Genomic DNA, 57,671 nt, shown 5'->3' with positions numbered 1-57,671 from the left:
GGATCGAGACCCTGATCTGACTGCCGGGGCGGCTACCCGCCGCCGCGCAGCGCACCACGACACGGCGCAAAACCGAGGCCCGAAGAGGCCCAGCGCCTTCCTGCCACCTTCACTGACTGCCCCATGTACACCAAGAACTTCGTCAACCCGTGCCCCGACTGGGCCACGGCCCTGCTCAACGGCTTCAGCCAGGTCCTGCTGCTGCGCAATCCCCTGTGCGGCGTGTGCTGCCTGCTGGCAATCCTGCTCACGGCGCCGGCCCTGGTCGGCGGCGCCCTGCTCGGCGCGCTCGCCGGGCTGCTCACGGCACAACGCCGAGGCTACGAGCGCGCCGACCGCCAGGCCGGGCTGTACAGCTACAACGGCGTGCTGATCGGCCTGCTGATCAGCGCCGTGCTGCCGTGGTCGGCCATCCTGCCGCCCTTGATTCTCGCCGCCGGGGGCCTGTCGAGCATGCTCACGCACCAATGGCGCAAGCGCGGCGGGCCCTTGCTGACCGCCTACACGGCGCCCTTCGTGCTCCTGGGCTGCGCGGCCCTGGCGCTCGCCGAACCCGCCGCGCCCTGGGTGGTGGCGGGCGAACCCGTGCAAGGCGTGCTGCGCGGGCTGGGCCAGGTGTTCCTGCTGGACGCGCCGCTGGCCGGACTGTTGATCGTACTCGGCCTGTTGATCGCCCATCCCTACGCGGCGCTCTGGGCCGTGCTCGGCTCGACGCTCGGCGGTGGCGCGGCCCTGCTGGCCGACCAGCCCCAGGCCGCGGCGCTGGGGCTGTACGGTTTCAACACCGCCCTGGCGGCGCTGGCGTTCAGCCGGCACGGCGAGCGTCCTTGGATCACCCTGCTGGCCATCGCCCTGGCCCTGCTGGTGCAGGCCCTGTTCGCGCATGCCGCGCTGCCGTCGCTCACCGCACCCTTCGTCATCGCCTGCTGGCTGATGCACCTGGGCGGCCATCTCGCCGGGCTCGCGCGGCGGCGCAACGTGCAACGCTTGCACGGCTGAGAGCCAGGCCATAGGCTCAGCCGCTACGCCCTATGGAACGCTTCAGATGGACACACCTGCGAGCCTGCGCGAGCGGCTCTACGTCATCGTCTTCCAGTCCGACACGGTGGCTGGCCGACGCTTCGACAAAACCCTGCTGCTGATCATCCTCGCCAGCCTGGTCACGGTCATTCTCGACAGCATCGACGAGGTGCACCGCAGTTACTCAGGCTTGCTGGCAGGCATCGAGTGGGGCTTCACGGCGATCTTCCTCGCCGAATACCTGACGCGCCTGTACTGCTCGCCCAAGCCGCTGCGCTACGCCTTCAGCTTCTACGGGCTGGTCGACCTGCTAGCCATCGTGCCGGGGATCATCGCCCTGTACTACAGCGACGCCCAGTACCTGCTGATCGTGCGGGTCATCCGCATGCTGCGCATTTTCCGCGTGCTCAAGCTCGGCCCCTACCTCAAGCAGGCGCACTACCTGCTCGATGCACTGCGCGGCAGCAAGCAGAAGATCATCGTGTTCCTGGTCAGCGTCTCGACCCTGGTGACGGTGTTCGGCACGCTGATGTACGTGATCGAAGGCCCCGAACATGGGTTCACCAGCATTCCCAAGGGTATCTACTGGGCCATCGTCACCCTGACCACCGTGGGCTTCGGCGACATCGTGCCCAGGACGCCGCTTGGCCAGGTGGTGTCCTCGATGGTGATGATCATCGGTTACTCGATCATCGCGGTGCCCACCGGCATCTTCACCGCCGAGCTGGCCAACGCCATGCGCGGCGAGCAGTTGCGCCACGACTGCCCCACCTGTGCCAAGAACACCCACGAGCCGGCGGCGGCATTCTGCTCGCGCTGCGGCAACCCGTTGTTTCCCAAGACCGGGCAGGCATAAGCAAAGTCCGTTTCGGTCTTTAAAGGCGCAAGAACCCACGGTTATAGTTGCTGGCAAATTGCCAAACTTTCACTCACAACAAGGATCGCCCGCTGTGAAAAAACTCTTCAGTGCCTCGCTGCTCGTCGCCGGGCTTACGCTGGGCACGCTGGCCCAGGCTGCACCGACGCTGCTGAACGTGTCCTACGACGTGATGCGCGACTTCTACAAGGACTACAACCCGGCATTCCAGAAGCACTGGGAGCAACAGCACCAGGAGAAGGTCAATGTGCAGATGTCCTTCGGCGGCTCGAGCAAACAGGCGCGCGCGGTGATCGACGGCCTGCCGGCCGATGTGATCACCATGAACATGGCCACCGACATCAACGCGCTGGTCGACAACGGCAAGCTGATCCCGGACAACTGGGTCAGCCGTCTGCCGAACAACAGTGCGCCCTTCACCTCGGCCACCGTGTTCATCGTGCGCAAGGGCAACCCCAAGGCCCTGAAAGACTGGCCGGACCTGCTCAAGGACGGCGTCCAGGTGATCGTGCCCAACCCCAAGACCTCGGGCAACGGCCGCTACACCTACCTCTCGGCCTGGGGCTATGTGCTCAAGCAGGGCGGTGATGAGGCCAAGGCGCGCGAGTTCGTCGGCAAGCTGTTCAAGCAGGCGCCGGTGCTCGACACCGGGGGTCGCGCCGCCACCACCACGTTCATGACCAACCAGATCGGCGACGTCTTGGTGACCTTCGAGAACGAGGCGGAGATGATCGCTCGCGAATTTGGCCGCGATCAATTCGAGGTGGTCTACCCGAGCGTGTCGGCCGAGGCCGAGCCGCCGGTCAGCGTGGTCGACAAGGTGGTGGCCAAGAAGGGTACCCAGGCCGTGGCCGAGGAGTACCTGAAATACCTGTGGTCGCCAGCGGCCCAGGAGATCGCCGCTCAGAACTACCTGCGCCCGCGCGATGCCACGGTTCTGGCCAAGTACACCGACCGCTTCCCGAAAGTCGATTTCCTCTCGGTGGAGAAGACCTTCGGCGACTGGCGCACCGTGCAGAAGACCCACTTCAACGACGGTGGCGTGTTCGACCAGATCTATACCGGCCAGTAATCAGGCCGCTCGCGCCGTCGCCGCAGCACCTGGCTGCCGCGACGGCGCCGCTTGACGCTAGAGCGAAATCGGTCGGCGGCCCGCGAAAGCATGCGCCAGCGTGCCGCCATCGACCAGTTCCAGCTCGCCACCCAGCGGCACGCCGTGGGCGATGCGCGAAGCGGTCAGGCCCTTCTCGGCCAGCAACTGGGCGATGTAGTGCGCGGTGGCCTCGCCCTCCACGGTCGGGTTAGTCGCCAGGATCACTTCGGTGAAGGTGCCCTGCTCTTCTATGCGCGCCATCAACTGTGGAATACCGATCGCCTCAGGGCCGAGGCCATCGAGCGGCGACAGGTGCCCCTTGAGCACGAAGTAGCGGCCGCGATAGCCGGTCTGCTCCACCGCATACACGTCCATCGGCCCTTCCACCACGCACAGTTGGGTATCGTCGCGCCGTGGGTCGGCGCATTGCGGGCACAGTTCCTGTTCGGTGAGGGTGCGGCACTGGCGACAGTGGCCAACGCCCTCCATGGCTTGGCCAAGGGCCTGGGCCAGGCGCGTGCCGCCGCTGCGGTCGCGTTCGAGCAACTGCAGGGCCATGCGCTGGGCGGTTTTCTGGCCGACGCCGGGGAGCACGCGCAGGGCGTCGATCAGTTGGCGGATCAAAGGGCTGAAGCTCATGGGGACAGGCCTGTCAGTAGTGCAGAATGAAGAAGGGAGCAGCGGTCAGAGGACCGTGCTCCCTGTAGGTGTCCGAGAACCCCTCAGAACGGCATCTTGAAGCCCGGCGGCAGTTGCATGCCAGCGGTCATGTTGCCCATCTTGTCCTGGCTGTTCTGCTCGATCTTGCGCACGGCGTCGTTCAGCGCCGCAGCGATCAGGTCCTCGAGCACTTCCTTGTCGTCCGGGTCGGTGGTCATCAGGCTGGCGTCGATATTGACCCGCTTGACATCGTGACGACCGGTCATCACCACGCTGACCAGGCCGGCGCCGGACTGACCGGTGACTTCCGCATTGGCCAGTTCTTCCTGCATCTTGGCCATTTTTTCCTGCATCTGCTGGGCCTGCTTCATCAGGCCGGCCATGCCACCTTTCATCATGGGGAAATCCTCGATTGGGTCATGTATGCACCCGGCTCTGGGTCGGGTGCAGGGTGTTCGTTCACTGCCCAGGACTGGCCTGGGCGGTCTCCACGGGTTCGATTGTATCGTGGCGCACGCGTGCGCCGAACCGCTGGATCATCTGCTGGACCAGCGGGTCTTGCTCGATCGACACCTCGGCGTCGTGCTGACGCTCGGCGCGCTTGCGCGCGGCGGCCTGGGCCGGGGTTTCCTGCTCGGGGCGAATCAGCTCGATCTGCAGGCGCAGGCTGCGCCCCAGGTGCTGGTTGAGCGCTTCGTTCAGGCGCCGTTGCTGGGTACTGTTGAACAGCGCGCCCTGCCCCGGGTCCAGGTGCAGCAGCCAGTCGTCGCCTTCGGCGCGGATCAGCGTGCAGTTCGCGGCGATGTTGCCTGTCATACCCGAGACCGGCAAGTGCGGGAATAATTCCAGCCACTGCAGGGCCAACCCGGTGGCCGGCTGAGCCGCTGGCAGCGGCTCGGGCGGGGTGAGCGGTTCGGCTTCGTGCACGTGCTCGGCCAGCTCGTCCAGGTAGGTGAAGCTGGCGGGGTCGGCTTCGGGCGCGTAGTAGTCGTCATCCGGGCCGTCGTCGTCGCGCTCCATCCCGACCGACGCATAGGCGCCTGGATCGAAGGGCGGCTCGTCGTAATCAGGCTGGCCACGCGGCGGTTGGACCGGGGCGGGAGCCGCGACAGGCGCAGGCGCTTGGGGCTCAGGCGCCACGGCCGCTTCCCACGGCAGGTCGATCACCTCCTCGACAGCGTGTTCATCGGCGGGCTCGACGCCAGGTTCGTCCTGGGCGACGGGTTCGGGTTCGGCTTGCACCGGTACCGCAGGCTCGGCGGGCAGCGGCGCTTCGACGGCCGGCGCCGGGGCCGGCTCGACGACCGGCGCAGGCGCCTCGGCAACCGCCACCGTCGCCACCGGCTGGGCGGGATCAGCTGTGGCCTGGCTGATCCCCACCGGCTTTAGCACCGGTTTCGGGGCGTCGTCGGCATCGGCCGGACGGAACGCCAGCATGCGCAGCAGGACCATCTCGAAGCCGCCGCGCGGCTCCGGTGCCAGGGGCAGGTCACGTCGGCCGATCAGGCCCATCTGGTAATAGAACTGCACGTCCTCGGCCGGCAGCGCGGCGGCCAGGGCCAGCACCTTGTCACGGTCGCCCTGGCCATTGTCCACCGCCTCGGGCAGCGCCTGGGCGATGGCCACCCGGTGCAGCACATTGAGCATCTCGGCCAGCACGCCGCTCCAGTCCGGGCCCTGCTCGGCCAGCTCGCGCACTGCCTCCAGCAGCGCGCGGGCATCGCCTTCGAGCAGCGCCTGCAGCACGCCGTAGACCTGACCATGATCCAGCGTGCCCAGCATCGCCCGCACGTCGGCGGCCAGCACCTTGCCCTCGCCGAAGGCGATGGCCTGGTCGGTCAGGCTCATGGCATCGCGCATCGAACCGTCGGCGGCGCGGCCGAGCAGCCACAAGGCGTCCTGCTCGAACGGCACGTTTTCGGCCTCGAGCACGTGGCTCAAGTGCTCGACCACCCGCTCCGGGCTCATGTTCTTCAGCGAGAACTGCAAGCAGCGCGACAGGATGGTCGCCGGCAGCTTCTGCGGATCGGTAGTGGCCAGGATGAACTTGACGTAGGGCGGCGGCTCCTCCAGCGTCTTGAGCAAGGCATTGAAAGAATGGCTGGAGAGCATGTGCACTTCGTCGATCAGGTAGACCTTGAAGCGCCCGCGGCTCGGTGCGTACTGCACGTTGTCGAGCAGTTCGCGGGTATCCTCGACCTTGGTGCGGCTGGCGGCGTCGATCTCGATCAGGTCGACGAAGCGGCCCTCGTCGATTTCGCGACACACCGAACAGGTGCCGCAGGGGGTGGACGTGATGCCGGTTTCGCAGTTCAGGCACTTGGCGATGATCCGCGCGATGGTGGTCTTGCCCACGCCGCGCGTGCCGGTGAACAGATAGGCGTGGTGCAGGCGCTGGTTGTCCAGGGCGTTGATCAATGCCTTGAGCACATGGGTCTGCCCGACCATCTCGCGGAACGAGCGCGGCCGCCATTTACGTGCAAGAACCTGATAACTCATCGAAAAACCATCGCAGCCAGAACAAGCGGAAGATCGCCAATGCTAGCGGAGCGGGGGCAAAATTGCACCCTGCGCCGCATGCCTGCGGTACACGCCGCTGAAATCGTGAATGAACCTGGAGGGTAGACGTGCGCCGATTTCTCGCCATCCTGTCCGTGTGCAGCGCCAGCGCGCTGGCCGAGCCGTCGGTGATGCGCTTTTCCATCGCCGAAAGCTGGAGCATGCCCTTGATCCGCCTGGAGGATCAGGTGCCGGTCCAGGGCATTCTCTTCGACCTGATGAAGGCGGTGGCCCGCGAAGCCGAGATCACCCCGCAGTACCATGTGCTGGCGCGCCTGCGCCTGGAACAGGCGATGCTCGACGGCGACATCGATGTGCGCTGCTACGTGGCCAGCGACTGGCTCAATGAGCGCCCGGGCAATTTCATCTGGAGCGTGCCCTTGATCCGCCAGCGCGACCTGCTGGTGGGGCGTGCCGGCGAAAGCCTGCCCGGTGGGCTGGCGCAGTTGCCGGCTCAAGCCATCGGCACCGTGCTCGGCTACACCTACCCTGCCCTCCAGCCGTTGTTCGCCCAGCACCTGCTACAGCGCGAAGACAGCCGCAACCAGGACCTGGCCCTGCAAAAACTGCAGGCCGGCCGCTACCGCTACGCGGTGAGCAACCAGTTGTCACTGCAGTGGTTCAATCGTCAGCAAACGGCCGAGCAGCGTCTGCGTCCGTTGTTGCTGCTCGAGGAACAGGACCTGGGCTGCATGGTGCGCAACGATCCGAACATCCCGGCCCAGCGCGTGCTGCGCGCCATGGTCCGGCTCAAGCAGTCCGGCGAAGTGGAGCGTATCGTCCAGCGCTACACCCAGGCCGCGGAACTGCAGAGTGCCGATCAATAGCCATGCGTCTGCCGGAACGTGCGACCTTTGTGATAGGCCACCCACTCTTCCACGTCATAGGGCAGATAGAGGTGGCGGCGCGCCCGTGACAGGGCGATGTACACCGCGCACAGGCGGGTGTCGAAGGCGTAGGCGTCCTGGAACGGGCTGAGCGCCATCAGTTCCTGGGTCAGCAGCACGCGGTCGAACTCCTGACCGCCGGCCTCCTGCGCCGGCATCAGCAGCAGGCTGCCGGGGTCCTGACTGAAGCGCGTGGCCAGGGCGTTGAGATCGGCGATGCGAAAACCGGCCTGCAAGCGCGCCTCGACCCACAGGAACGACTCGTCATAGCGATGCTCGTCCTGCACCTGCCGCCAGTTCAACGCATGGGCGAACGCCGGGTGAGTCTGCTCGCCCTCGCTGCCTGCGCCATACAGGTCGGCGCGGAACAACTGCACGGCGCTGTGCATGAAGCGCTTCATCGCCGGGTTGTCGGCGAAACCGACCTGGCACTGGTTGTCGGCCAATTGCAGGGCCCACTTCATCGAGTCCCACAGCGAAGCGGTCAGCACCACGCAACCGGGCGGCGGCACGAAGTCCAGCGGATAGTACTCGATGCCCACCTCGACGCTGCCGGCGCCCTCGAACGCCAGCTTGGACTTGTTCGAGTGCATGCCGATCAGCGGATTGATCAACTTCTCGACTTTTTGCCCGCAGCGCACCGAGAAGGCAATGTCGCGCTGGCGCACCTGGCGACCGCGGCGCAGCCCTGGGCCGTCGGCACGCTGGTACTCGTCGCCCAGGGTGATCAGCACCTGACGACCGCGCTCGATGATCTGCAGCAGCGGGCCGGGCATGTCCTGGCTTTCGTCGACGATCACATGGCTGTAGCGGCTCGGCGCGCTGTGGCCGGACAGGCTGGCGCGCTTGAGCAGCAGCAGCGTGGCGAAACCGGTCTGGCGGTCCCAGGCGGGATGATCCTGCACGTAAAGCCACAGGCGACTGGCGTACTCGAGCAGCACCTGGGCGTCGGCGCGGCTCAACGCCTGGGCGAAGTGCGGCAGGTGCTGGGCGCTGAGGCTGTGCTCGCGCGATTCGCAGTAGCGCTTGAGCACTTCCAGCGCGATATCCAGGGTCTTCTCGCCGTCGTACTGACGAAAGCCCATGATCGCCAGGCGTTCGGCGACCGCACGCTTGCTCGGCAACCGCGCTGGCGAGCGCGGCGCATAGCCGCCGGGGCCGCTGATCAGGGCCTGGGCGAACTCGGCGAAAGTCTTGCCGGCGCGCGAGCCGCCGCCAATGCGCCGGCGCAGGGCGTCGAGCTTGTTCGGTGTGCGCGCCAGGGCCAGCACCCGGCCTTTGGGCAGGCAGTCGATCAGCCCGCCGAGCAGGTAGCTCTTGCCGATGCCGGCATAGCCCTGCACGTGCAGGTCCTCGTCGGGATTGGCACGCAGCACGCGCAGCAGCTTGTCCTGCTCGGTGGTGAGCCAGCGCTCCTTGTTGAAGCCGGTGATGGCCTGCTGGCTGAACGGGTTGTGGGCCTGGTGGCGCTGCGCACAAAAGCGCGTGTCCCAGGTGCCGTCGGGCAGCAGGTAAGCGCGCTCGGCCACCTCCTCGGCGTCCATCAGGTGTACGCGCGAGCCCTTGAGCCGCTCCAGGCCGAAATACAGCTTGTGGGCGTCGAACAGGCGCTGCGCCTCGGACGTCAGGGTCACCCCTGCCGAATGCGGACCATGGACCGACCAGCGCAACAGCTTGACCAGCACCCGCTCGGCCGCGGTCGGATCGAGCACCTGCTCGCGCACCTGCGCCAGGTTCTGGATCACCAGCAGCGCAGCCAGCTCCGGGTCGCTCAGACCGTCCAGGGCACTGGCGTCGTCGAGCAAGGCCTGGCACACCTCCAGACTGACCGGCAAAAAGGCGGCGGTGGCGAAATCGTAATGTTCAGGTTGCATGCGCGCAGGTCATTCAGCGAAATCGGGGTGGGGTGTGGCTTGGAGTTCATAGGCATAAGTGCCCAACGAGCCAGACATGCCGCCCGGATACCGGCGAAGGCTGTCAGCCGACGCGGCCGCCTGGGCAGCCAACGCACCGTCGAGCTCATGCAGCGCCAGTTCCAGCAGCTTGCGCAAGTCGGCTGCGCTGCGCGCCGAGACGCTCAGGCGCAACGCCAGGTCCGGCGCCGGTTCAGCCTCTTCCGGGGTTTCAGGCTGGGTAGCCAGCGGCGTGGCCTCGCCGAGAATACGCGCGTGCTCGTCTTCCATCTGATCGAGCAGCGTCGACAGTTCGAGGGTGCGCTCGGGATGGCTGGCCATCTCATCCTTGATCTGCAGACGGCGGGCTTGCCAGTCACGAATGCGCTGGCGGGTCAGATCGTCAACCTGATCCATGCTGATGACCTCTCTCAGGAATGGGTGGGCTGCGAGAGGCGCATCATAAGCCTGTTCGGCGATAAAAGCAGGTGCCGCGACACACCTCAAGGCTTGGGCGGCACCAGACGGCTGTACTGCTCCTGGCTGATCCAGCCGCTGAACGAGCGGTCGTTGTCGTTGATGAACTCGACCTTGGCCCAACCGTCCTTGAACGCCAGCACACCGACCACATCGTCCTTGACGATGTAGGGGCGCTTGCTGGTGCTGCCGCGCGCCTGCTTGCGCAGATAAGCCTTGTCGGCGCTGATCTTGAGCAGGCCGATCCAGGGCTTTTCAGCGTAACGGCTCAGGTCCAGCCCGGTGGCGATCTGCGGCATCATCACACTGGCGCAACCCGAGTGTTCCCGGCCCTTCTCGATGGTGAGGGTAACCCCGTCGGCGGTGGCCTTCAGGCTGCCGGGGAAGCTGTCGTACTCCCAGGTGTTCAGCGGCACGGCGCCGTCGCCGTTGATCGGCCCTTTGAGGTAGAACGAACAGGTGCGGGTGACGCCTTGACCGAGGGTTTCGGAATAGTAGCCCTCGACCTGGTGGTCGGGGGTGACCGCCAGCATCAGCGCGTCGTATTGACCGGCCTTGATCTGGGCAGCGCTGGCCTGCACGGCGCAGGACAGTCCCAGCAGCAGCGCCGCACCGGTGTGCAGCGCGCGGGAAAACAGGTGGTTCATGTCATTTCTTCCCTTCGAGTGCTTCGTAGGCTTTCTTGATACGCACGTCGTAGTCGCCATAATCCGAGCCGTTGTAACTGGTGGCCATGCCGACATAATCCTTGTTCTTGGCGGCCTTGATGAAGGCTGGGCGTTTTGCACAGAAGCCGAGGAAGCCATCGAGTTGCTTGCCGGCGTTGAGCTTCATGGCCGCGACGAATTCGAACACATTGGCATGACCGCAATCGGCGAAGTTGAACCCCATCATCTGGAACATGCCCCAGGAGGCCGACTGCAAGGCGGCATCCTGATCCAGCCCGAAGGCTGTGGCCATGGTTTCCCAGGCCTTGGTCTGGTCCTTGTTGTTGGTCTGCCACTGCGGTCCGGCCTTTCTCACATACTTGTACGACAGCAGCGGGTGGGTCTGGTCGTACTTGTGCTTGGTCAGCCGTTGAAAGATATGGCCTTCGAACGCGATCACCGGCAACCGGGCCGGACCGAAGCCTGATCGACCACCGGATTCCACGGTGGCGAAGGCCTTGATCAGGTTGGCCGAAATCCCGTTACCCAATTGCTTGGCGGCGTTCTGGAAGTCGGTGTCGCTGAGGCTGGTATTACCGTCGCAGGTGACCTGCAGCACCATCTCCCGATTGCGCCGCTCGGCCTCGATCATCGCCCGTACCCGGTCCAGGTAATGATTGACCGTGCCCTGCACCTGGGCATTGCCGTTGTTGGCGAAGGCATTGACGAAGGTGGGCAGGCGCAGCGCCGGGCTGAGCTTGACCGGCACCCGCACGGCCTGTTCGATGAGGCTGTTGAAGGTACGCCCCCGGGGGTCCACCACCCCATCGGGGTGCGCGTACTTGAGTTGGCGGAACTGGTATTGGCTGATGCGCTGCACCAACTGGTTATCGCAGCGGCCATTTTCCGGCAGCGGAAAACCCAGCTGCGTGCCGATCAGGTTGAAGAGGTATTGAATGCACTGGACATCGGCTGGCAAGTTGCGCGCCTTGCCGGGCGTACCCACCGACGCGCTGATGAGACTGGGGAGGCCTTGCAAGCTTTTCATGGGATTGCGTCCTTGCCGAGTGGGTGAAGTGATAGCACTTCAATGTCAGTTTCGCGCCGAATTTACACGTTGAAACATATGGCTCGGGAAACTAGCAAGGGCGTTTTGAGTTGTCCAGTTGCGGCAGTTGGAGTTGGGAGGGGGTGCACGAAATCGCATGCGGCGGATGGCATGGGGGTGCGGGGCGCTGAGGAGGTGGTGAGGGATTTTGCTGCTACAGAAAGGTGGCGGCCCCACCAGCCACACCCCGGCACTCGATGTTCCCGCTGTGGCTGCTCCCTTCCGGGCCTGACCAGATCGCAGCGAACATGCTCGCGAATCCGTTTATCAATGCAACGATTATGGATCAACGATTTCAGGCAGATGGAGTGATTCGTCACTGAGCTGCCTAGACACGCAGCACGGTCGCTCAAAGCTTGGGGCGTGACCAGAATTGTTCCACTCAATTGGTCCACTCTGGTGTTCACTCACGATCGTGTCCCGAGAAGTGGTGTAACTGAACCAGCCGAAGGCGCCCTGTGGGCGAAAGAGAGTGGTCATCGTGGTTCTTGGCTAACGTTGAGTTTGCGAAGACCTAACACTCACCAGGGAAACCACGATGACCAAGCCCACTATCGCACTGACCGAGTTGGCTGAGGAAGGGTCAGACGCTGATCTGCTCAAGCAAATGATCCAGTTCGTTGCCCAGCGCATGATGGAATTCGATGTCGAAAGTCTGTGCGGCGCCGGCTTCGACGTTAAAAGCGCTGACTGGATAAATAGCCGCAACGGCTACCGTGATCGCCTCTGGCAAACCCGCGCTGGCGATGTCGATCTCAAAATCCCTTAACTGCGTCAGGGCAGCTATTTTCCCGGCTTTCTTGAGCCCCCGGAAAAACCGGCTCACCTAAATTCAGCATCAGTCGGTTGGCCCACGCGAAAATAGAAATCGAATGAATGAGATCCAGCACCTGCCCGTCATCCAGCCCCTGAGCTCGAAGCGACTCGATATGGCTCGCGTTTAGCGAAGCAGGCTCGAGCGTCAGCACGATTGAGAACTGGACAATAGCCTGCTCACGTTCACTCACTCCAGCGGTAGCCGGGTCAGCGAAAATCTGTGCAACGACATCGTTTCGCTTAGCGAGTTGCTCAAAACGCTGGGCATGCACCGATGCACAATAGATACATTCGTTCAGCCGCGACACCACGGTGCTTGCCAACTCGCGCTCAGCCCGCGGCAAGCCGCCCGGCGCATACATGATGGCGTTGAACGCTAGCGAGCGCTGACGCAGTATGGCCGGATGGTGGGCCAGGGTCAGGTAGTAGTCCGAGGTTTTTGCCTGTGGGTGGCTCTCTTCCAGCACAGTCACTTGTTCCGGCGTGGCGCTGGCCAGCTCGACAGTTGGCAGCCAAGCCTTCCAGCTTAGTACCTCGTTGGTAAAGCCATTGCTGCGTATCGTCTCGCTCATGCTGCGTCTCCTGTGGCGAACAATGCCCCCAGGCCGGCCGCAAGGCGCACCTGGTAGGACAAATAAGCGATCAGCTGTGCCAGCACTACAACTTCCTCGGTACCCAATCCTGCCTGCTGCAAAGCCCGCAGTGCGGTCTGGTCGCCATGCCTGGGCGACTGGATTAGGGTGCGGGTGAAAGTAAGGATGGCGCCCAAGCGCACATTCTCGAGCGCATCAAGGTTGCCTGAGTGGAGGCTGGCCAGCACTGCGCTGTCCAGGCCCTCGGCTTGCAGATGCTCAAGATAGTGAGCGGCCAGTGCGGCCTGCGGCGTGAGGTAGGCGGCGTAGTACGCCACCCACAAACGCTCGTAAAGCGACAGCTTATGGCCCTCGGCGGCAAAAAACAGTGCGTGGCTGGCCTGGGTCGCCGAGACGACCTTGTCACGGGCATGACGCAGAGCATGCTCGGCAGTGCCGGGCTGCAGTTGCAGGAGGCTGTCGAGCATGTCGACGGCGACGGGGGTTGGGACGTTCGAAGTCATGGCAGGGTTCCTGCTGGGTTGGCAGCGTTGCCCGCGGCTGCGCGATTCGGGCAACGCCTGGGGTTCAAGGTTGTTCGGTGACCATGATCGCGGCAGTGCGGTCGCTGACCAGCGGTTCGACCTTCAGGCCTTTGCGCGCAGCCCAGATGTTCTGGTAGTGGAACAACGGGATGATGCCCACGTCGTCGCTAACTACCTTTACCGCGCCTTCGAGGATCTGGCGCCTGCGCGTGTCGTCGAACTCCGCGGTGGAGTCGAGCAGCGCCTTGTCCACCAGCGGGTTGCTATAGCGGCCCCAGTTGGAGGCGCCCTGCCCTTTGGCGCTGTCCACGGTGGTGAGGATGTTGGTTAGCGCATAGGCCGCCTCGCCGGTACCGTTGCCCCAGGCGATCACGCTCACGGCCAGTTCGTTCTTGTTGGCCTTGCCGGCATATACCGCCCATGGCAGCACTTCAAGCTGCACCTTCACACCAACCCGCGACCAGAACTGCGCCACCGCCTGCATCGCTTCTGGCGCTTGCGGGTAGCGGTCGCCCGGCACGTGCACGGTGAGCTGGAAACCTTCGGGGAAACCAGCCTGGGCCAGCAGCGCCTTTGCTTGCTGCGGATCGTAAGGGATGTTCTTGACCTCGGGGTTGTAGCCGAAGGTATTGGCCGGCATCCATTGGTTGGCCTCGGTGACCGTGCCTTGCATGATGCGCTGGTCGATGGCCTGGCGGTTGATCGCCAGCGATAGCGCCTGGCGCACCCGTACATCGCGCAGCGGGTTCTGCGCCAACGACTTGCCGCTGTTGTCGCGGATGAATTCGTTGGGCCCCTCGCGGAAGCTTGGCTGGATGATCAGCGCGCGCAGTCCCTGGTAGGCGAACACATTGAAGCCCGGCGTCTTGCGCAGCCGCTCGACATCGGTGGGCGAAACCTTGTCGATCACATCGACGTCGCCCGCCAGCAAGGCCGCGGTGCGGTTGGCGGCGTTGGCGATGAAGCGAAAATCGACCTTGTCCCAGGTGGGTTTGGCGCCCCAGTAGCTGGCGTTGCGTTCGAAGATTGTGCGGTCGCCCGGCACGTACGAGACGAAGCGGTAAGGCCCGGTGCCGATGGTTGCCTTGCCGCTGTTGTAGTCGGCGCTGCTGGCGTTGGCACCGGCATGGCGGCTGACGATGTAGATCGAGTCGACGTCCGGCAGCAGGTTGGCATTCGGAATGCGGGTCTTGATGATCACCGTGTGCTCACCCTTGGCCTGCACCGCGGCCACGGTGCGCGTGGCGCCGGCGTAGGACGCCACGCTGCCTGGCACGTTGCGCGCACGCTCGAACGAGAACACGAAGTCGTCGGCGGTCAGCGGCGTGCCGTCCTGCCACTTGACGTCATCACGCAGGGTGAACTCCCAGGTGGTGGGGTCGACGACTTTCCAGCTTTTGGCCAGACCCGGCAGGGTCTTGTCGTCGTGGCGGTTGACCAGCGACTCGAAGGCGTGAAGCGCCACCGAGCGGTCACCGGCGTAGTTGTTCAGTTGTGGGTCGAGGGATGAAACAGGGTCGGCATAGCCGATGCGCAGGTCCTGCGCCGAGACACTACCGGCCGCCAGAATCAGCGCCGAGGCGAGCAGCGAGCGAACACGTGGTTGCATGGGGTTTCCCTTGTAGGCGTTGGCAAAGGCATGGCGGGCGCGCGGTGCGCCCGCTCACGCCGGGGCGTTGAGGTGACACGCGCTCAGGTGGTTCGGCGAAACCTCCCTGAGCACTGGAACGTCCTCGCGGCAGCGCGCCGTGGCGTGCGGGCAGCGGGGGTGGAAATGACACCCGGCGGGCGGGTTCAGCGGGCTGGGGATTTCCCCTTGGATCGCGTCATATCGGGTATTGCGCATATCGAAGCGTGGCACCTGCGCCAGCAGGGCCTGGGTGTAGGGGTGGTTGGGCCGTGCGTACAGCTCCTCGGTGGTGGCACTTTCCACCACCCGGCCCAGATACATCACCACCACACGGTCGCACAGGTGCTCGACCACGCCGAGGTCGTGGCTGATGAACAGGTAGGTCAGGCCCAGTTCGTCGCGCAGGTCCATGAACAAGTTGAGGATCTGCGCCTGGATTGACACGTCCAACGCCGCCACCGACTCGTCGCACACCAGCAGGTCCGGCTGCACCGCCAGCGCCCGGGCAATGCCGATGCGCTGGCGCTGGCCGCCGCTGAAGGCGTGCGGGTAGCGCTGGCGCAACTGCGGGCTGAGCCCGGCGCGCTGCAACTGGGCGCTGACGTAGTCGTCGAAACCGCGCCGGTCGGTGAGCCCATGCAGCAAAGCGCCCTCGCCGATGATGCGGTCCACGCGCAGGCGCGGGTTGAGGCTGGAGGACGGGTCCTGGAACACCATCTGCACTTTCAGGCGCTGGGCCACGCTGAGTGTGTCCAGGGGCTGGCCATTCATCGCCGCCCTGCCCGAAGACAGCGGCAACAAGCCGGCGACCATGCGCCCGAGGGTCGACTTGCCACAGCCCGACTCGCCCACTAGGCCCACCACTTCGCCGCGCGCGATGCGCAGGTCGACGCGGTCCACGGCGTGGGTCACAGGTTTGGCGCGTGCCAGGTGCAGGCGTTGCAGCAGGCGCCGGGCGCCGTGCTCGGCGGGTGCCTTGCCGAAGGTCTTGCTGGCCTGCTCAAGCTGGATCAGCGGTGGGTGTTCATTGCGCATCGGCAGCTCCTGGGTAAAAACAACGCACCCACTGCCCGCCTGCGCCCTGGCGCAGCACCGGCATTTGCGCGCACTGCGCGCTGGCCCGTGTGCAGCGTGGGGCGAAGGCGCAACCGCCAGGCATCGACTGTAGATCCGGGGCCATGCCGGGGATCTGGCGCAAGCGCTGGCCGCGCCGGTTGCGGCTCGGCAGGCTGTCGATCAGGCCTTGGGTGTAGGGGTGTTGCGGGCGGTCCAGCACATCGGCCACCGCGCCCTGCTCGACGATCTGCCCGGCATACATCACCGCCACATCGTCGGCCAGGCCCGCCACCACCGATAGGTCGTGGGTCACCCAGATCAACGCGGTGCCTTGCTCGCGCACCAGCTTCTGTACCTCGCTGAGGATCTGCGCCTGGATGGTCACATCCAGCGCGGTAGTGGGCTCGTCGGCGATGATCAGGTCGGGGCCGTGCAGCAGCGCGATGGCAATCGCCACGCGCTGGCGCATGCCGCCGGAGAGCTGGTGCGGGTAGGCACGCAGGCGCTCTTCGGGGCTCGGGATGCCCATCAGCGCCAGGGTCTGGCTGGCGAGCGCGCGGGCTTCGCACTTGCTCACCGGCTGGTGGGCGCGCACCGCTTCGATCATCTGGGTGTCGACCCGCAGCACCGGGTTGAGGGTCATCATCGGGTCCTGGAAGATCATCGCGATGCGGTTGCCCTGCAGCGCGCGCAGTTGCGCGGGCGCCAGGCCCACCAGGTCGCGGCCCTTGAACAACACCTGGCCTGCGCTGATGCGCCCTGGTGCGTCGAGCAGGCCAAGGATCGAGAAGCCCGTGACCGACTTGCCCGAACCGGACTCGCCCACCAGCCCGAGAATGCGCCCGGGCTGCACCTGCAGCGACACCCCGCGCACTGCCGGCAGCGAACCTGCGCGGGTGTCGAACACGGTGTGCAGGTCGCGCACCTCGAGGATCGGTTCAAGGGTCGCCGGCAGCGACGTTTCAGGCAGGCTCATCGCTGTAACCTCGGGTTGAGCACATCACGCAGGCGGTCGCCCACCAGGTTGATGGCGACGATGGTGATCAGCAGCGCCAGGCCCGGGAATAGGCTGATCCAGTATTCGTTGCTGAGCATGTACTGGAAGCCGTTGGCAATCAGCAGCCCCAACGAAGGTTCGGTCACAGGCACGCCAAGTCCGAGGAACGACAAGGTGGCTTCCAAGGTGATGGCACGGGCGATCTGCAATGCGCCGATGACGATCAAAGGCGGCAGGCAGTTGGGCAGCACATGGCCGATGACGATGCGCCACGGACTAATGCCCTGCCCGCGCGCGGCATCGACGTACTCGCGACGGCTTTCGCTCAAGGCCTGGCCGCGTGCGGTGCGGGCGTAGTAGGCCCACTCCAGCAGTACCAGGGTGAGCATCACGTTGCCCACGCCCTTGCCCAGCCAGGCAAGGATCATCAACGCCATGAGAATCGCCGGGAACGACAGCAGCAAGTCGACCAGGCGCATCAGCAAGGCGTCCACCCAGCCACCGGCATAGGCCGACACCAGGCCCACCAGGGTGCCGAGCACGGCGGCAATCAACGCCGAGCCGATGCCCACCCACAGGCTGATGCGCAGCCCGTAGAGAATCGCCGAGACCAAGTCGCGGCCCTGGCCGTCGGTGCCCAGCCAGTAGTGGTAGCCGCTGTCGAGGTTGGCGCTGCCCGGCGCCAGTCGCGCATCGAGCACGTTCAGCTGCATCAGGTCGTAGGGGTTCTGCACCACGATCCACGGTGCCAGCAACGCCAGCAGCACGATGGCCAGCAACACCACCAGGCCAACCATGGCGGCTGGCGCACCGACGAAGTCTTGCACCACCCGCCGCCACGGCGAGCGCGCCTGCACGGTATCGAGCACGGCCGTCATCATCCCGCCTCCACACGTACGCGCGGGTCGAGCAGGTAGTACAGCCCGTCCACGATCAGGTTGAGCACCACGAAAATCACTACCACCACCATCAGGTAGGCCACCACCACCGGGCGATCCAGGGTATTGATGCTGTCCAGGATCAACTTGCCGGCGCCGGGCCAGGAAAAGATGCTTTCGGTCACCACCGCGTAGGCGATGGTCGAGCCCAGCTCCATGGCCAGCACCGTCACCACCGGGATCAGGGTGTTGCGCATCACGTGCATGCACATCACCCGCAGCGGCGACAGGCCCTTGGCCCGGGCGAACCTGACGAACTCTTGGGGCAGCACCTCGCGCACCCCGGCGCGGGTCAGGCGCAGCACCAGCGAGATCTTGAACAGCGCCAGGTTGAAGGCCGGCAGCAACAGGTGCTGCAGGCCGTCCGAGGTCAGCCACGACCACTGCACGCCGAGCAGCTCGGCGGTGGCGCCGCGGCCGCTGGCCGGGAGCCAGCCCAGGGTGATGGAGAACAGCATGATCATCATCAGCGCCACCCAGAACGCCGGCAGCGAGAAGCCGACGATGCTGCCGGCCATCATCAGCCGCGACAGCCAGTGCTCGGGGTAGCAGCCGGCGAACATGCCCAGCGGCACGCCGATCAACACCGCCAGCAGCAATGCGCTGAATGCCAGCTCGAAGGTGGCCGGCAGGCGCTGCAGGATCAGGCGCATGGCGTCTTCATGGTAAACGAAGCTTTGCCCCAGATTGCCGTGCAGCGCACCTTTGAGAAAGATCAGGTACTGCTCCCACAGGGGTTTGTCCAGGCCTAGGTGGGCGATGGCCTGCAGGCGCTCGGCCTGGTTGAGGTCCTCGCCCACCAGGATGTCCATGGGGTTGCCGATGGCGTTCAAGCCGACGAACACCACCAGGGTCATCAGCAGGATCACCAGCAGCGACTGGCTCAGCCGGCGCAGGGCCCAGCCGATCATGCTTGCCGCTCGGCGGCGGAGGGCTCGCCGGCGACCCACTCATCACCCAGCAGCTCGGGCTCGGCGTAGTTGCGCATGGCCTCGAAATGCTGCTCGATGTCGTCGTTGAACAGCCGCCCGATCAGGGCATGGGCAAGCCGCTTGGCGCCCTCGCTGATGGCCGGGATGTCCCCGGACACCGCGCCGTAGCTCAGTGCTGCCGGGTAGCTGAAGCAATGGATCTGGCCAATGCCCGGGCAGGCGCCCAGGGTTTTCTCCTGGAATTCGAAGCTGCTGCCAAGGTCGGGCAGCTCGGCAAGCTCGGCGTCCTCTTCGCCGGCCGGCGCCTGGTAGCGGTCACCCCATACGCGAATTTGCGGGGCGAACGCGGCGAACTCCGGGCGCAGGCTGAAGTCGGTGCGAAAACCTGTGGCGAACACCAGAAAATCGGCGTCAAGGCGGGCCTGCGGGGTATTCACCCACAGGCCGCCGGCGGGGTTGACGGCTACCGACAGCACCGGGCTTTGCAGCAGAAAACGTGCATTGGGCGAGGCCGAAACGCGCAGTGTGCTGCCCCGTGGCGGCGGCACCTGCTGGGTGTTGAGGTAGTTGCGGATACGCCATTTCCAGGCGTCCGGCAGGCGCCAGTAGCCATGGGTCATGCCGGGGTTGCCGGCGCCCTTGCCCTTGTTGATGCGCGGCAGGTCCGCCCGACGAATCAGCAAGTCGACCTGCAGCGCACCGGCCTCCAGGGCGGTGGCCGCGCTGTCCATGGCCGAGGCGCCGCCGCCGATCACCACCACGCGCTTGCCTTCGAACCAGGCATCCTGCAGGCCATCGGCCGAATGCGCCCACAACTCGGGCGCCAGGCCGCGGGCGAATTCCGGCACCCAGGGCCCGCCCAGGCCGTCGCGTCCGGTGGCCAGCACCACGTGCCGGGCGCGCAGATGCTGGGTGCGGCCGTTGCTTTGCACCTCAAGTGCCACCAGCCCGTCGGCGCGCGGCGTGACGCGGCTGACGCGGTGCTGGTTGCGCACCTCGAGCCCCAGCACCTTGCGGTACCAGCGCAGGTATTCTGCCCATTGCAGGCGCGGGATCTTGTCCAGAGCCGCCCAGCCCTCGGCGCCGAACTGCGCCTGGTACCAGGCGCGGAAGGTCAGCGCCGGCAGGCCCAGCGCGGGGCCGGTCAGTTGCTTGGGCGAGCGCAGCGTCTGCATCCGCGCGGTGGTGGCCCACGGCCCTTCGAAACCTGCCGGCGCCTGGTCGAGGATAACCGCCGCCACGCCCTGGTGGCGCAACTCTGCGGCCAGCGCCAGGCCGGCCATGCCGCCGCCGATGATCGCCACCTCCAGCACCGCTTCACCGTCGCTGACACGGGGCTTGACCCAGGGGCTGGCGGGCAGGTCTAGCCAGGCCAGATCCTCGCGCAGGCGGGTTTCCAGGGCAGCAAGGCCTGCGGGGGCGTTCACTTCGGACATGGGGCTTCGTACTCGGGTGACGGTCGGGAAAGGGCCGGATCCTGATTCAGATCACGTCGTTGAGCACCCAAAAGGCGAAAAATGTGAATTCATTAAGCCATTGAATGCGAAAACAGAATAGTAAGAGGCACTTTTTATTCTCGCAATGCTCAAAAAAGCATACTTAAATAACTTTTTTGAATTTAGGAGGAGTTATTCAGCGTAAATACTTTGCAGCAGCGCGTCATGTGCGCTGGCCTCGTGCAGGGCCATCTCAGGCAGCAGCCGCCTAGCCGTCTGCGCCACCTCATCGACCAGCGCGCGTGCCACATCCGATAAAGGACTGGCAAAAGCCGAGATCAAGCCGAAGAAAAACGGAATATTGCAGGCAATAGGCCGCACCACCACCCCCTCCACCGGCACGCCATGCGCGGTGAACGGATCGACCAGAGCGATACCCAGCCCTGCCCTGGCCATCTGCATTGCGACCAGAGATGTATTGCTGTCGAGCATGTGCGGCGTGCCATAACCGGCATCGGCGAAAGCCTTGTCGATACGCCGACGAAAACGGTACGGGTTCGCCATGGTCACTAGGGTCTGGCCCGCCAGCAATTCCATTGACAGTCGAGCTTGGCTGGCCAACGGCGAGTCAACCGGTAACACCGCCACACAAGGGGCCTCGCCGATCCAATGGATGTCCAAGCCACGGTGCTCCAGCGGCAGGCTTACCGCACCCAAGTCCATGGTTTTGGACAGAACTGCCTGCACCACGTTTTCAGGCGACATGCTTTGCAACTGGATCTGCCGTGGGCGCAGGGACTCGGGCAGTCGGGCAAGTGCCGCCGGAAGCAACCCCGAGGCCAGCGCCGAGATCGCCACCAGTTTGATCTGGCGATTTTCCTCGGCGGCGATCTGCAGTGCGTGCTGCCGTATATTACGGATTCCCAGCAGCGCGCTCTCCACCTCGCCGTACATCATGAACGCCTTTTGGGTCGGGGTGACTTTTGGCCCGCTGCGCTCGAACAGGGCAAAGCCCAGCTCCAGTTCCAACTCCTGAATGGCCCGAGTGACCGAAGGCTGTGAGCGCCCAAGCATTTTCCCAGCAGCGGTGACACTACCGGCAGACATGACAGCGGCAAAAGCTTCGAGTTGACGCAGATCCATACGCAAGCCTTACACATTTGAGGTTGAAGAGAGCGAGAACGCCCCCGAACAGAGCCACAAATTCTACCTGCAAAACCGAAGCCATCGGCACGCAAAACGGCTCAGTGAAACAGGCCTGAATAACCTCAGCATGCCCTTGAATGCGGTCAGCCACCTGCGCAGGCGTGCCGACCAGGATCAGGTCCGTGCCACGCGTGACGCTGGCAAAGCGCCGCCTGACATCTCCTGCAGTTAATGGCTTGCCGCTGCCATCGGGGCGCACCATGTACGAGATGAATATCAGTTCAGCCTGCTTGGCTGCGAACTCGCGCCCTCGACCCGACCAGCCAGCCTGGATCAGCAACGGCGTGCGCTGTGGCGACGGCGCAGTCAGATGGGGGCCAGCCACACGATAACGCTCACCCATGTGATTGATCGGTTTCACACGATGACCTTGCGCATATACCTAGCGGGCTTTGTTTGCAACTACGGCGTCGTCCACCCAACTGCCCTCCCAGAGCTTATAGACCACGTCCATGAATTCCTCGGCGAGTTCGTACCGATCGCCATGCTTGATCATCTGCTCCAGTCCAAAGTTGCGCGCTGCACTCGATAGATAAGAGGTGACGATATTCCAGCCGATTCGCCCATTGGTCATGTGATCAAGGGTACTGAACCGTCGGGCATGGCTGAACGGCTGTTCGTAAGTCGTGGAAACAGTCGCGCCGAATGCGAGGTGCTGGGTGATGGCAGCCAGACCCGGAATGATCATCAGTGGGTCGTTGGCAGGCGCTTCGACCGCCCATTTCACTGTGCCTCGGCGTTGCCGCCAAACACCTCGTAGAAGCCCAATACATCGGCAAAAAACAGCATGTCGAGATTGGCCTGGTCGGCGATACACGCCTGGTTCGCCCAACATGCGAATGGGTTGGCGGCCAGGCGTTCATCGGCCGGGTGAGTCCACAAACTCGGTGCTCCCCCGCAGCCGACACTGGCTTGCTCATAGAGAGCGAACAATAGGGGTTTAGGCTCTGCCTGAAAAATACCGTCGCATACACCGCATGAGGCCAGCGAGACCATTGCGGCATAACTTTTTGCGAGCTTGTCGAAGCGCGTGACGATTCGGCGCAAGCGAGCTTAATCAGCGAAGCCAACCTAATTGCCTGTATTGCAATCACCCGCAACTCGTAAGACAGCTTCGGGCAGTTGCTACGCGGTCTTGTGGTACCAACCGCGCCACTGAGAAAAAAATTCTATATCCACGATGTGCAAGCAGTCCTTCCGGTCGGAGAACTTAAAGATCGCCTGAAGGACGCTCTCACCTCAGAGTGGTTTGGATACACACACGCCTCCATGAACATGATCAAGCATCATCAACTTGTCGTTCACAATGCGTCGATTTCTTTCATAGATGAAAACAGGGGCGGCAGGGTCGAGGGCTTTAGGCACCAGGAGAAAGATTACCCAACGTGCTGGGTCCGAGAGGCACTGGAAGGAACGGTGGAGCTTCAGAACTCGCTGCGTGCGTGCGGTGTACTGCTCAATCGCCTCTATCTTGAGGAAAGCCCCGCTGAACCTGCTGAATCGAGTAGTACGACCTAAACAGAAGAAACCAAGTAACTCGTTTAATTGAAAGGGTTTTCTAGATAGGGCGAAGAGGTTAGGATTCGAAAATTGCCGAGCGCCAAGACCACAATAGGCTTTCGCATCCACCACTCAGCCACAGCAACCAGTCAATGGCGATTCAACCTAAACGGCTTTAATGGTGAGAGGTTAATGATCAATGTAAGATCACCAGCACAGTGCACCACACAGGTGTACCTAAACGCTGTCATGCTTAGAGATCTTGCGAAGAAAGCCCCTAGAATTAAGGACTTATAGAAAGGTGGCGGCCCCACCAGCCACACCCCGGCACTCGATGTTCCCGCTGTGGCTGCTCCCTTCCGGGCCTGACCAGGTTAACGGGTAATCAATGCGGGGGGACCGGTGGGGCCACCATAACGCAGCTCATCAGGTGACGAGCCGCGCCATTGTACCGTTACGTGAGGAAGTTACAACCGTTGCGGGTGAAAAAACCCATCATTTCTCAATGACTTGTCGATTCGAGTACGGACCGCACGGGCGTGCAGCCCCCTCACACCGCGATGCCCTGCTCCGCCAGGAAGGCCACGAAGGCATCCTCGTCCAGCACCTTGACCCCCAGCTCGCTGGCCTTGGCCAGCTTCGAACCGGCGCCGGGGCCGGCGACCACACAATGGGTCTTGCCGGACACCGACCCGGCCACCTTGGCGCCGAGGCTTTCCAGCTTCTCCTTGGCGATGTCGCGGCTCATGCGCTCCAGCGTGCCGGTGAGTACCCAGGTCTGGCCGGCCAGGGGCAGGCCGTCGGCGGTCTTCTTCTCGCTGTGCCAGTGCATGCCGAAGTCCTTGAGCTGTGCCTCGATGGCGCGGGCGAGCTGCTGGTTGGCCTCGACCTTGAAGAACTCACGCACGGCGTCGGCCTGCTTGGTAGTGAGCGCCTGGCGCAGGTCGATACCGTCGGCGGCGATGATCTTGTCGAGGGTGCCGAGCTTGTCCACCAGCTTCTCGGCGCCGGTCGGGCCGACCGAGGGGATGTCGAGCTTGGCGATCATGCCGGCCAGCGTGGTACTGGCGGCGAACTCGGCCGCCAGCTCGCCCTGGTCCTGCAACTGCATGCCGCTGGCGAGCAACTGCTCGATGACGTCACGGTTGTGCGCGTCCTCGAAGAAGTTGTGAATCTCGTGGGCGACTTCCAGACCGATGTCCGGCAGATAGGTCAGCACCTGCGGCAACGCCACCTTCACCCGCTCCAGACTGCCCAGCGAACGGGCCAGCACCTTGGCGGTTTCCTCGCCCACATCGGGAATGCCCAGCGCGAAGATGAAACGCGCGAGGGTCGGGCGCTTGCTCGCCTCGATGGCCTCGACCAGCTTGCGGCTGGACACTTCGGCGAAGCCTTCGAGCTCGACGACTTGCTCGGGCTTGAGCGCGTACAGGTCCGCCGGCGAGCGAATCAGGCCCTCATCGACCAGTTGCTCGACGCTTTTCTCGCCAAGACCGTCGATGTCCATCGCGCGGCGCGACACGTAGTGAATGATCGCCTGCTTGAGCTGGGCGCCACAGGCCAGCCGCCCGACACAGCGGTACACCGCGCCTTCGCTGGTGGTTTCGCGGCCTTTGCTGCGCTTGACCAACTGCGTGCGCTCCACCTGCGAACCGCACACCGGGCAGGCGCTGGGCACCTCCACCGCACGGGCGTCGTCGGGACGGCGGTCGAGCACCACTTGCATGACCTGGGGGATCACGTCGCCGGCGCGACGGATGATGACCGTGTCGCCGATGCGCAGGCCCAGGCGGGCGATTTCATCCATGTTGTGCAGGGTCGCGTTGGACACGGTAACGCCTGCGACCTTGACTGGTTTGAGCCGCGCGACCGGCGTCACCGCGCCGGTACGACCGACCTGGAACTCGACGTCCAGCACCTCGGTGAGCTCTTCCATGGCGGGGAACTTGTGGGCGATGGCCCAACGCGGTTCGCGGGCGCGAAAGCCCAGCTCCTGCTGGGCAGCCAGGCTGTTGACCTTGAACACCACGCCATCGATCTCGTAAGCCAGGCTGTTACGTCGTGCGCCGATGTCCTGGTAATAGGCCAGGCACTGCTCGATGCCTTCGGCATGCTTGAGCTCGGGACTGATGGGCAGCCCCCAGACCTTGAGCTGTTCGAGCGTGGCGATGTGGCTGTCAGCGACGCGGGCCGAGGTCTGTCCCACGCCATAGCAGCAGAATTCCAGCGGCCGACTGGCGGTGATCTTCGAGTCGAGCTGGCGCAGGCTGCCGGCCGCGGCGTTGCGCGGATTGGCGAAGGTCTTGCCACCGACCTCGGCCTGAGCGGCGTTCAGGCGCTCGAAACCGGCCTTGCTCATGTACACCTCGCCGCGGACTTCCAGCACCTCAGGCCAGCCCTTGCCGTGCAGTTTGAGCGGTACGTTGCGGATGGTGCGCACGTTGGTGCTGATGTCCTCGCCGGTGGTGCCGTCGCCACGGGTGGCGCCCTGTACCAACTGGCCGTTGCGGTACAAAAGGCTCACCGCCAGGCCATCGAGCTTGGGTTCGCAGCTGTAATCGACCGCCTCACGCTGGTCGAGGCCCTCGACCACACGCCGACCGAACTCGCGCAGGTCGGCCTCCTCGAAGGCGTTACCCAGGCTGAGCATGGGGATCTCGTGGCGGACCTGGCTGAACGCGGCCAACGCCGCGCCGCCGACCCGTTGGGTGGGCGAGTCCGGCGTGACCAAGTGCGGGTGCTCGGCCTCCAGGGCCTTGAGCTCGTTGAACAGCCGGTCGTATTCGGCGTCAGGCACGCTGGGCTCGTCGAGCACGTAATACCGGTAGTTGTGCTGGTCGAGCTCGGCGCGCAGTGCGTGGATTCGGTTTTCGGCGTTCATGGGTCAGGTCTCTGGAAAAGCAAAAGAGCAGCCTGGGTCATGTGGGGGTCTGGGAGACGTGGTGTCTCCCGAACCGATCCGCAATCCCCATGGGCTGCTCTTGAGTCTGGGTGTTTCAGCGTTTCTGGGTCAGCGCGCGGCGCTCGAACTCGACGATGCGCTGACGGTAGTGCTCGATGGTCTGCGCCGTCAGCACGCTGCGTTGATCGTCCTTGAGCTCGCCGTCCAGTTCGTGGGCCAGCTTGCGCGCGGCAGCGACCATTACGTCGAACGCCTGCTTCGGATGGCGTGGGCCTGGCAGACCGAGGAAGAAGCTCACCGCACGGGTGCTGAAATGGTCGATGTCGTCCAGATCGAAAATGCCCGGCTTGACCGCGTTGGCCATGGAGAACAGCACTTCGCCGTGACCGGCCATGCTTTCGTGGCGGTGGAAGATGTCCATTTCGCCGAAGCGCAAGCCGCTTTCGAGGATGTTCTGCAGCAACGCAGGACCCTTGAAACCGCCTTCGTCGCGGGAAATGACGCTGATCACCAGCACTTCCTCGACCGGTGGCAGCTCCTTGGCCGCGTTGTTGCTGGTGGCGAATCCGCTGTTGCGACTGGTATCGGCGCTGTAGTGGTCGCCCTCGTCGGCGAACAGGTCGGGTTCGCGCGGCTCGGCGGAGAGCTTCAGGTCGGCGGCAGGCGCGTCGCTGGCGGCGCGCTTGCCACGCTTGGCGGCCTTGGCCGGCTTGGCTTCACGTTCGCGCTCACGGGACGGCGCGCTCATCGACGGCAGGTCGGTCTCGTCCAGTTCAGGTTCTTTGTGCGTATCCAGGACGCGCGCAGGGCCCAGCACCTCGGCGCTGCCCTCGTCGTCCGCGACGTTGGAATAGCTGCGATCCAGACGGAACTTCAACTTGCCCTTGCCGCCGCGCATGCGGCGCCAGCCGTCGAAAAGAATACCGGCGATGACAATGATGCCGATGAGGATCAGCCACTCGCGCAGACCGATTTCCATGTAATCCCGTGCCTCTATAGAAATATGCTTGAAAACAAAGGCTTGAAAGCCCTTTAACACGTGGCGCCAACTCTATGTTCTGACAGGCGTTTTACCCACGCGCAAAACGAGTGACGTTAAGCTAGCACGACCACCGGCAACTTTACACCGTCTGTCGCACCTGTAAGGCGCATTTCCCTACGAATACCGGCCAATCTTCGCGCATTACGCGTCAACCATGGCCATTGCCTCCTCCACATCAACTGCAACAAGACGTGAACAACCAGGCTCATGCATGGTGACCCCCATCAGTTGATCGGCCATCTCCATGGCGATCTTGTTATGCGTAATGTAGATGAACTGCACCGTCTCGCTCATTTCCTTGACCAAGCGGGCGTAGCGTCCCACGTTGGCATCGTCCAGCGGCGCATCGACTTCGTCGAGCATGCAGAACGGTGCCGGATTGAGCTTGAAGATGGCAAACACCAGCGCCAGGGCGGTCAGTGCTTTCTCGCCGCCGGACAGCAAATGGATGGTGCTGTTCTTCTTGCCCGGGGGACGCGCCATGATCGTCACCCCTGTATCGAGTAAATCTTCGCCCGTCAGTTCCAGATAAGCGCTGCCACCACCGAAAACTTTTGGAAAAAGTGCCTGTAATCCGTCATTTATCTGATCAAAGGTCTCTTTGAAGCGGCTGCGGGTTTCCTTGTCGATCTTGCGAATCACCGTCTCCAGCGTGTCCAGCGCCTCGACCAGGTCGGCGTTCTGCGCATCGAGGTAACGCTTGCGCTCGGACTGCTGCTCGTATTCTTCGATGGCCGCCAGGTTGATCGCCCCCAAGCGCTGGATACGCGCCTCGGTCTGCTCCAGTTCTTGTTCGGTGCCCTGCTCGCTGGCCTCGGGCTCCAAGGTGGCGAGCACCCCGTTCAGGTCGTAGCCGTCGGCGAGCAACTGTTCCTGCAAGGTCTTGCGGCGCACGTCCAGGCCTTGCGACTCCAGACGCGACTGTTCCAGTTGCCCGCGCAGCAACTGCGCCTGCTGCTCGGCCTGGGTTCGACGCTTCTCGACCTCGCGCAGTTCCCGGTCGGCTTCGTCCATGTGCAGGCGGGCCTGGCGCATCTCTTCATCGACGCCCATGCGCCGCTCGAGCAACTCTTCCAGTTTCAGGTGCAGCTCTTCCAGCGGTGCCTCGCCCTCCTCCAGGTTCAGGCTCAATTGTTCCTGACGCTCATGCAGGCGCGCCGCCTGCTGCTCCAGACGCTCAAGGGCCTGGCGGGTGGAGTCGTGCTGGGCGCGCAGCGAGCCCAGGCGCACGGCCAGCTGATGGGCATGGTCCTTGTGCTGCCGGGCTTCCTGGCGCACGCGATCGAGACCTTCGCGCAAGGTGTCGCGCCGGGCCAGCAACTGCTCGCGCTGTTCGGTGTCCTGGGCCATGAGGTCCAGTGCGTCCTGCAGCACCAGCCGCGCCTCACCCAACTGTTCGAGCTCCAGCGCACGCTGCTCCTGAAGTTCGGCCAGTTCTTCCTGCAAACGACGGCGGCGCAGCTCCAACTGCTCGGCGCGTGCCCGGCCCGCCGAGAGGCGCGCCTTGGCCTCGCCGAGCCCACGGCTTTCATCCTGGCTGCGACGGCGCAACTGCTCGCGCTGCTCTTCCTGGCTGCGCTGGCGCTCGCGCAGCGCTTGCAGTTGCGCCTCCAGCTCAGCGAGCGCGTCCTGCAACGCCTGCTGTTCCTGACCGAGCCGCTCGATTTCCTGACCACGTGCCAGTACTCCGCCGGCGGCATCGCCGCCGCGACTGACCCGCAGAAAATGCCGACCGACCCAGTAGCCGTCGCGGCTGATCAGGCTCTGGCCGTCACCGAGGGTCGCGCGAAGCGCCAGGGCCTGCTCGAGCGTTTCGACCGGGATGATCTGGCCGAGCCAGGGCGTCAGGTCGCCGCGGCCCTCGACCTTGTCCAGCAAGCTTCCGGGCACAGCCTGCGCACGACCGCCCTGGCCAGCAACCAGCAAGCGCAGGTCACCCTGCTCCAGGGCAGCGAAATCCAGCTCGGCCAAATCGTCCACCAACACCGCCTGCAAATCGGCGCCCAAGACGGTTTCCACCGCCAGCTCCCAGCCCGGCTGCACCCGCAGACCTTCGGCCAACCGCGGCCGCTCGCCCAGCCCCTGGCGCTGCAACCACTCGCCCGCCCCAGCGCCTGGCTCCAGCGCCGCTTGCTGCAAGGCCTCCAGCGACGCCAGCCGACCGCCCAGGCGCTGCAACTCGCCCTGGCGTTGCTGCTGATCCTGGCTCAGGTGCTGCAAGGTTTCGCGCTGCGCCTCCAGGCTTTCGACCACCTGCAGCTCCTGCGCTTGCAGCTCCTCGAGCAGTCGCTCGCCGTCAGCCACCTGCTCGGCCACTTCGAGCAACGCGGCATCCTGTGGATCGGCGCCGAGCTGTTCGCCCTCTTCGCTGAGTTTGCGCTGACGTTCGGCCAGCCGCTCGAGGCTGCCTTCCAACTGTTGCAGCTTCGACTGCTGCACCTCGGCCTGGCGCCGAGGCTCGGCGGAACGGGTGTTGAAATCGTCCCACTGGGCCTGCCAGCCGTGCATGCCGAGCTCGGCTTCCTCGAGCGTGGCCGCCGATTCCTCGGCCGCCGCCAGGGTCATCTCCTGCTCGGGTTCGAGCATGGCCAACTCTTCGCCGAGGGTAGCCAGCAAGGTGCGGTCGTGGCCCAGGTGCGACTCGGTTTCCAGGCGCGTACGCTCGGCTTCCTTGAGATCATCCTGCAACTGGCGCAGGCGCTGCTGACCATGCTGGATGCTCTGCTCGACGCGGGCGATATCGCCGGCCACCGAGTAGAAACGCCCCTGCACCTGGTTGAAGCGCTCGGAGAGTTCATGGTGACCGTCGCGCAGGCGCTCGATGCTGGCATCGGCGTTGCGCTGCTCGGCCACTAGCGCCTCGAAAGCCACTTCCTGGTCGCCGATGAGGCTTTCGCGCTGGCGCACGCGTTCATCCAGCGCCCGCCAGCGCAAGGCCGACAGACGCGCCTTGAGCTGGCGTTCCTGGGCTTTGTATTCACGGTATTTCTCGGCCGCCTGGGCCTGGCGGTGCAGGCGTTCGAGCTGCCGTTCGAGCTCTTCGCGCAAGTCGGTCAGGCGCGCCAGGTTTTCCTGGGTACGGCGGATGCGGTTCTCGGTTTCGCGGCGACGCTCCTTGTACTTGGAGATGCCCGCCGCCTCTTCGATGAAGTTGCGCAGTTCCTCGGGCTTGGCCTCGATCAGCTTGGAAATCATGCCCTGCTCGATGATCGAGTAGCTGCGCGGACCCAGGCCGGTGCCGAGGAAGATGTCGGTGATGTCGCGGCGTCGGCACTTGGTGCCGTTGAGGTAGTAGGTGTTCTGCGCGTCGCGGGTGACCTTGCGGCGAATGGAAATCTCGGCGTAGGCGGCGTACTCGCCCACCAGGGTGCTGTCGCTGTTGTCGAACACCAGCTCGATGCTGGCCTGGCTGACCGGCTTGCGGCCGGAGGAGCCATTGAAGATGACGTCGGTCATCGATTCGCCGCGCAGGTTCTTCGCCGAACTCTCGCCCATCACCCAGCGCACCGCATCGATGATATTGGACTTGCCGCAGCCGTTAGGCCCGACCACCGCCGCCATGTTGCTGGGGAAGTTGACGGTGGTGGGGTCGACGAAGGACTTGAAGCCGGCCAGGCGGATGCACTTCAGGCGCATCGGTCAGGCCCGCGCCAGCGCAGCCAGCACCAGCTCGCAGCTGCGCTGACAGTAGGCGACCAGCACCTCGCGGATGCGCGGCATGTCACGCAACAGCACCGCGTCGAGCAGGCGGGCGAACAGTTCGAGGTAGTCGTCCATGTTGGCCTGGCGCTGGTCCAGGGCCAGGTAGTAGGCGCGGCTCATGGCCGGCTGCAGGTTTTCCACGGTTTCCTGCAGGTAGGGGTTGGCGGCGAAGGGGTAGGCCGCGCGCATTACCGCGAAACTGTCGGCGACGAACGACTCGATGTCCTGGGCCGCGCGGGCCTGGTGCAGGCGCTGCTGGATCTCCAGGAACGGCAGCAGGTCGCTCTCGCTGCGCCACTGCTGGGCCACGGCGTAACCGAGCAGGATGTACAGTTCGCCCATCAGCGCACACAGGCTGCGCACGCTGCGCTCGTCCAGTTCGGTGACGTGGGCGCCGCGTCGCGGCAGGATCGCCACCAGATGGCGACGTTCGAGAATCAGCAGGGCCTCGCGCACCGAGCCGCGGCTGACGTTCAGCGCCTGGGTGACCTTCTGCTCCTGGATGCGCTCACCGGGTGCGAGCTCGCCACGGATGATCCGCTCGGCCAGGTAGTGAGCGATCTGCTCGCAGAGGCTGTCAGGCGCCTTGAACGTCATGATGTTCCTTGGAAGTCGAAAACAGTGCACAAGGGCGCGATTGTAGCGCACTCATTGGGCAACCGCGCAGCGCCACACACGGCTTTGTGCGACCTCGCGGTCACCCGGCCGAGCCGGCGCGATCTATGCTTGTCAGAAGGTCAGCGTTGGGTGGCTGGACACAGGCGCGGGTAAAATCCTGACCTTTGGGTCAGAAAATTATTGACCCCGAGGTCAGCGCTTGCTTAGAGTCCGCCCAACAACAATAAAACGCTACGAGGCATTCCTCCGTGATCCAGTTTCTCGTTAACCAGGCGCTGCACAGCGAGCACGCGCTGGACCCGAACATGACGGTGCTGCAGTACCTGCGCGAGCACCTGGGCAAGACCGGCACCAAGGAAGGCTGCGCCAGTGGCGACTGTGGCGCCTGCACCGTGGTGGTCGGGGAATTGACCCAGGACGCACACGGCGCCGACACCCTGCGCTACCGCAGCCTCAATTCATGCCTGACCTTCGTCTCGGCGCTGCACGGCAAGCAGTTGATCAGCGTCGAAGCGCTCAAGCACCAGGGCCAGTTGCACAGCGTGCAGCGGGCCATGGCCGAGTGTCACGGCTCGCAATGCGGCTTCTGCACCCCTGGTTTCGTCATGTCGCTGTTCGCCTTGCAGAAGAACAGCCGCGGCGCCGACCCGCACCAGGCCCATGAAGCCCTGGCCGGCAACCTGTGCCGCTGCACCGGCTACCGGCCGATTCTCGAGGCCGCCGAGCGCAGTTGCACCCAGCCCTGCCCCGATCAGTTCGACGCTGGGCAGGCGCAGACCATCGCCCTTCTGAAGACTATCGCCCCGCAACAGACCGGTGAGCTCAACAGCGGCGACAAACGTTGCCTGGTGCCACTGACCGTCGCCGACCTGGCCGAGCTCTACGGCTCGCACCCCGAGGCGCGCCTGCTGGCCGGCGGCACCGACTTGGCGCTGGAAGTCACGCAGATGCACAAGACCCTGCCGGTGATGATCCATGTCGGTCACGTGGCCGAGCTCAAGCGCATCGACCTCACCGCCACGCATTTGGAAATCGGCGCCGCCGTCACCCTCACCGACTCCTACGCCGCGCTGGCGAGCGAGTACCCGGACTTCGGCGCGCTGCTACAGCGCTTCGCCTCGCTGCAGATCCGCAACCAGGGCACCCTGGGCGGCAACATCGGCAACGCCTCGCCCATCGGCGACTCGCCCCCGCTGCTGATCGCCATGAATGCAGAGATCGTGCTGCGCCAGGGCGAGCGCCAGCGCACCTTGGCGCTGGAAGACTACTTCATCGACTACCGCATCACCGCCCGCCAGGACAGCGAGTTCATCGAGACGATTCGAGTGCCGCGCGCCAGCGCCGACTGGACCTTCCGTGCCTACAAGGTTTCCAAGCGCCTGGACGATGACATCTCGGCGGTGTGCGCGGCCTTCAACCTGAGCCTGGACGACGGCGCCGTGGCCGGCGCCCGTATCGCCTTCGGCGGCATGGCAGCGATCCCCAAGCGCGCCCGTGCCTGCGAGGCCGCCTTGCTGGGCAAGCCGTGGAATTCGGCCACGCTAGAGCGCGCCTGCCAGGCGCTGGCCGAGGACTTCAGCCCACTGAGCGACTTTCGCGCGAGCCAGGCCTATCGCCTGCTGACCGCGCAGAACCTGCTGCGCAAGTACTTCATCGAACAGCAATCGCCGTCCTTCGCGACCCGGGTGACCGACCATGTCTAACCATCACACCGTCAAGAGCCAGGCCGAGATGGCCGAACTGTTCAGCCAGGACTTGAGTACCGGCGTCGGTCGCAGCGTGCGCCACGAAAGCGCCGACAAACACGTGTCCGGCGAGGCCGTGTACATCGACGACCGCCTGGAGTTTCCCAATCAGTTGCATGTCTATGCACGTACGGCAGACCGCGCCCACGCGCGCATCCTGCGCATCGATACCACGCCGTGCTACCAGTTCGAAGGCGTGCGCATCGTCATCACCCACGAGGACATTCCCGGCCTCAAGGACATCGGCCCGATAATGCCCGGCGACCCCTTGCTGGCCATCGACAAGGTCGAATACTACGGCCAACCGGTGCTGGCCGTGGCCGCCCGCGACCTGGCCACCGCGCGCCGCGCCGCGCAGGCGGCGATCGTCGAATACGAAGACCTGGAGCCGGTGCTGGACGTGGTCCAGGCCCTGCGCCAGAAGCACTTCGTGCTCGACAGCCACACCCATCAGCGCGGCGATTCGAGCGCCGCCCTGGCCAGCGCCCCGCACCGCCTGCAAGGCACCCTGCACATCGGCGGCCAGGAGCATTTCTACCTGGAGACGCAGGTGTCGTCGGTGATGCCCACCGAGGACGGCGGCATGCTGGTGTACTGCTCGACGCAGAACCCCACCGAAGTGCAGAAGCTGGTGGCCGAGGTACTGGACGTGCCGATGAACAAGGTGGTGCTGGACATGCGCCGCATGGGCGGCGGTTTCGGCGGCAAGGAGACCCAGGCCGCGAGCCCCGCGTGCCTGTGCGCGGTGATCGCGCGCCTGACCGGGCAACCGACCAAGATGCGCCTGCCACGGGTCGAGGACATGACCATGACCGGCAAGCGTCATCCGTTCTATGTCGAGTACGACGTCGGCTTCGACGACAGCGGCCGCCTGCACGGCATCGCCATGGACCTGGCCGGCAACTGCGGCTATTCCCCCGACCTGTCCGGCTCGATCGTCGACCGCGCCATGTTCCACGCCGACAACGCCTATTACCTGGGCGATGCCACGGTCAACGGCCACCGCTGCAAGACCCACACCGCCTCCAACACGGCCTACCGCGGCTTCGGCGGCCCCCAGGGCATGGTCGCCATCGAACAGGTGATGGACCACATTGCCCGGCACCTGGGCCTCGATCCACTGGCGGTGCGCAAGGCCAACTACTACGGCAAGCAGACACGCAACGTCACCCACTACTACCAGACCGTCGAGCACAACCTGCTCGAGGAAATGACTGCCGAGCTGGAAGTCAGCAGCCAGTACGCCGAACGCCGCGAAGCCATCCGCCAGTTCAATGCCGCCAACCCCATCCTGAAGAAGGGCCTGGCCCTGACGCCGGTGAAGTTCGGCATCTCCTTCACCGCCACTTTCCTCAACCAGGCCGGTGCGCTGATCCACCTCTACACCGACGGCAGTATTCACCTGAACCACGGCGGCACCGAGATGGGCCAGGGCCTGAACACCAAGGTCGCCCAGGTGGTGGCGCAGGTGTTCCAGGTCGACATCGAGCGCATCCAGATCACCGCCACCAACACCGACAAAGTGCCCAACACTTCGCCCACCGCTGCCTCCAGCGGCGCCGACCTGAACGGCAAGGCCGCCCAGAACGCCGCCGAGATTCTCAAGCGGCGCCTGACCGAGTTCGCCGCCCGGCACTACCAGGTCAGCGAAGAAGACGTCGAATTCCGCAACGGCCACGTGCGTGTGCGCGAACAACTGCTGAGCTTCGAACAACTGGTGCAACAGGCCTACTTCGGCCAGGTCTCGCTGTCGAGCACCGGCTTCTACCGCACGCCGAAGATCTACTACGACCGCAGCCAGGCCCGCGGCCGGCCGTTCTACTACTACGCCTTCGGCGCCGCCTGTGTGGAAGTGCTCATCGACACCCTCACCGGCGAATACAAGATGCTGCGCGCCGACATCCTGCATGACGTCGGCGACTCGCTGAACCCGGCCATCGACATCGGCCAGGTCGAGGGCGGGTTCATCCAGGGCGTGGGCTGGCTGACCACCGAAGAGCTGGTGTGGAACGCCAAGGGCAAGCTGGTGACCAACGGCCCGGCCAGCTACAAGATCCCGGCGGTGGCCGACATGCCGCCGGACCTGCGGGTGAAGCTGGTGGAGAACCGCAAGAACCCCGAGGACACGGTGTTCCATTCCAAGGCCGTCGGCGAGCCGCCGTTCATGCTCGGCATCGCCGCCTGGTGCGCGCTCAAGGACGCCGTGGCGAGCCTGGCCGACTATCGCGTGCAGCCGCAGATCGACGCGCCCGCTACCCCCGAACGCGTACTCTGGGGCTGCGAACAGATGCGCCAGGCGCGCATGCAGCCACTCGCCACCCAGCCCGTGGCGGAAACCGTCGCCCCCTGACGACACCGGCCTCACCGAGGATTCAGCACATGCACGAATGGATCACTGCCCTCGCCGATCATCAGGCCCGTGGCGAACCCTGTGTACTGGTGACCATCATCGAGGAGCGCGGCTCGACGCCGCGCAATGCCGGCTCGAAGATGGTGGTCAGCGCCAGCCAGCTGTTCGACACCATCGGCGGCGGACACCTGGAGTTCAAGGCCCTGCACATTGCCCGGCAGATGCTTGCCGAGCAGCGCAGCACACCGCATCTAGAGCGCTTCAGCCTTGGCGCCAGCCTCGGCCAGTGCTGTGGCGGCGTGACGGTGCTGCTGTTCGAACCCATGGCCCCCGTGCAGGCGCAGATCGCCGTGTTCGGCGCGGGCCATGTCGGACGGGCTCTGGTACCCTTGCTCGCCGCGCTGCCTTGCCGGGTGCGCTGGATCGACTCGCGCCCGGACGAGTTCCCACCGTCGATACCCCACGGGGTGACCCAGGTGCTCAGCGAAGAGCCGGTCGACGAAGTGGCCGAGCTGCCAGTGGGCAGCTACTGCATCGTCATGACCCACAACCATCAGCTGGACCTGGAACTGACCGCCGCCATTCTCGCGCGCAACGACTTCACCTGGTTCGGCCTGATCGGCTCGAAAACCAAACGGGTCAAGTTCGAACACCGCCTGCGCGAGCGCGGCTACGACGACGCGGTGGTGGCACGCATGCGTTGCCCCATGGGGCTGGCGCAGGTCAAAGGCAAGCTGCCCATCGAGATCGCCGTGTCCATCGCCGGCGAGATCATCGCCACCTACAACGCCTGTTTCGGCCAGCACGACGCTGGTGCCAATGCAGGCCCCATTGCCCAGTTGCTGCCGCCCTCCCGGCGCAGCCACGCCATTTGAAGAGCGTTTCATGACTGCCACTCGCAAAGCCTACCGAGCCGCCATCCTGCACAGCATCGCCGACCCCGCCGAGGTCGGCCTGCAGGCCTCCCACGAGTATTTCGAAGACGGTCTGCTGGTGATCGACCAGGGCCGTATCAGCGCCGTGGGCCACGCCGCCGACCTGCTGCCGACCCTCGATGCCGACATCGACGTGGTGCACCACCAGGACGCGCTGATCACGCCGGGCTTCATCGACACCCACATCCATTTCCCGCAGACCGGCATGATCGGCTCCTACGGCGAACAGTTGCTGGACTGGCTCAACACCTACACCTTCCCCTGCGAAAGGCAATTCGCCGACAAGGCCCATGCCGATGAGGTGGCCAAGCGGTTTCTCGCCGAACTGCTGCGCAACGGCACCACCACCGCCCTGGTGTTCGGCACTGTGCACCCCGAATCGGTCAATGCGCTGTTCGAGCACGCCGAGCGCCTGGACCTGCGCCTGATCGCCGGCAAGGTGATGATGGACCGCAACGCCCCCGACTACCTCACCGACAGCGCCGAATCCAGCTACACCGACAGCAAGGCGCTGATCCAGCGCTGGCACGGCAAGGGCCGCCTGCACTACGCCGTGACCCCACGTTTCGCCCCCACCAGCACCCCCGAGCAACTGGCCATGGCCGGTCGCTTGCTCAAGGAGCATCCCGGCGTCTATCTGCACACCCACCTGTCGGAGAACCTCAAGGAAATCGAGTGGGTCAAGGCGCTGTTCCCCGAGCGCAGCGGCTACCTGGATGTCTACGATCACTTCGAATTGCTCGGCGAGCGCTCGGTGTTCGCCCACGGCGTGCACCTGTGCGACGAGGAATGCCAGCGCCTGGCCGACACGGGCTCGGCCGTGGCCTTCTGCCCCACCTCGAACCTGTTCCTGGGCAGCGGCCTGTTCAACCTGCCCCAGGCCGAGCGCTTCAAGGTCAACGTGGGCCTGGGCACGGACGTCGGCGCCGGCACCAGCTTCTCGCTGCTCAACACCCTGAACGAGGCTTACAAAGTGATGCAGTTGCAGGACGTGCGCCTGCACCCGTTCAAGTCGCTGTACCTGGCGACCCTGGGCGGCGCCCGCGCGCTGCGCCTGGACGACCGCATCGGCAGCCTGCGCCCCGGCAACGACGCCGACTTCGTGGTACTCGACTACAAGGCCACGCCGCTGCTGGACTACCGCATCCAGCAGTCGCGCAGCATCGAGGAAACCTTGTTCGTGCTGACCACCCTGGGCGACGACCGCACCGTGCGCGAGACCTTCGCCGCCGGGCGTTCGGTCCATCGGCGCGGATGAAAAAAACCGCTGCCCAGCCCGGCCAGGGGCTGTGCAGCGGTCCTCGATCAGCGCGGCAGACGATCAGCTCTTGGACTTGTTCAGCAGGTGCGAGAACACCGCGTGCAGATCGTCCGAGGCGCTGTCTTCGTCGAGATTGAGCTTGCTGTCGATGTGATCCATGTGGTGCATCATCAAGCTCACCGCCTGACTGGCATCGCCCGCCTCGATGGCATCGATCAGTTGCATGTGCTCGTCGTAGGAGCAGTGGGAACGGTTGCCGCTTTCATATTGGGCGATGATCAGCGAGGTCTGCGACACCAGGCTGCGCTGGAAGCTGACCAGTGGCGCGTTACCTGCTGCCTCGGCCAGCTTGAGGTGAAACTCGCCGGAGAGGCGGATGCCGGCACCGCGGTCGCCGCGCGAGAAACTGTCGCGCTCCTCGCGCACCATCTGGCGCAGTTCGTTGAGCTGTTCGACGCTGGCGTGCTGAACGGCCAGTTCGGTGATGGCGCGCTCGACCATACGCCGCGAGAAGAACACCTGGCGCGCCTCCTCCACCGTCGGGCTGGCGACCACCGCACCGCGGTTGGGCCGCAGCAGCACCACACTTTCATGGGCCAGGCGCGACAGCGCGCGGCGGATGATGGTGCGGCTGACGCCGAAGATTTCGCCCAGCGCTTCCTCGCTCAACTTGGTACCCGGCGCCAACCGCTGTTCGAGGATGGCCTCGAAGATGTGCGCATAGACGATGTCGTCCTGGGTGCCGCTGCGACCGGCCTTGGGCGCGCGCGCAGGTTTCTTCAGAGGTTGCAGCTGTTCGTTCATGGGCACTCGAGCACAAGGGGTCGGCCAGTGGAGCCTCGACTGTAATACCTGTCGCAGGGTGGCTGGCAAGTCCTGGGGTGAAAAAAGGGGGTCAAGGTATCGGCGCATTGTACACAGGCTGAGGCGTTTCTGCAGATGCCCAATGCCCTTATAGCCCGCCGAACGACACCTGTGGGCACGAAAGATAAAACATTATTTGCTTTCTTTGTACACAAAAGCATAATCCACCGTGCAAGTTCCTGACCTTTCAGTCAGGAAATCCTGCCATCTGCCCTACCCTCACGGAGCCGCCCAGCGCATGCGCAGGATCAGGGCTCCAGAACAACAAGAACGACTTGAGGAGTACTCGCTGTGGAAAGCCGCAAATCCGAAGCCCCGTCGCTGGACCTCGCCACCTCGCCCAAGCCCGACTGGCTGGAGCGCCTCTTCAAGCTCAAGCACCATGGCACCACGGTCAGGACCGAGCTGATCGCCGGGGTGACCACCTTCATCACCATGGCCTACATCATCTTCGTCAACCCCAACATCATGGCCGACGCCGGCATCGACCACGGCGCCGCCTTCGTCGCCACCTGCATCGCCGCCGCCCTCGGGTGCCTGCTGATGGGCCTGTACGCCAACTGGCCGGTGGGCCTGGCTCCCGGCATGGGCCTGAACGCCTTCTTTACCTACACCGTGGTCGGCACCCTGGGCTACAGCTGGCAGACCGCCCTGGGCGCGGTGTTCGTCTCCGGTGTGCTGTTCATGCTGCTGACCCTGTCGCGGGTGCGCGAATGGCTGCTCAACAGCATTCCCCTTAGCCTGCGCCACGCCATGGGCGCCGGGGTCGGCCTGTTCCTCGGACTGATCGGTCTGAAGACCGCCGGCATCATCGTCGACAGCCCGGCGACCCTGATCAGGCTGGGCTCGCTGCATGAACCCGCGCCCCTGCTGGCGGCACTGTGCTTCCTGCTGATCGCGGTGCTGAGCTACCACCGGGTGTTCGGCGCCATTCTCATCAGCATCATCGCCGTGACCCTGGCCGGCTGGGGCCTGGGCCTGGTGCAGTACGGCGGGGTGTTCTCGCTGCCGCCGAGCCTGGCGCCGACCTGGATGGCCATGGACCTGGTCGGTGTGTTCAACGTCAGCATGATCAGCGTGGTGCTGGCCTTTCTCTTCGTGCACATGTTCGACACCGCCGGCACCCTGATGGGCGTCGCCCAGCGGGCCAACCTGGTGGCCGCCAACGGTCGCATCGAGAACCTGTCGCGGGCGCTCAAGGCCGACAGCGCCTCCAGCGTGTTCGGCGCCGCCGTGGGCGTGCCGCCGGTGACCAGCTACGTGGAAAGCGCCGCCGGCGTGGCGGCGGGTGGGCGCACCGGGCTGACCGCCGTGGTGGTCGGCGTGCTGTTCGTCGCCGCGATGTTCTTCGCCCCGCTGGCAGGCATGACCCCCGCCTACGCCACCTCCGGCGCGCTGATCTACGTGGCGATGCTGATGATGGGTAGCATGGCCCACATCGAATGGGACGAGGCCACCGACAGCATCCCGGCGATCGTCACCGCGATCATGATGCCGCTGACGTTCTCGGTCGCCGACGGTATCGCCCTGGGCTTCATCACCTACGTGGTGCTCAAGGCCGGCACCGGCAAATTCAAGGAGATTTCGGCCAGCCTGTGGGTGCTGTGCCTGATCTTCATCGCCAAATTCGTGTTCCTGTAGGCCTCGACTGGGCACGGCGCAGGTATTTTTCCGGCGGCCATTGGTCGCCACCCCCCTGGATGGATTAAAGTATGTGCCCCTGCCCGGCACCCCGCCTTCAGCCAAGCGCCCGGCCCATGTCCAGGAACCGTCGCCGATGGAACACCGTGAAGCGCTGATCGCGCTGCGCACCTTTCTCTCCTCCCAGATCCTGGGCCAGGAGAAGCTGGTCGATCGCCTGCTGATCGTACTGCTCGCCGACGGCCACATGCTGGTCGAAGGCGCGCCGGGCCTGGCCAAGACCAAAGCCATCAAGGAACTGGCCGAAGGCATCGAGGCGCAGTTCCACCGTATCCAGTTCACCCCCGACCTGCTGCCGGCCGACATCACCGGCACCGAGATCTATCGCCCGGAAACCGGCAGCTTCGTGTTCCAGCAAGGGCCGATTTTCCACAACCTGGTGCTGGCCGACGAAATCAACCGGGCACCGGCCAAGGTCCAGTCGGCGTTGCTCGAAGCCATGGCCGAGCGCCAGGTCAGCGTTGGCCGCAGCACCTACGAGCTGTCGCCGCTATTCCTGGTGATGGCCACGCAGAACCCCATCGAGCAGGAAGGCACCTACCCGCTGCCCGAAGCCCAGCTCGACCGCTTCCTCATGCACGTCAAGATCGGCTTCCCGGATGCCGCCGTCGAGCGGCGCATTCTCCAGCAGGCCCGCGGCGAAGCGCTGGGCGGCGAGGTCAAGCCCGAACGCCAGGTGAGCCAGCAGGCGATCTTCGCTGCGCGCCGGGAAATCCTCGGCCTGTACATGGCCGATGCGGTGGAGGAATACCTGGTGCAACTGGTGATGGCCACCCGTACACCCGCCAAGTTCGACGCCGAGCTGGCCGACTGGATCGCCTATGGCGCCAGCCCGCGCGGCTCCATCGCCCTGGACCGCTGCGCACGCGCTCATGCCTGGCTGGCCGGACGCGACTTCGTCAGCCCCGAGGACATTCAGGCGGTGCTGTTCGACGTGTTGCGCCACCGCGTCATCCTGTCCTTCGAGGCCGAAGCGGCCGGTGTCGACCAGGACCGCGTGGTGCAGCGCATCCTCGACGTCGTCGCCGTCGCCTGACGCGCATGCCCGCCGCCCACCTGAGCGAACCCGGGATCCGCATCGGCCTGGCCGAGCTGATCGACATGCGCCACCGCGTGCGCGAAATCCAGCTGTTTTCCCGACCCGGCCAGCGCAGCCCGCTGGTGGGCCTGCACCACTCCAAACTGCGCGGACGCGGCGTGGATTTCGATCAGGTTCGCGTCTACCAGGCCGGCGACGATGTGCGCAACATCGACTGGCGCGTCACCGCCCGTACCCAGGAGCCGCACACCAAGCTGTTCCATGAAGAGCGCGAGCGGCCGATCTTCATCCTGGTCGAGCAGAGCCAGCGCTTGTTCTTCGGCTCGGGCCTGATGTTCAAGTCGGTGCTCGCCGCCCAGGCGGCCGCGCTGTTCGGCTGGGCCGCCCTGGGCCACAACGACCGCATCGGCGGCCTGGTGTTCGGCGACCACGAGCACCACGAGATCAAACCACGTCGCAGCAAGCAGAGCCTGCTGCAGTTGCTCAATCGCCTGGCGCGCATCAACCAGGCGCTGCACACCGAAGCCGTGCCGCAAGCGGACAGCCTGGGCCTGGCCCTGCGCCGTGCGCGCGAGGTGCTGCGCCCGGGCAGCCTGGCCATCATCATCTGCGACGAGCGCGCGCTCACTCCGGCGGTGGAACAGCACCTGGCGATGCTCTCGCGCCATTGCGACCTGCTGCTGCTGCCGATCAGCGACCCGCTCGACCATGCCCTGCCCGCCGCCGGCCTGCTGCGCTTCGCCCAGCGCGGCGCGCAACTGGAACTCGATACCCTGGACGCCAACCTGCGCCTGCTCTATCGCCAGCAGGCCGAAGCGCGGATCGAGCGCTGGGAGTTGCTGGCGCAGAAACTGCGCGTGGTGCTGATTCCGCTGAGCACCCAGAGCGAAATGATCGAGCAGTTGCGCGAGTCCCTCAACCAGCGCCCTGGAAGCAGCCAATGAACCCGCTGGATCAGTTGCAACCGCTGATCGCGCCAGCGCCGATCGGTGTCTGGCCGCCGGCGCCGGGCTGGTGGCTGTTGCTGGCCGTGCTGCCGCTGTTGGGCTGGGGCCTGTGGCGCCTGCTGCGCTGGCGCCCGGTTCCGCGCAAGGTGGTGCGCGCCGAGCAGCCGCTGGATCCGGTGCGGATCGAGGCGCTGGCCGAACTGGCCCGCCTGCCGCGCCCCTACGACGGTGCGCCGGCAGGCGCCTGGCTGCAGCAGATCAATGCCCTGCTCAAGCGCCTGTGCCGCAACCACTATCCCGGTGCGCACAGCCATACCCTCAACGGCCGCCAATGGCTGGCCTTTCTCGACAACCGCTGCCCGGCCGCCGGCTTGACGCGCTGGATGGTACTGGTCGAAGGCGCCTACAAGCCCGAGTGCAAACTCGACGACAAGGCCATCGCCGGGCTTGCCCAGGCGGTCGAGACCTGGATTCGCAAACATGTTTGACCTGGCCTGGCCGTGGATCTTCGCGCTGCTGCCGCTGCCTTGGCTGATGCGCCTGCTGCTGCCTGCCGCCGACAGCGGCGAGCCGGTGCTCAAGGTGGGTTTTCTCGACGAACTGGAAAGCCTGGCCGGGCGCCGCGCGCGCCTGAACCTGCCGACCTGGCGCCAGCAGGCGCCGTTCCTGGTGATCTGGCTGCTGTTGCTGCTGGCCGCCGCGCGCCCGCAATGGCTGGGCGAACCCGTGCCGATCGCCGCCAGCGGCCGCGACCTGCTGGTCGCAGTGGACGTATCGGGCTCGATGGATTTCCCCGACATGCACTGGAAAGGCGACGACATCAGTCGCCTGGACCTGGTCAAGGCACTGCTTGGCGACTTTCTCCAGGACCGCGAAGGCGACCGGGTCGGCCTGATCCTGTTCGGCAGCCAAGCCTACCTGCAAGCGCCGCTGACCTTCGACCGGCGCACCGTGCGCACCTTCCTCGACGAAGCGCAGATCGGCATCGCCGGCAAGAACACCGCCATCGGCGACGCCATCGGCCTGGCAGTCAAGCGCCTGCGCCAGCGACCGGCACAGAGCCGGGTGCTGGTGCTGGTCACCGATGGCGCCAACAACGGCGGGCAGATCCACCCGTTGACCGCCGCGCGCCTGGCCGCTCAGGAAGGCGTGCGCATCTATGCCATCGGCATCGGCGCCGATCCCGACGCCAACGGCACACCGGGCCTGCTCGGCCTGAATCCAAGCCTGGACCTGGACGAAGCCTCGCTCAAGGAAATCGCCAGCCTGACCCAGGGCGCCTACTTCCGCGCCCACGACGGTGCCGAACTGGACGCCATCGGCGACACCCTCGACCGCCTCGAACCGGTGGCCCAGCAACCCACTCAGGCGCGTACCGCCCATGAGCTCTATGCCTGGCCACTGGCCCTGGCGCTGCTGCTCAGCGTGCTGCTGGTGGTCGCCGTGCAGTGGCCCGACCACCTTCTGCAGCGCCTGCTGCGTCGCCCGCGGTTCCTGCAGCCCCATCCGCAATGGCGTCAGCGCCTCGAACGCCTGCGCCTGAGGAGGCGGCGATGATCGAACTCTGGCCACACTGGCTACGCCCGCTCTGGCTGCTGAGCGTGCCCGTGCTCGCCTGGCTGTTGTTCAAGCTCTGGCATCGGCGCCAGCGCGCCGGACGCTGGCAGATGATCCTGCCGCCGCAGTTCCACGCCGTGCTGCTCGGTGGCGGCAGCGGCAGCCGCAGCAAACTGCCCTGGATCGCCCTGGGCCTGGCCTGGCTGCTGCTGGTACTGGCCTTGCTCGGACCGAGCTGGCAGCGCCTGGAAGAAACCCGTCAGCGCCCCGCCGATCCGCTGGTGATCCTGCTCGAACTCACCCCGCAGATGCTCGCCGAGGACGTCCAGCCCAACCGCCTGGAGCAAGCTCGACGCAAGATCCTCGACCTGCTCGAACACCGCCGCGACAGCCAGACCGCGCTGATCGTCTACGCCGGCAGCGCACACACGCTGGTACCGCTGTCCGACGACCTGGGCACCACCCGCAACCTGCTCGAAGCGGTCGATCCGGCGATCATGCCGCAACCGGGCCAGCGCGCCGACCTGGCGCTGCACAAGGGCCTGGCGCTGCTGGCCCAGAGCGGCCTGGGCGAAGGCCGGGTGCTGCTGATCGGCTCGTCACTCAGTGCCCAGGAGCGCCAGGGCATCAGTCAGGCCCTCGGCCGTCAAGGGCCTTCGCTGCTGATGCTCGGCGTCGGCACCGCCGAAGGCGCCCCTGTGCGCCAAGCCAACGGCGAGTACCTCAAGGACGCCCAGGGCGGCATTCTCGTGCCGCACCTGGACAGCCCCGAGCTCAAGCGCTTCGTCACCGGCAGCGGCGGTCGCTACCGCCACGCCCGCGTCGACGACCTGGACCTGCGCGGCCTGGGCCTGTTCGACAATCCGCGCGCCCTGCGCGACGACGGCCAGACCCTGCACCTGGACAGCTGGGCCGACCAGGGTTACTGGCTACTGCTGCCGCTGCTGCTGCTGGCCGCCTGCGCCGGGCGGCGCGGCTGGCTGTTCTGCCTGCCGCTGTTGCTGGCCCTGCCCCAGCCCAGCCAAGCCTTCGAGTTCCAGGACCTGTGGCGACGCCCCGATCAACAGGGCCAGCACCTGCTGCAACGCCAGCGCCCCGCCGAGGCCGCCGAACGCTTCGAGGATCCGCAGTGGCGTGGCATGGCGCTGTACCAGGCTGGTGACTACAGCGGCGCGGCCCAGGCCTTCGCCCAGAGCAACAGCGCGGCCGCCCACTACAACCGCGGCAACGCGCTGGCCCAGGCCGGCGAGCTGGAGGCCGCGCTCGACGCCTACGAGCAGGCACTGGAACGTCAACCCGACCTGCAACCGGCACTGGACAACCAGGCGCTGGTCGAGCAACTGTTGCAGCAACGCCAAGGCAAGGCCGAGGCGCAAACCGACAGCGACCAGGCCGAGCAGAGCCCGAGTCGCGACACCGACGGCAACAGCAGTTCGCCCAACAGCAGCGCCCAAGGCACGCCCGGCAACGACGAGCAGAGCCCGGCCCAGGACAGCCGCGACGCCCGCAATGCCCCCAACAACGACAATGCGACCGGCTCCAGCAGCCCCGGCGACGATGACGACAGCGTCACCCAACCGCCGCAACGACCGGCCGCCACCGGCCTGGACGCCGAACAGCGCCAGGCCCTGGAACAGTGGTTGCGGGAAATCCCCGACAACCCGGCGCAGTTGCTGCGGCGCAAGTTCTGGTACGAACAGCAATTGCATCAGGAACCCAAACGATGAGTCGCCTCGGCGTCTTTGTACTCGGCCTGCTCTGGCTCACCCTCACCCAGGCCCAACCGGCGCTGCAGGCCAGCGTCGACCGTACCCGCGTGGAGGCCGGCGAAACCCTGGAACTGACCCTGGAAAGCCAGGACGTCACCCAGTTCGGCAAACCCGACCTGCGCGCCCTGGAGGGCGATTTCGAGGTGCGCGGCACCCGCCAGCTCAACAGCCTGCGCACCCTGGATGGCGAAACCCGGGCCAGCACCCGCTGGATCGTCACCCTGCTGCCCAAGCGCAGCGGCAGCCTGCAGATCCCGGCGCTGCAATTGGGTCAGTCCCGCAGCGAGCCGATCGAGTTGCAAGTGGTGCAAGCCGATCCCAACCGCCCGGACAGCGCCTCGCAGGTGTTCATCGAGACCAGCCTGGACAGCCCCGAGGTCTATGTTCAGGCCCAGGCCGTGCTGACCGTGCGCATCTATCACTCGGTATCGCTGTACGACGACAGCAGCCTCAGCCCGTTGCGCCTGGATGAGGTCAAGGTCGAGCCACTGGGCGAGTCGCGCACCTACGAGAAGGACATCAACGGCGTGCGCCACGGCGTGATCGAAACCCGCTATGCCCTCTACCCGCAGCGCAGCGGCCCACTGCAACTGCCGCCGCTGACCTTCACTGCCACGGCGGCCGACAGCGGCCAGCAGCCCGGCAACAGCGGGCGCCAAGTGCAGGTCAGCTCGCTGCCGCTGAGCCTGCAGGTCAAACCGATCCCCGCCGCCTGGCCCGCCGGGCTGACCTGGCTGCCGGCGCGCAGCCTGACCCTGGAAGAGCGCTGGAACCCCGACCCCAGCCAGCAACCCACGCAGATCGGCGACTCCTTGACCCGCAGCATCACCCTGCGCGCCGAGGGCCTGTCCAGCACCCAACTGCCGCCGCTGCCGGCCACCGAAGCACCCGGCCTGCGTCGCTACCCCGACCAGCCCTTGCTGCGCAACGAGATCAACGAACGCGGCATGACCGCCAACCGCGAAGAGCGCGAAGCCCTGGTCCCCACCCGCAGCGGCCACCTGCAGTTGCCGGCGCTGGAAGTCACCTGGTGGAACACCCTGGAGGACCATCTGGAACACAGCAGCCTGCCGGCCCGTGGTCTGCAGATCGACGACAACCCGGCCCTGAACACCGACACGCCTGCCGCCGACGGCGCAGGCGGTAGCCGCCTGCTGTGGCCCTGGCAACTGGCGACGCTGATCCTGGCGCTGACCACGCTGCTGGGCTTCGGCCTGTGGTGGCGCGCCCGCTCGCAACCGGCAGTGCTGCGCACGGCGCAGAGTGGCCCGAGCCCACGCACGTTGCTCGACGATCTCAAGCGCGCCTGCCAGGCCAACGATCCGCATGCCACCCGCCAGGCGCTCGATGCCTGGGCCCGTCAGCAGCCCGAGACGCTGGCCGAAATGGCCGCGCGCTTCGTACCGTTGTCCGATGCGCTGGATGGACTCAATGGGGCGCTCTACAGCGAGAGCGGCCAGAACTGGCATGGCGACGAATTGTGGCGCGCGATCGGCAGCATCCCGCCTGCCCAGCCTGCCGTCGCGCCCGGTGGCGACAGCGGCAACCTGCCGCCGCTGTACCCGAAATAAGGACCGCATCGCCCCCACGGTCCTGAGCATCGGCAGAACCGGTCGCGGACGAGTTGAGTTACCATGGCGACCCTCCCGAGCGCCCCTTCAAGCGCGACCCGCGTTCGCTCGACTCGACATCGACAGGTCCCCCATGCGTCTGTTTCACACCTCCGACTGGCACCTGGGCCAGAGTCTCCACGGCCAGGAACGCGACTTCGAACACGCCTGCTTCCTCGACTGGTTGCTGGGCCAGTTGCGCCTGCGCCAGCCCGACGCGCTGCTGATCGCCGGCGATATCTTCGACACCGTCAACCCGCCGGTCAAAGCCCAGGAACGCCTCTACGACTTCATCGTCCAGGCCCACGAACAGCAGCCCAAGCTGGACATCGTGATGATCGCCGGCAACCACGACTCCGGCTCGCGCATCGAGCTGCCTGCACCGCTGATGCGGCGCCTGCGCACCCATGCCCTGGGCCGCGTGCACTGGATGGACGACGGCCAGCTCGACGCCGAGCGCCTGTTGATTCCGCTGACCAACGCCCGCGGCAAGGTCTGCGCCTGGTGCCTGGCCCTGCCCTTCCTGCGTCCAGCCGAAGTCACCGGCCCACAACTGGGCGACGACTACCTGCAAGGCATTCATCAGGTGCACCAGCAACTGATCGGCGCAGCGCTGGGCAAACGCCGCAAGGACCAGGCGCTGGTCGCCATCAGCCATGCGCACATGGCCGGCGGCTCGATCAGCGAAGACTCCGAACGCAGCCTGATCATCGGCAACGCCGAAGCGCTGCCGGCGCGGCTGTTCGACCCAGCCATCGCCTATGTCGCCCTGGGCCACCTGCACAAGCCGCAGAAGGTTAACCGCGAGCAACGCATCCGCTACAGCGGCGCGCCTATTCCGCTGTCGTTCGCCGAGATCAACTACCCGCACCAGGTGCTGGAGATCGAGCTGGACGGCGCCGCGCTGGTGAGCGTCGAGCCGCGCCTGGTGCCGCGCGCCGTGGCCTTGCAGCGCATGGGGCCGGCGCCGTTGAGCGAGCTGCTCGAGCAACTGGCCGAATTGCCGGTGATTGATCTGCTGGACGATCCCAACCGTCAGCCCTGGCTGGAAGTGCGCGTGCGCCTGGACGAGCCTCAGCCGGACCTGCGCCAGCGCATCGAGGCCGCTCTGCACGGCAAGGCCGTGCGCCTGGTGCGCATCAGCGCCGAATACGCCGGGCGCGAGGCCCGTGACGACGACGGCCAGGCGTTCGTCGAACTGTCGCAGCTCACGCCGCAGGATCTGTTCGGCCGCGCCTGGGAGCAGGCCTACGGCAGCCCCGTCGACGAGCAGACCCTGAACGACTTCGCCCTGCTGCTGCAGGACGTGCAACTGGAGTCGTCGCAGCCATGAAGATCCTGGCCATCCGCCTGAAGAACCTGGCCTCCCTGGCCGGCCCCGTGGACATCGACTTCACCGCCGAGCCCCTGGCCAGCGCTGGCCTGTTCGCCATCACCGGGCCGACCGGCGCCGGCAAGAGCACCTTGCTCGATGCCCTGTGCCTGGCGCTGTTCGGCACGGTGCCGCGGCTCGAACCGATCGGTCGCGAAGCCAAGGTGCCCGATGCCGACGGCGAGATTCCCACGTCCGACCCGCGCAACCTGCTGCGGCGCGGCACCGGCAGCGGCTTTGCCGAGGTCGATTTCGTCGGCATCGACGGCCAGCGCTACCGCGCCCGCTGGGAGGCCAACCGCGCCCGCGACAAGGCCACCGGCAAACTGCAGCAGAGCCGCCAGAGCCTCTATGACCTGGACGGCGAGCAACTGCTGGCCAGCGGCAAGCAGGAATACAAGCCGCTGGTCGAGGCGCGCCTGGGGCTGAACTTCGAACAGTTCACCCGCGCGGTGATGCTGGCCCAAAGCGAATTCGGCGCCTTCCTCAAGGCCGACGACCGCGAGCGCAGCGAGCTGCTGGAAAAACTCACCAACACGGCGATCTACACCCGCCTCGGCCAGCGCGCCTTCAGCCGCACCCGCGAAGCGGCCGACGCACTCAAGACCCTGGAAGACCAGGCCAGCCATCTGCTGCCGCTGGCGGCCGACGCACGCGCCGAGCTGGATCGACAACTCGAACAGGCTTTGCTGCAGTTCAAGGCCGAGCAAGCCAACGAACGGCAGTTGGAGCAGCAATGCGCCTGGCTGGCCGAGCAGCAGCGCTTACAGGCGCAACGCCAGGAAGTGGTCGAAGCACTCCAGACCGCCGAGCAGGCCAGCGAGCAGTTGGGCGAACAGCGTCTGGACCTGCAGCGTCTGGAACGTCTGGCGCCGCAGCGTCATCAGTTCCAGCGTCAGCACGCCCTGGGCGCCCAGCTCGCGCCGCTGGCGGCCGAGATGGCCGAGCAGACGCGTCAGCAGACCGACCTGCGCGCCCGCCTCGGCGAGCAGGAGCAGGCTCAGCTCGCGGCGCGCGAAGCCCTCGCGCAACAGCAAGCGCAGCAGGCCGAACAGGCCCCGCGCCTGCGTCAGGCGTTCGCCGCCCAGCACGAACTGGCGCGCCTGGACCAGGACCTGGAGAAACAGCAGTCGCTCTGCCAGGACGCCGAACAGCGTCTGGTCGAGGGCCAGCAACAGCTTGAGCAGGTGCAAGAACACCAGCAGCGCAGCCTGGCGCAGTTGGCGCTGATCGACACCACACTGGCCGAGAGCCAGCATTTGTCCGGGCTGGCCGACGCCTGGCAGGCGTACCTGCCGCAAGTGCGTCAGGTGGTGCAGATCGGCGCCCGCCTGGCCCAAGGCCGCGAAGAGTTGCCCGGTCTTCAGGCCCAGGCCAGCCAGGCCACTGCGCAGGTACAGAGCCTGCGCGACAGCCTCGAACTGCTGTTCCGCGAAGCCAAGGCCGAGCCCGAGGCACTGGCCGAGCAGATCGATCTGCTCGGCGGCATGCTTCAGGACAATCGCAAACAGCAGCGTGCAGTGGAGGAACTGTCGCGCCTGCACGGCCGCGAGCGCGAGTTGAGCCAGCAACGCGATGGGCTGCGCGAACGCCAGCAGCAGGCCATGCAGCAGCGCCAGCAGTTGATCGCCCAGGGCACCGCCGCCAAAGCCGAACTGGACACCGCCGAGCAGGCCTTGGCGCTGACCCGGCAATTGCTGGAGCGCCAGCGTCAGGCGCGCCACAGCAGTGTCGAAGCGCTGCGCAGTCAGTTGCGCGAGGGCGAAGCCTGTCCGGTCTGCGGCAGCGCCGAACATCCGTTTCACCAGCCCGAGGCGCTGTTGCAGAGCCTTGGACAGCACGACCAGGTCGAAGAAGAAGCGGCGCAGCAACAGGTCGCGACGCTCACCCAGCAACTGGTGGAGTTGCGCACCCAGCTCGGCGTGGTCAACGCCCAACTCAAGGACTTCCAGCAGCAACACCTGCACCTGGACGACCAGTTGCAACCGCTGGCGGCCCAGTTGCAGGCCCACAGCCTGTGGCCAGCGCTGGCGCCCCAGGATGACCCGGCCCGCAGCGCCTGGCTCGACAGCCAATTGCGCCGGCTGGAGACGGAAATCGGCCGGGACGAGCAGCGCCAGAGCGCCCTGCTCACGCTGCAAAAAGATGCCGCGCGCCTGGCCCAGCAGATGCAGGCCGCGCAGCAGACCCAGCAGCAGGCCCAGCGCCATCTGGAGCAGCAGCACCAGGCCCTGGATAACGACGAGCAACAACTGCGGCAAGGCCTGACGGACTTGGCCAGCGTGCTGCCCGAAGACGTGCTCAAAGCCCTCAGCGATGACCCCACCCACGCCTTCGTCGCCCTCGACCAGCAGATCAGCCTGCGCCTGCAACAGCAGACCCAGCGCCAGGAAGAACAACAGGAGCAGCAGGCCCGCCAAGCGCAACTGGACAAGTTGCACGATCACCACCAAACCCAGGCCCAGGCGCTGGAACAGTTGCAGCAGCAACGCGCAGCGCTCGATGCCCAGCGTCAGCAGGCGCACGCCGAGCTGTCCGAACTACTCGGCGAGCAGCCCAGCGCCGAGGCCTGGCAGCAGCATGGCGACACCCTGCTCGAACAGGCCCGGGCACTCGACAGCGGGACGGCGCAGCAGCTTCAGGCGCTGCGTACCCAGGACGTGCAACTGGCCGGCGAACTCAAGGCCAACACCGCCCGTCAGCAGGCGCTAGAGCAGGAACGGCACGCCTTGGACAGCCAGATCGCCGACTGGCGCGCCGAGCATCCGCAACTCGACGACGCTGGATTGCAACGCTTGCTGGCCATCGACGACGCCGAGGTCAGCGCGCTGCGGCAGCGCCTGCAGCAGGCCGAGAAAGCGGTCGAACAGGCCCGGGTGCTGTTGCAGGAGCGCGAACAGCGCCTGCAACAGCACAACGCCGCGGGTGCGGTCCAGGCGTCGATCGACGACCTGCAACAACGCCTGGTCGCGCTGCGTGAACACCTCAACGCCCAGGAACAGCAGTGCGCCGAACTGCGCGCCCGCCAGGCCGACGACCAACGCCGCCAGCAGGCGCATCAGGCCTTGGCCGACGCCATCGAGCAGGCCCGCCGCGAATGGCAACGCTGGGCGCGCTTGAACGCGTTGATCGGCTCGGCCTCCGGCGATGTGTTCCGCAAGATCGCCCAGGGCTACAACCTCGACCTGCTGCTGCACCACGCCAACCAGCAGTTGCGCCAACTGGCCCGGCGCTACCGCCTCAAGCGCGGCGGCAGCGCCCTCGGCCTGTTGGTGCTGGACACGGAAATGGGCGACGAACTGCGCTCGGTGCATTCGCTGTCCGGCGGCGAGACCTTCCTGGTGTCGCTGGCCCTGGCCCTGGGCCTGGCGTCCATGGCCTCGAGCACCCTGCGCATCGAGTCGCTGTTCATCGACGAAGGCTTCGGCAGCCTCGACCCGGAATCGCTGCAATTGGCCATGGACGCGCTGGACGGCTTGCAGGCCCAGGGCCGCAAGGTCGCGGTGATCTCCCACGTGCAGGAAATGCACGAGCGGATCCCCGTGCAGATCCAGGTGCGCCGCCAAGGCAACGGCTTGAGCGATGTCGAGGTCTGCGGGTGATCCTCTACTCGTTCCGGCGCTGCCCTTGGGCCATGCGGGCGCGCCTGGCGCTGCGCTATGCCGGCTGCGACGTGGAGATCCGCGAAGTGTCGCTGAAGCACAAGCCCGCCGAACTGCTGGCCTTGTCGCCCAAGGGCACGGTGCCGGTGCTCGATACCAGCACCGGGGTGCTGGAGGAAAGCCTGGACATCATGCGCTGGGCACTGGACCGGCATGACCCGCAAGACTGGCGCTTGCTCGACGACCCGCCCGCCGCAGCCCGCGCCGAGGTGCTCATTGCCCGCAACGACACGGACTTCAAGGCCCAGGTGAACCGCTACAAGTACGCCGAACGTTACCCCGAGCATTCGCGTGAACACTACCGCCGGCAGGCTGAAACCTGGCTGGCCGAACTGGAAGGATTGCTGGCGCAACGGCACTTCCTGCTGGCCGATCACCCAAGTCTGGCCGATGCCGCGTTGATGCCCTTGCTGCGCCAGTTCGCCGGGGTCGAACCGCAATGGTTCGCCGAGGCGGCTTATCCGCGCCTGCGCCGATGGTTACAAGGATGGCTGGCGTCGGAGCTGTTCACGGCGATCATGGCCAAGCAGCCATGAGCGCCAATCACTCGAACAGCTTCAGGTCCGAGGGTGCGTCCTGAGCCAGAGTCTGCACCGTGTCGCCGAGCCTGCCGGTACGCGCGTCTCGGTTCATCACCACGATCTGGTTGCTCTTCTGGTTGGCCACCAGCAGGAACTTGCCACTGGGGTCCAAGGCGAATTCCCGGGGATGATCGCCTTCCACCGAGCGACGCTGCACCAGGGTCAGGTGGCCATCCTCGGGATCGACGGCATAGACCACGATCTGGTTGGCGGTGCCACGGTTGCTGACGTAGAGAAACCGCCCATCGTCCGACAGGTGCAGCCCTGCAGCGGCCTTCGCCGCCGGATCGGCGCTGTCGGTGAGGGGCAGGCGCTGGCGCTCGATCAACTCGACCTGACGAACATCGAACATCACCACTTCGGCGCTCATTTCCAGGGTGAGATAGGCATGCCGGCCCTTGGCATCGAACAGCAGGTGACGCGGCCCGCTGCCCGGCGGCAGCGTGACCGATGCCGGAGTGGCCGGGGTCAATGGCTGATCGCTGCTGGCGCCGTCGTAGCGATAGATGAACACCTTGTCGGCGCCCAGGTCACTGGCATACAGGTGACTGCCATCGGGCGAACGCACCACCGAATGCACATGGCCACCGCGCTGGCGCTCGGCATTGACCTGGCTCGGCGCATGCCGCAATTGCTGTTGCACCTTGCCCAGTTTGCCGTCGCGGTCCACTGCAATCACCACCAGGCTGCCACCGGGGTCGGGGGCCACGGCGTAGTTGGCCACGAACAGGTAGCGTTCATCCTGGCTCAAGCTGGCATGGGTCGGCTCATCGCCGAGGCTGGGCACCTGTCCGAGCGGTTCGAGCTCGCCGTCGCTGCCCACCGCATAGCTGCTGACATGACCTGCACGCGTCTCGTTGACGGTAAACAGCTGCTTGTGGTCTTCGGACAGCACCAGCCAGGACGGGCTGTCGACCTCGATCACTTGCAGCGGCTGCTGTTCGATGCGCCCGGTGTCGGTGTCGAAGGCATAGCGATACAGGCCCTTGCTGGCGCCGTCGGTATAGCTGCCCACCAGCAACGTGGCAGCCTGCGCGTTGACGCCCAGACCCATGAGACTAACGATCAGCAGGCGCTTCCAGTTCCGGTTCATCTTCGTCCTCATCAGGGGCGCGAAAGGCACTCATCAACACCAGGCGGTGTTCAGCTTCGGCATCGGCCAGCAACCAATCGTTCCCCTCGGCGCGGGCGGCGGCGACCTGCTCGGCACTGAAAGTCCAGCGGCGCAGCTGGCGACCGTCCATGCACTCGACCACCAGGCCGGTGTCGTCGCAGGTGAAGTCAAAGGCATGCAGGCCGTCGATCAGCAGCATGTCGCAGGATTCGAGGGCGGTAGCGAGAGCGGGCATGGGAAACACCTAGGGCGAAAAAAGGCGGCCAGTATATCGCCCCGGCCGCCTGCCCGCCCCTGGCTCAGTGGGCGAAGATCGAGCCGCCCGGCTTGCCCACCATCTTCTGCGGCTTGATCAGGAAACGCGCCAGTGCCGGCAGCAGCCACAGCGCCCCGAACATGTTCCACAGCAGCATGAAGGTGAGCATCAGGCCCATGTCGGCCTGGAACTTGATCGCCGAGAAGATCCAGGTGCACACGCCGATGGCCAGGCACAGACCGGTGAACAGCACGGCCTTGCCGGTGGAGCGCAGGGTTTCGTAGTAGGCCTCCTGCAACGGCAACCCCGCGCGCAGGAAGCTTTCCAGGCGGCTGTAGATGTAGATGCCGTAGTCCACCCCGATGCCCACGCCCAAGGCCACCACCGGCAGCGTCGCCACCTTCACGCCGATGCCCATGAAGGCCATCAGGGCGTTGCCCAGCACCGAGGTCAGCACCAGCGGCAATACGATGCACAGGGTCGCGGCGAAGGAGCGGAAGGTGATCAGGCACATCACCGCCACACACAGGTACACCAGGATCAGGATGGTCAGCTCGGCCGACTTGATCACCTCGTTGGTGGCCGCCTCGATGCCGGCGTTGCCGGCCGCGAGCAGGAACTGCAAGCCGTCACGATCATGCGCCTCGGCAAAGGCCTTGGCGGCGGCGGTGACCCGTTCGAGGGTCTCGGCCTTGTGGTCGTTGAGGAACACCAGCACCGGGGCCAGCGAGCAGTTGGCGTTGTACAGCCCGTCGGCACGGGCGATGGAGTTGTTGAGGATGTCCGGGTTGCGCGACAGCGTCTCCCACTTCAGGCTGCCTTCGTTCATGCCCTTGATCACCTGCTTGGACACGGTCACCAGGGAGATGGTCGACTGCACGCCGGGGGTGTTGTCCATCGTCCACATCAACTCGTCGATGGGCGCCATCGTCTCGTGCACCGAACAGCGCTCGGCGGCGGTCTTGACCATGATCACCAGCACATCGGAACTGGTGGAGTAGTTGCCGATCATGAAGCGGTTGTCGAGGTTGTAGCGTGAGTCGGGACGCAACTCCGGCGCGCCCTGGTCGAGGTCGCCGATCTTCAGGTTCTGGCTGTACCAGAGCCCACCCGCGAAGGCCAGCAGCGCCAACCCAATCGACACCGGCGCCACCTTGGGGCTGGCGAAGTTCGACAGCAGGCGCCAGAACGGGTGCTCGCAGACCGCATCCTTCTTGCTGCGGGCGATGGCCTTCTGGCTGATACCGACGTAGCTGATGGCCACCGGCAGCAGGATCAGGTTGGTGAAGACGATCACCGCCACGCCGATCGAGGCGCCGATGGCCAATTCGCGGATCACGCCGATGTCGATGATCAGCAGGGTGATGAAGCCCACGGCGTCGGCGAGGATGGCGATCATCCCCGGCAGGAACAGTTGGCGGAAGGTGCGTCGGGCGGCGGTCAGGGCGTTATCGGCGTCGCTGGACTGCAGGGCGATGCCATTGATCTTCTGCACCCCGTGGGAAATGCCGATGGCGAAGATCAGGAACGGCACCAGCATCGAATACGGATCCAGGCCGAAGCCTACCGCATGCATCAGCCCCAGTTGCCAGACCACCGCCACCAAGGTGGTGATGAGCACGGCGATGGTGCTGCGGATGCACCAGGTAAACCAGTACAGCAGTGCCCAGGTGATCAGCAAGGCGATGCCGAAGAACATCGCCACCATCACCAGGCCGTCGATTAGATCGCCGACCTTCTTGGCGAAGCCGACGATATGGATCTTCACGTTGGGGTTCTGTGCCTGGAACTTGTCGCGGATTTTCTCTTCCAGTTGATGCGAGAACTTCTGGTAGTCCAGCCGAGTGAGCTTGCCGGGGTCCTGCGGGTCGGGGAAAGTCTCCAGCAGCGGGATGTCGATGATGCTCGACTTGAAATTGTTGGCCACCAACCGGCCGACCTGCCCGGACTTGAGCACGTTGTCGCGCAGGGTGTCGAGGCTGTCCGGCGAGCCATCGTAGGTGTTGGGGATCACCTCTCCGCCAGAGAAGCCTTCCTCGGTCACTTCGCTCCAGCGCACGCTGGGGCTCCACAGCGACTTGAGCCCGGCGCGGTCAACGCCGGGCAGGTAGAACACCTCGTCGTTGATCTGACGCAGGGTCTCCATGTAGTCCTTGTCGAAGATGTCACCGTTGACGGCCTCCACCGAGATGCGCACGGTGTTGCCGAGATTGGCCAGGTCGTCGCGGTGCTCCAGCATCTGTTCGATGAAGGGGTGCTGCAGCGGAATCATCTTCTCGAAGCTGGTGGACGGGCGGATCTGCGTGGCCTGCCAGAACAGGAACAGGCTGACCACCACGCACAGTGCGATGACCACCGGGCGATTGTTGAAGATCAGCCGCTCGAGCAGGGTGGCCTTGTCGTTATGGTGCATGTCGAGCTTCTCCGGACGGTTCATGGCTGCACCTCATCGGCACCTTCGGCACTGGTCAGATGCACCCCGCCCTGCCCCACCAGCAGCAGGCGGTCGTTGCTCAGGCCACTGACACCGGCCAGGGCCAGGCGGTCGGCGCGGTTGTAGAGGCTGAAGGTCTGGCCGTCGTCGCGGCTGCGCAAGACGCTGCCGCCGTTGCCCACCACCACCAGGCTGCCGTCGCCCAGCAACGTGGCGTTGGCCAGGCCGAATTCCAGCGGTCCGCGTGGGGTCTGCACGTCGATGGCGTGCCAACTGTCGCCGAAGTCGGTGGAGCGCAGCAGGTTGCCCCGCAGCCCGAAGGCCAGCAGGGTACGCGGCTGGGCGGTGCCGATCACACCGAACAGTGAACCTTCATAGGGGCTTTGCACCGGCGTCCAGGTCAGGCCGTCGTCATTTGAGCGGAACATGCTGCCTTGCTCGCCGACGATGAACAGGCCAGCGTCCTTGACCTGGGTGATGGCATTGAGGTGCATCTGCTCGGGGTTGGCCAAGCGCTCGCCCACATCCTGCCAGTGCTGGCCACCGTCGGTGGTTTCCAGCAGCGCACCATAGGCGCCGACGGCGAAGCCATGCAGGGCGTCGATGAAGCGCACATCCAGCAGCGGCGCTTCGCGGGCGAGGTCCTCGAACTGCTTGTTCCAGGTCGCGCCGCCATCGGTGGTGGCAAGGATCTGCGCATCATGCCCCACCGCCCAGCCGCGCTTGTCATCGAGGAAGAACACGGCGGTGAGCAATTGCCGGGTGGGCACCCGGGCCTGGCTCCAGGTCTTGCCCTGGTCGTCGGAAAACAGGATATGACCGCGATCGCCGACCACCACCAGACGCGGCCCGGCATGGGCAGCGTCGATCAGCAGACTGCGGCTGGCCTTGGCCGACTCCACCGAGTATTCGGTGGCGGCGGCCGCCTGCGCGGTGTCTGTCCATGTGCCCAGCGCCACTAGTGCGCTGGCCGTCAACGCCAAGGCTGCGCGCCTGACATCCACCCTCAGCCATTCCCTCATCACCGCCCCCTGTTGTGTTCTTGTAGTGGGTCAATGCCTTGCAGGTCCTGCGAAAACCCTTGATCCAGAGCCCTGCGATAGCGTGGGGCGATCCTATCGGGGAACTTCGCGCGGACACAACGGGCGGGACGTTATGTTTTGTTATGCCAGCAACATGGCACTCAGACGCGACAAGGCCGCCTCCCAATGGTTGCGGAGACGGCCTTGTCGCCACGCATCAAGCCAGGCTCTTGCTCACCACCTCATACACATCGCTTGACAGCTCACCGGAAGCGAGAATCCGCTCCAGCTCGCCCTTCATCAGCGCCTGACGCGCGGCATCGTACTTGCGCCAGCGGGT

The 57,671-nt window shown here is 65.5% G+C and carries 45 protein-coding genes, 1 other RNA gene and 2 pseudogenes (2 of these 48 cut by a window edge); 20 read left to right on the top strand and 28 right to left on the bottom strand.

The window, feature by feature from the left end; genetic code table 11:
• From pyk to Q6A47_RS13395, 4 genes are all read left to right on the top strand, one after another.
• Positions 1-20, top strand: partial view of a pyruvate kinase gene (gene pyk / locus Q6A47_RS13410; RefSeq protein ID WP_039576460.1) — the 3' end only. The gene continues 1,396 nt to the left of window position 1, outside the view; only the last 20 of its 1,416 coding nucleotides appear in the window; its start codon lies off the left edge, out of view; the stop codon is at positions 18-20.
• Positions 21-123: 103 nt separating this feature from the next.
• Positions 124-999: an urea transporter gene (locus Q6A47_RS13405; RefSeq protein ID WP_304484527.1), complete on the top strand. Its 876-nt coding sequence runs from the start codon at positions 124-126 to the stop codon at positions 997-999.
• Positions 1,000-1,045: 46 nt separating this feature from the next.
• Entirely contained in the window at positions 1,046-1,876 is an 831-nt protein-coding gene (locus tag Q6A47_RS13400; protein ID WP_029614612.1) for an ion transporter, read from the top strand.
• Between the two features lie 94 nt (positions 1,877-1,970).
• A complete protein-coding gene (locus Q6A47_RS13395) occupies positions 1,971-2,969 on the top strand; it encodes a sulfate ABC transporter substrate-binding protein (RefSeq protein WP_304484526.1) in 999 nt (332 codons plus the stop codon).
• Between the two features lie 57 nt (positions 2,970-3,026).
• Here Q6A47_RS13395 and recR read toward each other — a convergent pair whose 3' ends face one another.
• The 3 genes from recR to dnaX form a co-directional block, all read right to left on the bottom strand.
• Positions 3,027-3,629, bottom strand: a complete 603-nt coding sequence (gene recR, locus Q6A47_RS13390) for a recombination mediator RecR (RefSeq protein WP_039576452.1) — start codon at positions 3,627-3,629, stop codon at positions 3,027-3,029.
• 83 nt (positions 3,630-3,712) lie between these two features.
• Positions 3,713-4,048, bottom strand: a complete 336-nt coding sequence (locus Q6A47_RS13385) for a YbaB/EbfC family nucleoid-associated protein (RefSeq protein ID WP_029614614.1) — start codon at positions 4,046-4,048, stop codon at positions 3,713-3,715.
• Positions 4,049-4,109: 61 nt separating this feature from the next.
• Positions 4,110-6,149, bottom strand: a complete 2,040-nt coding sequence (gene dnaX, locus Q6A47_RS13380) for a DNA polymerase III subunit gamma/tau (RefSeq protein WP_304484525.1) — start codon at positions 6,147-6,149, stop codon at positions 4,110-4,112.
• A gap of 128 nt (positions 6,150-6,277) precedes the next feature.
• Here dnaX and Q6A47_RS13375 point away from each other — a divergent pair, with 128 nt between their 5' ends.
• A complete protein-coding gene (locus tag Q6A47_RS13375; protein WP_304484524.1) occupies positions 6,278-7,036 on the top strand; it encodes a substrate-binding periplasmic protein in 759 nt (252 codons plus the stop codon).
• On the opposite strand, the gene Q6A47_RS13370 is transcribed toward Q6A47_RS13375, so the two are convergent.
• From Q6A47_RS13370 to Q6A47_RS13355, 4 genes are all read right to left on the bottom strand, one after another.
• Positions 7,030-8,970, bottom strand: coding sequence for a hypothetical protein (locus Q6A47_RS13370; RefSeq protein ID WP_304484523.1), 1,941 nt, complete (start codon positions 8,968-8,970; stop codon positions 7,030-7,032). The genes Q6A47_RS13375 and Q6A47_RS13370 overlap by 7 nt on opposite strands.
• Positions 8,971-8,979: 9 nt before the next feature.
• Entirely contained in the window at positions 8,980-9,405 is a 426-nt protein-coding gene (locus Q6A47_RS13365) for a hypothetical protein (RefSeq protein WP_304484522.1), read from the bottom strand.
• Positions 9,406-9,491: 86 nt separating this feature from the next.
• Positions 9,492-10,112, bottom strand: coding sequence for a hypothetical protein (locus Q6A47_RS13360; protein WP_029614617.1), 621 nt, complete (start codon positions 10,110-10,112; stop codon positions 9,492-9,494).
• Position 10,113: 1 nt separating this feature from the next.
• Positions 10,114-11,160: an N-acetylmuramidase family protein gene (locus tag Q6A47_RS13355; RefSeq protein WP_304484521.1), complete on the bottom strand. Its 1,047-nt coding sequence runs from the start codon at positions 11,158-11,160 to the stop codon at positions 10,114-10,116.
• A gap of 598 nt (positions 11,161-11,758) precedes the next feature.
• Between Q6A47_RS13355 and Q6A47_RS13350 the strand changes: the two are divergent.
• Positions 11,759-11,986 (top strand): annotated as a pseudogene (locus tag Q6A47_RS13350) (transposase); the annotation flags it as partial.
• Here the strand turns inward: Q6A47_RS13350 and Q6A47_RS13345 are convergent.
• The 15 genes and pseudogenes from Q6A47_RS13345 to Q6A47_RS13275 all read right to left on the bottom strand — a co-directional run bounded on the left by Q6A47_RS13345 (position 11,976) and on the right by Q6A47_RS13275 (position 31,091).
• A complete protein-coding gene (locus tag Q6A47_RS13345; RefSeq protein ID WP_039576438.1) occupies positions 11,976-12,608 on the bottom strand; it encodes a peroxidase-related enzyme in 633 nt (210 codons plus the stop codon). The pseudogene Q6A47_RS13350 and the gene Q6A47_RS13345 overlap by 11 nt on opposite strands.
• Complete coding sequence (locus tag Q6A47_RS13340; protein ID WP_039576436.1) at positions 12,605-13,132, bottom strand: CMD domain-containing protein; 528 nt, start codon at positions 13,130-13,132, stop codon at positions 12,605-12,607. Before Q6A47_RS13340 ends, Q6A47_RS13345 begins: the two co-directional genes overlap by 4 nt.
• 64 nt (positions 13,133-13,196) lie before the next feature.
• On the bottom strand, positions 13,197-14,762 hold the full coding sequence (locus tag Q6A47_RS13335; protein WP_039576434.1) for an ABC transporter substrate-binding protein: 1,566 nt from the start codon (positions 14,760-14,762) through the stop codon (positions 13,197-13,199).
• A 54-nt stretch (positions 14,763-14,816) separates the two neighbouring features.
• Entirely contained in the window at positions 14,817-15,818 is a 1,002-nt protein-coding gene (locus tag Q6A47_RS13330; protein ID WP_039576432.1) for an ABC transporter ATP-binding protein, read from the bottom strand.
• Entirely contained in the window at positions 15,808-16,815 is a 1,008-nt protein-coding gene (locus tag Q6A47_RS13325) for an ABC transporter ATP-binding protein (RefSeq protein ID WP_039576430.1), read from the bottom strand. The genes Q6A47_RS13330 and Q6A47_RS13325 overlap by 11 nt, the downstream gene beginning before the upstream one ends.
• Positions 16,812-17,714 (bottom strand): ABC transporter permease, encoded by a 903-nt coding sequence (locus Q6A47_RS13320; protein WP_039576428.1) that lies wholly within the window; start codon positions 17,712-17,714, stop codon positions 16,812-16,814. The genes Q6A47_RS13325 and Q6A47_RS13320 overlap by 4 nt, the downstream gene beginning before the upstream one ends.
• On the bottom strand, positions 17,714-18,685 hold the full coding sequence (locus Q6A47_RS13315) for an ABC transporter permease (RefSeq protein ID WP_304484520.1): 972 nt from the start codon (positions 18,683-18,685) through the stop codon (positions 17,714-17,716). Before Q6A47_RS13315 ends, Q6A47_RS13320 begins: the two co-directional genes overlap by 1 nt.
• A complete protein-coding gene (locus tag Q6A47_RS13310) occupies positions 18,682-20,142 on the bottom strand; it encodes an NAD(P)-binding domain-containing protein (RefSeq protein ID WP_304484519.1) in 1,461 nt (486 codons plus the stop codon). Before Q6A47_RS13310 ends, Q6A47_RS13315 begins: the two co-directional genes overlap by 4 nt.
• Before the next feature lie 192 nt (positions 20,143-20,334).
• Positions 20,335-21,285, bottom strand: a complete 951-nt coding sequence (locus Q6A47_RS13305; protein WP_039576423.1) for a LysR family transcriptional regulator — start codon at positions 21,283-21,285, stop codon at positions 20,335-20,337.
• 121 nt (positions 21,286-21,406) lie between these two features.
• Positions 21,407-22,344, bottom strand: a pseudogene (locus Q6A47_RS13300) (NtaA/DmoA family FMN-dependent monooxygenase); the annotation flags it as partial.
• An 812-nt stretch (positions 22,345-23,156) separates the two neighbouring features.
• Positions 23,157-23,253: signal recognition particle sRNA small type (gene ffs, locus Q6A47_RS13295), an RNA gene on the bottom strand.
• A gap of 145 nt (positions 23,254-23,398) precedes the next feature.
• Positions 23,399-25,729 (bottom strand): NAD-dependent DNA ligase LigA, encoded by a 2,331-nt coding sequence (gene ligA, locus Q6A47_RS13290; RefSeq protein ID WP_304484518.1) that lies wholly within the window; start codon positions 25,727-25,729, stop codon positions 23,399-23,401.
• Positions 25,730-25,844: 115 nt separating this feature from the next.
• Positions 25,845-26,729, bottom strand: coding sequence for a cell division protein ZipA (gene zipA / locus Q6A47_RS13285; RefSeq protein WP_029615240.1), 885 nt, complete (start codon positions 26,727-26,729; stop codon positions 25,845-25,847).
• A 204-nt stretch (positions 26,730-26,933) separates the two neighbouring features.
• Positions 26,934-30,428, bottom strand: a complete 3,495-nt coding sequence (gene smc, locus Q6A47_RS13280) for a chromosome segregation protein SMC (RefSeq protein ID WP_304484517.1) — start codon at positions 30,426-30,428, stop codon at positions 26,934-26,936.
• 3 nt (positions 30,429-30,431) lie between these two features.
• A complete protein-coding gene (locus tag Q6A47_RS13275; RefSeq protein WP_304484516.1) occupies positions 30,432-31,091 on the bottom strand; it encodes a GntR family transcriptional regulator in 660 nt (219 codons plus the stop codon).
• Positions 31,092-31,360: 269 nt separating this feature from the next.
• Here Q6A47_RS13275 and xdhA point away from each other — a divergent pair, with 269 nt between their 5' ends.
• From xdhA to guaD, 4 genes are read left to right on the top strand one after another with little or no spacing between them, the layout of a single operon-like run.
• On the top strand, positions 31,361-32,815 hold the full coding sequence (gene xdhA / locus Q6A47_RS13270) for a xanthine dehydrogenase small subunit (protein ID WP_304484515.1): 1,455 nt from the start codon (positions 31,361-31,363) through the stop codon (positions 32,813-32,815).
• Entirely contained in the window at positions 32,808-35,207 is a 2,400-nt protein-coding gene (xdhB, locus tag Q6A47_RS13265) for a xanthine dehydrogenase molybdopterin binding subunit (RefSeq protein WP_304484514.1), read from the top strand. The genes xdhA and xdhB overlap by 8 nt, the downstream gene beginning before the upstream one ends.
• A 29-nt stretch (positions 35,208-35,236) precedes the next feature.
• Positions 35,237-36,082: a xanthine dehydrogenase accessory protein XdhC gene (gene xdhC / locus Q6A47_RS13260; protein ID WP_029614943.1), complete on the top strand. Its 846-nt coding sequence runs from the start codon at positions 35,237-35,239 to the stop codon at positions 36,080-36,082.
• Between the two features lie 10 nt (positions 36,083-36,092).
• A complete protein-coding gene (gene guaD / locus Q6A47_RS13255) occupies positions 36,093-37,400 on the top strand; it encodes a guanine deaminase (protein WP_304484513.1) in 1,308 nt (435 codons plus the stop codon).
• A 63-nt stretch (positions 37,401-37,463) separates the two neighbouring features.
• Here the strand turns inward: guaD and Q6A47_RS13250 are convergent, their stop codons facing one another.
• Positions 37,464-38,207, bottom strand: coding sequence for a GntR family transcriptional regulator (locus Q6A47_RS13250; RefSeq protein ID WP_304484512.1), 744 nt, complete (start codon positions 38,205-38,207; stop codon positions 37,464-37,466).
• Positions 38,208-38,558: 351 nt separating this feature from the next.
• On the opposite strand from Q6A47_RS13250, the gene Q6A47_RS13245 reads away from it, so the two are divergent.
• The 10 genes from Q6A47_RS13245 (at position 38,559) to Q6A47_RS13200 (ending at position 52,460) form a co-directional block, all read left to right on the top strand.
• Positions 38,559-39,908 (top strand): NCS2 family permease, encoded by a 1,350-nt coding sequence (locus tag Q6A47_RS13245; protein ID WP_369811499.1) that lies wholly within the window; start codon positions 38,559-38,561, stop codon positions 39,906-39,908.
• A 136-nt stretch (positions 39,909-40,044) separates the two neighbouring features.
• A complete protein-coding gene (locus tag Q6A47_RS13240; RefSeq protein ID WP_039576402.1) occupies positions 40,045-41,004 on the top strand; it encodes an AAA family ATPase in 960 nt (319 codons plus the stop codon).
• A gap of 5 nt (positions 41,005-41,009) precedes the next feature.
• Entirely contained in the window at positions 41,010-41,951 is a 942-nt protein-coding gene (locus tag Q6A47_RS13235; RefSeq protein WP_304484511.1) for a DUF58 domain-containing protein, read from the top strand.
• Positions 41,948-42,442 carry a DUF4381 domain-containing protein gene (locus Q6A47_RS13230; protein ID WP_304484510.1) on the top strand — a complete coding sequence of 165 codons (495 nt, stop codon included), beginning with the start codon at positions 41,948-41,950 and terminating at the stop codon, positions 42,440-42,442. The genes Q6A47_RS13235 and Q6A47_RS13230 overlap by 4 nt, the downstream gene beginning before the upstream one ends.
• Positions 42,435-43,511 (top strand): vWA domain-containing protein, encoded by a 1,077-nt coding sequence (locus Q6A47_RS13225; RefSeq protein ID WP_304484509.1) that lies wholly within the window; start codon positions 42,435-42,437, stop codon positions 43,509-43,511. Before Q6A47_RS13230 ends, Q6A47_RS13225 begins: the two co-directional genes overlap by 8 nt.
• A complete protein-coding gene (locus Q6A47_RS13220) occupies positions 43,508-45,238 on the top strand; it encodes a tetratricopeptide repeat protein (RefSeq protein ID WP_304484508.1) in 1,731 nt (576 codons plus the stop codon). The genes Q6A47_RS13225 and Q6A47_RS13220 overlap by 4 nt, the downstream gene beginning before the upstream one ends.
• Complete coding sequence (locus Q6A47_RS13215) at positions 45,235-46,851, top strand: BatD family protein (protein ID WP_304484507.1); 1,617 nt, start codon at positions 45,235-45,237, stop codon at positions 46,849-46,851. Before Q6A47_RS13220 ends, Q6A47_RS13215 begins: the two co-directional genes overlap by 4 nt.
• A gap of 133 nt (positions 46,852-46,984) precedes the next feature.
• A complete protein-coding gene (locus Q6A47_RS13210; protein WP_304484506.1) occupies positions 46,985-48,223 on the top strand; it encodes an exonuclease SbcCD subunit D C-terminal domain-containing protein in 1,239 nt (412 codons plus the stop codon).
• Positions 48,220-51,864: an AAA family ATPase gene (locus Q6A47_RS13205; RefSeq protein WP_304484505.1), complete on the top strand. Its 3,645-nt coding sequence runs from the start codon at positions 48,220-48,222 to the stop codon at positions 51,862-51,864. The genes Q6A47_RS13210 and Q6A47_RS13205 overlap by 4 nt, the downstream gene beginning before the upstream one ends.
• Positions 51,861-52,460, top strand: a complete 600-nt coding sequence (locus Q6A47_RS13200; protein WP_304484504.1) for a glutathione S-transferase — start codon at positions 51,861-51,863, stop codon at positions 52,458-52,460. The genes Q6A47_RS13205 and Q6A47_RS13200 overlap by 4 nt, the downstream gene beginning before the upstream one ends.
• Positions 52,461-52,467: 7 nt before the next feature.
• On the opposite strand, the gene Q6A47_RS13195 is transcribed toward Q6A47_RS13200, so the two are convergent.
• The 5 genes from Q6A47_RS13195 to pepN all read right to left on the bottom strand — a co-directional run.
• Complete coding sequence (locus Q6A47_RS13195; protein ID WP_304484503.1) at positions 52,468-53,598, bottom strand: lactonase family protein; 1,131 nt, start codon at positions 53,596-53,598, stop codon at positions 52,468-52,470.
• Entirely contained in the window at positions 53,564-53,854 is a 291-nt protein-coding gene (locus Q6A47_RS13190) for a DUF5629 family protein (protein WP_039576382.1), read from the bottom strand. The genes Q6A47_RS13195 and Q6A47_RS13190 overlap by 35 nt, the downstream gene beginning before the upstream one ends.
• Before the next feature lie 64 nt (positions 53,855-53,918).
• Positions 53,919-56,312 carry an efflux RND transporter permease subunit gene (locus Q6A47_RS13185; RefSeq protein WP_369811497.1) on the bottom strand — a complete coding sequence of 798 codons (2,394 nt, stop codon included), beginning with the start codon at positions 56,310-56,312 and terminating at the stop codon, positions 53,919-53,921.
• Positions 56,309-57,331, bottom strand: a complete 1,023-nt coding sequence (locus tag Q6A47_RS13180) for a WD40/YVTN/BNR-like repeat-containing protein (protein WP_304484502.1) — start codon at positions 57,329-57,331, stop codon at positions 56,309-56,311. The genes Q6A47_RS13185 and Q6A47_RS13180 overlap by 4 nt, the downstream gene beginning before the upstream one ends.
• Before the next feature lie 217 nt (positions 57,332-57,548).
• Positions 57,549-57,671 carry the 3' portion of an aminopeptidase N gene (gene pepN / locus Q6A47_RS13175; protein ID WP_304484501.1) on the bottom strand. 2,535 nt of this gene lie beyond the right edge of the window, so only the last 123 of its 2,658 coding nucleotides appear in the window; the start codon falls outside the window, past its right edge; the stop codon is at positions 57,549-57,551.

Origin of the sequence: Pseudomonas boreofloridensis (assembly GCF_030580795.1) — a bacterium.
Classification (GTDB): domain Bacteria; phylum Pseudomonadota; class Gammaproteobacteria; order Pseudomonadales; family Pseudomonadaceae; genus Aquipseudomonas; species Aquipseudomonas boreofloridensis.
The sequence above is the reverse complement of the archived record's forward strand: the minus strand, read 5'-3'. Positions and strand labels throughout refer to the sequence as shown.

Excerpts from the sequence above, each read along its gene's own strand:
- Q6A47_RS13405 (WP_304484527.1), top strand. The coding sequence starts at position 124 with ATGTACACCAAGAACTTCGTCAACCCGTGCCCCGACTGGGCCACGGCC.
- Q6A47_RS13400 (WP_029614612.1), top strand. The coding sequence starts at position 1,046 with ATGGACACACCTGCGAGCCTGCGCGAGCGGCTCTACGTCATCGTCTTC.
- recR (WP_039576452.1), bottom strand. The coding sequence starts at position 3,629 with ATGAGCTTCAGCCCTTTGATCCGCCAACTGATCGACGCCCTGCGCGTG.
- Q6A47_RS13385 (WP_029614614.1), bottom strand. The coding sequence starts at position 4,048 with ATGATGAAAGGTGGCATGGCCGGCCTGATGAAGCAGGCCCAGCAGATG.
- dnaX (WP_304484525.1), bottom strand. The coding sequence starts at position 6,149 with ATGAGTTATCAGGTTCTTGCACGTAAATGGCGGCCGCGCTCGTTCCGC.
- Q6A47_RS13370 (WP_304484523.1), bottom strand. The coding sequence starts at position 8,970 with ATGCAACCTGAACATTACGATTTCGCCACCGCCGCCTTTTTGCCGGTC.
- Q6A47_RS13365 (WP_304484522.1), bottom strand. The coding sequence starts at position 9,405 with ATGGATCAGGTTGACGATCTGACCCGCCAGCGCATTCGTGACTGGCAA.
- Q6A47_RS13360 (WP_029614617.1), bottom strand. The coding sequence starts at position 10,112 with ATGAACCACCTGTTTTCCCGCGCGCTGCACACCGGTGCGGCGCTGCTG.
- Q6A47_RS13355 (WP_304484521.1), bottom strand. The coding sequence starts at position 11,160 with ATGAAAAGCTTGCAAGGCCTCCCCAGTCTCATCAGCGCGTCGGTGGGT.
- Q6A47_RS13345 (WP_039576438.1), bottom strand. The coding sequence starts at position 12,608 with ATGAGCGAGACGATACGCAGCAATGGCTTTACCAACGAGGTACTAAGC.
- Q6A47_RS13340 (WP_039576436.1), bottom strand. The coding sequence starts at position 13,132 with ATGACTTCGAACGTCCCAACCCCCGTCGCCGTCGACATGCTCGACAGC.
- Q6A47_RS13335 (WP_039576434.1), bottom strand. The coding sequence starts at position 14,762 with ATGCAACCACGTGTTCGCTCGCTGCTCGCCTCGGCGCTGATTCTGGCG.
- Q6A47_RS13330 (WP_039576432.1), bottom strand. The coding sequence starts at position 15,818 with ATGCGCAATGAACACCCACCGCTGATCCAGCTTGAGCAGGCCAGCAAG.
- Q6A47_RS13325 (WP_039576430.1), bottom strand. The coding sequence starts at position 16,815 with ATGAGCCTGCCTGAAACGTCGCTGCCGGCGACCCTTGAACCGATCCTC.
- Q6A47_RS13320 (WP_039576428.1), bottom strand. The coding sequence starts at position 17,714 with ATGACGGCCGTGCTCGATACCGTGCAGGCGCGCTCGCCGTGGCGGCGG.
- Q6A47_RS13315 (WP_304484520.1), bottom strand. The coding sequence starts at position 18,685 with ATGATCGGCTGGGCCCTGCGCCGGCTGAGCCAGTCGCTGCTGGTGATC.
- Q6A47_RS13310 (WP_304484519.1), bottom strand. The coding sequence starts at position 20,142 with ATGTCCGAAGTGAACGCCCCCGCAGGCCTTGCTGCCCTGGAAACCCGC.
- Q6A47_RS13305 (WP_039576423.1), bottom strand. The coding sequence starts at position 21,285 with ATGGATCTGCGTCAACTCGAAGCTTTTGCCGCTGTCATGTCTGCCGGT.
- ligA (WP_304484518.1), bottom strand. The coding sequence starts at position 25,729 with ATGAACGCCGAAAACCGAATCCACGCACTGCGCGCCGAGCTCGACCAG.
- zipA (WP_029615240.1), bottom strand. The coding sequence starts at position 26,729 with ATGGAAATCGGTCTGCGCGAGTGGCTGATCCTCATCGGCATCATTGTC.
- smc (WP_304484517.1), bottom strand. The coding sequence starts at position 30,428 with ATGCGCCTGAAGTGCATCCGCCTGGCCGGCTTCAAGTCCTTCGTCGAC.
- Q6A47_RS13275 (WP_304484516.1), bottom strand. The coding sequence starts at position 31,091 with ATGACGTTCAAGGCGCCTGACAGCCTCTGCGAGCAGATCGCTCACTAC.
- xdhB (WP_304484514.1), top strand. The coding sequence starts at position 32,808 with ATGTCTAACCATCACACCGTCAAGAGCCAGGCCGAGATGGCCGAACTG.
- xdhC (WP_029614943.1), top strand. The coding sequence starts at position 35,237 with ATGCACGAATGGATCACTGCCCTCGCCGATCATCAGGCCCGTGGCGAA.
- guaD (WP_304484513.1), top strand. The coding sequence starts at position 36,093 with ATGACTGCCACTCGCAAAGCCTACCGAGCCGCCATCCTGCACAGCATC.
- Q6A47_RS13250 (WP_304484512.1), bottom strand. The coding sequence starts at position 38,207 with ATGAACGAACAGCTGCAACCTCTGAAGAAACCTGCGCGCGCGCCCAAG.
- Q6A47_RS13240 (WP_039576402.1), top strand. The coding sequence starts at position 40,045 with ATGGAACACCGTGAAGCGCTGATCGCGCTGCGCACCTTTCTCTCCTCC.
- Q6A47_RS13235 (WP_304484511.1), top strand. The coding sequence starts at position 41,010 with ATGCCCGCCGCCCACCTGAGCGAACCCGGGATCCGCATCGGCCTGGCC.
- Q6A47_RS13230 (WP_304484510.1), top strand. The coding sequence starts at position 41,948 with ATGAACCCGCTGGATCAGTTGCAACCGCTGATCGCGCCAGCGCCGATC.
- Q6A47_RS13225 (WP_304484509.1), top strand. The coding sequence starts at position 42,435 with ATGTTTGACCTGGCCTGGCCGTGGATCTTCGCGCTGCTGCCGCTGCCT.
- Q6A47_RS13220 (WP_304484508.1), top strand. The coding sequence starts at position 43,508 with ATGATCGAACTCTGGCCACACTGGCTACGCCCGCTCTGGCTGCTGAGC.
- Q6A47_RS13215 (WP_304484507.1), top strand. The coding sequence starts at position 45,235 with ATGAGTCGCCTCGGCGTCTTTGTACTCGGCCTGCTCTGGCTCACCCTC.
- Q6A47_RS13210 (WP_304484506.1), top strand. The coding sequence starts at position 46,985 with ATGCGTCTGTTTCACACCTCCGACTGGCACCTGGGCCAGAGTCTCCAC.
- Q6A47_RS13205 (WP_304484505.1), top strand. The coding sequence starts at position 48,220 with ATGAAGATCCTGGCCATCCGCCTGAAGAACCTGGCCTCCCTGGCCGGC.
- Q6A47_RS13195 (WP_304484503.1), bottom strand. The coding sequence starts at position 53,598 with ATGAACCGGAACTGGAAGCGCCTGCTGATCGTTAGTCTCATGGGTCTG.
- Q6A47_RS13190 (WP_039576382.1), bottom strand. The coding sequence starts at position 53,854 with ATGCCCGCTCTCGCTACCGCCCTCGAATCCTGCGACATGCTGCTGATC.
- Q6A47_RS13185 (WP_369811497.1), bottom strand. The coding sequence starts at position 56,312 with ATGAACCGTCCGGAGAAGCTCGACATGCACCATAACGACAAGGCCACC.
- Q6A47_RS13180 (WP_304484502.1), bottom strand. The coding sequence starts at position 57,331 with ATGAGGGAATGGCTGAGGGTGGATGTCAGGCGCGCAGCCTTGGCGTTG.